Source organism: Chryseotalea sp. (genome assembly GCF_057350905.1).
Window position 1 is genome coordinate 57672 of record NZ_JBMRCF010000009.1, and the last position, 57671, is coordinate 115342.

The 57671-nt window shown below is 39.1% G+C and carries 55 protein-coding genes (1 of these 55 only partly in view); 36 read left to right on the forward strand and 19 right to left on the reverse strand.

Annotated elements, in window-relative coordinates:
* The 4 genes from ACO1XM_RS13065 to ACO1XM_RS13080 form a co-directional block, all read left to right on the forward strand.
* Positions 1 to 340 carry the 3' end of a tetratricopeptide repeat protein gene (locus ACO1XM_RS13065; protein ID WP_486229659.1) on the forward strand. Its footprint begins 611 nt before the window's first position, so only the last 340 of its 951 coding nucleotides appear in the window; the start codon falls outside the window, past its left edge; it ends in the stop codon at positions 338 to 340.
* Positions 341 to 388: 48 nt separating this feature from the next.
* The gene (locus tag ACO1XM_RS13070; protein ID WP_486229661.1) at positions 389 to 1102 is read left to right on the forward strand and encodes a hypothetical protein; all 714 of its coding nucleotides are present in this window, start codon (positions 389 to 391) and stop codon (positions 1100 to 1102) included.
* A gap of 509 nt (positions 1103 to 1611) precedes the next feature.
* A complete protein-coding gene (locus tag ACO1XM_RS13075; RefSeq protein ID WP_486229663.1) occupies positions 1612 to 2082 on the forward strand; it encodes a DinB family protein in 471 nt (156 codons plus the stop codon).
* Between the two features lie 138 nt (positions 2083 to 2220).
* Complete coding sequence (locus tag ACO1XM_RS13080; RefSeq protein ID WP_486229665.1) at positions 2221 to 3456, forward strand: 7TM-DISM domain-containing protein; 1236 nt, start codon at positions 2221 to 2223, stop codon at positions 3454 to 3456.
* Between the two features lie 310 nt (positions 3457 to 3766).
* On the opposite strand, the gene htpG is transcribed toward ACO1XM_RS13080, so the two are convergent.
* From htpG to ACO1XM_RS13095, 3 genes are all read right to left on the reverse strand, one after another.
* Positions 3767 to 5668 (reverse strand): molecular chaperone HtpG, encoded by a 1902-nt coding sequence (gene htpG / locus ACO1XM_RS13085; protein ID WP_486229667.1) that lies wholly within the window; start codon positions 5666 to 5668, stop codon positions 3767 to 3769.
* A gap of 87 nt (positions 5669 to 5755) precedes the next feature.
* Entirely contained in the window at positions 5756 to 6199 is a 444-nt protein-coding gene (locus tag ACO1XM_RS13090) for a hypothetical protein (protein ID WP_486229669.1), read from the reverse strand.
* 32 nt (positions 6200 to 6231) lie between these two features.
* Complete coding sequence (locus ACO1XM_RS13095; RefSeq protein WP_486229671.1) at positions 6232 to 6696, reverse strand: DUF4293 domain-containing protein; 465 nt, start codon at positions 6694 to 6696, stop codon at positions 6232 to 6234.
* Positions 6697 to 6790: 94 nt separating this feature from the next.
* On the opposite strand from ACO1XM_RS13095, the gene ACO1XM_RS13100 reads away from it, so the two are divergent.
* The 5 genes from ACO1XM_RS13100 (at position 6791) to ACO1XM_RS13120 (ending at position 13367) form a co-directional block, all read left to right on the forward strand.
* Complete coding sequence (locus tag ACO1XM_RS13100) at positions 6791 to 8764, forward strand: DUF3857 domain-containing protein (RefSeq protein ID WP_486229673.1); 1974 nt, start codon at positions 6791 to 6793, stop codon at positions 8762 to 8764.
* 10 nt (positions 8765 to 8774) lie between these two features.
* Positions 8775 to 9971 (forward strand): thiolase family protein, encoded by a 1197-nt coding sequence (locus ACO1XM_RS13105; RefSeq protein WP_486229675.1) that lies wholly within the window; start codon positions 8775 to 8777, stop codon positions 9969 to 9971.
* Positions 9972 to 10003: 32 nt separating this feature from the next.
* Entirely contained in the window at positions 10004 to 10750 is a 747-nt protein-coding gene (gene truA, locus ACO1XM_RS13110; protein ID WP_486229677.1) for a tRNA pseudouridine(38-40) synthase TruA, read from the forward strand.
* 48 nt (positions 10751 to 10798) lie between these two features.
* Complete coding sequence (locus tag ACO1XM_RS13115; protein WP_486229679.1) at positions 10799 to 12571, forward strand: ABC transporter ATP-binding protein; 1773 nt, start codon at positions 10799 to 10801, stop codon at positions 12569 to 12571.
* A 67-nt stretch (positions 12572 to 12638) separates the two neighbouring features.
* Positions 12639 to 13367 carry a hypothetical protein gene (locus ACO1XM_RS13120; RefSeq protein ID WP_486229681.1) on the forward strand — a complete coding sequence of 243 codons (729 nt, stop codon included), beginning with the start codon at positions 12639 to 12641 and terminating at the stop codon, positions 13365 to 13367.
* Between the two features lie 3 nt (positions 13368 to 13370).
* Here the strand turns inward: ACO1XM_RS13120 and ACO1XM_RS13125 are convergent, their stop codons facing one another.
* The gene (locus tag ACO1XM_RS13125) at positions 13371 to 15044 is read right to left on the reverse strand and encodes a S8 family peptidase (RefSeq protein WP_486229683.1); all 1674 of its coding nucleotides are present in this window, start codon (positions 15042 to 15044) and stop codon (positions 13371 to 13373) included.
* 706 nt (positions 15045 to 15750) lie between these two features.
* Between ACO1XM_RS13125 and dinB the strand changes: the two genes are divergently transcribed.
* Positions 15751 to 16857, forward strand: a complete 1107-nt coding sequence (dinB, locus tag ACO1XM_RS13130) for a DNA polymerase IV (RefSeq protein WP_486229686.1) — start codon at positions 15751 to 15753, stop codon at positions 16855 to 16857.
* Between the two features lies 1 nt (position 16858).
* Here dinB and ACO1XM_RS13135 read toward each other — a convergent pair whose 3' ends face one another.
* Both ACO1XM_RS13135 and ACO1XM_RS13140 read right to left on the reverse strand, forming a co-directional pair.
* Positions 16859 to 19495: an ABC transporter permease gene (locus ACO1XM_RS13135; RefSeq protein WP_486229688.1), complete on the reverse strand. Its 2637-nt coding sequence runs from the start codon at positions 19493 to 19495 to the stop codon at positions 16859 to 16861.
* Entirely contained in the window at positions 19495 to 19827 is a 333-nt protein-coding gene (locus ACO1XM_RS13140) for a PadR family transcriptional regulator (RefSeq protein ID WP_486229690.1), read from the reverse strand. The genes ACO1XM_RS13135 and ACO1XM_RS13140 overlap by 1 nt, the downstream gene beginning before the upstream one ends.
* A gap of 260 nt (positions 19828 to 20087) precedes the next feature.
* Here ACO1XM_RS13140 and ACO1XM_RS13145 point away from each other — a divergent pair, with 260 nt between their 5' ends.
* From ACO1XM_RS13145 to ACO1XM_RS13190, 10 genes are all read left to right on the forward strand, one after another.
* On the forward strand, positions 20088 to 20627 hold the full coding sequence (locus ACO1XM_RS13145; protein WP_486229692.1) for an RNA polymerase sigma factor: 540 nt from the start codon (positions 20088 to 20090) through the stop codon (positions 20625 to 20627).
* The gene (locus ACO1XM_RS13150) at positions 20620 to 21387 is read left to right on the forward strand and encodes a hypothetical protein (protein ID WP_486229694.1); all 768 of its coding nucleotides are present in this window, start codon (positions 20620 to 20622) and stop codon (positions 21385 to 21387) included. The genes ACO1XM_RS13145 and ACO1XM_RS13150 overlap by 8 nt, the downstream gene beginning before the upstream one ends.
* Before the next feature lie 41 nt (positions 21388 to 21428).
* Positions 21429 to 22187 (forward strand): DUF4097 family beta strand repeat-containing protein, encoded by a 759-nt coding sequence (locus ACO1XM_RS13155; RefSeq protein ID WP_486229696.1) that lies wholly within the window; start codon positions 21429 to 21431, stop codon positions 22185 to 22187.
* Between the two features lie 296 nt (positions 22188 to 22483).
* A complete protein-coding gene (locus ACO1XM_RS13160) occupies positions 22484 to 23230 on the forward strand; it encodes a hypothetical protein (RefSeq protein WP_486229698.1) in 747 nt (248 codons plus the stop codon).
* A gap of 435 nt (positions 23231 to 23665) precedes the next feature.
* On the forward strand, positions 23666 to 24526 hold the full coding sequence (locus ACO1XM_RS13165) for a ChaN family lipoprotein (RefSeq protein WP_486229700.1): 861 nt from the start codon (positions 23666 to 23668) through the stop codon (positions 24524 to 24526).
* A gap of 179 nt (positions 24527 to 24705) precedes the next feature.
* Positions 24706 to 26040 (forward strand): LA_2272 family surface repeat-containing protein, encoded by a 1335-nt coding sequence (locus ACO1XM_RS13170; RefSeq protein WP_486229702.1) that lies wholly within the window; start codon positions 24706 to 24708, stop codon positions 26038 to 26040.
* Between the two features lie 137 nt (positions 26041 to 26177).
* Positions 26178 to 27017 carry a hypothetical protein gene (locus tag ACO1XM_RS13175; RefSeq protein WP_486229704.1) on the forward strand — a complete coding sequence of 280 codons (840 nt, stop codon included), beginning with the start codon at positions 26178 to 26180 and terminating at the stop codon, positions 27015 to 27017.
* A 131-nt stretch (positions 27018 to 27148) separates the two neighbouring features.
* Complete coding sequence (locus tag ACO1XM_RS13180; RefSeq protein ID WP_486229706.1) at positions 27149 to 28939, forward strand: hypothetical protein; 1791 nt, start codon at positions 27149 to 27151, stop codon at positions 28937 to 28939.
* Positions 28940 to 29100: 161 nt separating this feature from the next.
* Positions 29101 to 29535 carry a carboxypeptidase-like regulatory domain-containing protein gene (locus ACO1XM_RS13185; protein WP_486229708.1) on the forward strand — a complete coding sequence of 145 codons (435 nt, stop codon included), beginning with the start codon at positions 29101 to 29103 and terminating at the stop codon, positions 29533 to 29535.
* Between the two features lie 610 nt (positions 29536 to 30145).
* Positions 30146 to 30493, forward strand: a complete 348-nt coding sequence (locus ACO1XM_RS13190) for a hypothetical protein (RefSeq protein ID WP_486229710.1) — start codon at positions 30146 to 30148, stop codon at positions 30491 to 30493.
* A 19-nt stretch (positions 30494 to 30512) separates the two neighbouring features.
* Here the strand turns inward: ACO1XM_RS13190 and ACO1XM_RS13195 are convergent, their stop codons facing one another.
* Positions 30513 to 30716 carry a LuxR C-terminal-related transcriptional regulator gene (locus ACO1XM_RS13195; RefSeq protein ID WP_486229712.1) on the reverse strand — a complete coding sequence of 68 codons (204 nt, stop codon included), beginning with the start codon at positions 30714 to 30716 and terminating at the stop codon, positions 30513 to 30515.
* An 89-nt stretch (positions 30717 to 30805) separates the two neighbouring features.
* Here ACO1XM_RS13195 and ACO1XM_RS13200 point away from each other — a divergent pair, with 89 nt between their 5' ends.
* The 9 genes from ACO1XM_RS13200 to ACO1XM_RS13240 all read left to right on the forward strand — a co-directional run bounded on the left by ACO1XM_RS13200 (position 30806) and on the right by ACO1XM_RS13240 (position 39416).
* On the forward strand, positions 30806 to 31111 hold the full coding sequence (locus tag ACO1XM_RS13200) for a hypothetical protein (protein ID WP_486229714.1): 306 nt from the start codon (positions 30806 to 30808) through the stop codon (positions 31109 to 31111).
* 127 nt (positions 31112 to 31238) lie between these two features.
* Positions 31239 to 31868 carry a GNAT family N-acetyltransferase gene (locus tag ACO1XM_RS13205; RefSeq protein ID WP_486229716.1) on the forward strand — a complete coding sequence of 210 codons (630 nt, stop codon included), beginning with the start codon at positions 31239 to 31241 and terminating at the stop codon, positions 31866 to 31868.
* 1017 nt (positions 31869 to 32885) lie between these two features.
* Positions 32886 to 33440, forward strand: coding sequence for a GyrI-like domain-containing protein (locus ACO1XM_RS13210; RefSeq protein ID WP_486229718.1), 555 nt, complete (start codon positions 32886 to 32888; stop codon positions 33438 to 33440).
* 335 nt (positions 33441 to 33775) lie between these two features.
* Positions 33776 to 34168, forward strand: coding sequence for a glyoxalase superfamily protein (locus ACO1XM_RS13215; RefSeq protein ID WP_486229720.1), 393 nt, complete (start codon positions 33776 to 33778; stop codon positions 34166 to 34168).
* A 41-nt stretch (positions 34169 to 34209) separates the two neighbouring features.
* Positions 34210 to 34578 (forward strand): VOC family protein, encoded by a 369-nt coding sequence (locus ACO1XM_RS13220; RefSeq protein WP_486229722.1) that lies wholly within the window; start codon positions 34210 to 34212, stop codon positions 34576 to 34578.
* A gap of 73 nt (positions 34579 to 34651) precedes the next feature.
* Positions 34652 to 35425 (forward strand): helix-turn-helix domain-containing protein, encoded by a 774-nt coding sequence (locus tag ACO1XM_RS13225; RefSeq protein WP_486229724.1) that lies wholly within the window; start codon positions 34652 to 34654, stop codon positions 35423 to 35425.
* A 67-nt stretch (positions 35426 to 35492) separates the two neighbouring features.
* A complete protein-coding gene (locus ACO1XM_RS13230; RefSeq protein ID WP_486229726.1) occupies positions 35493 to 35951 on the forward strand; it encodes an antibiotic biosynthesis monooxygenase family protein in 459 nt (152 codons plus the stop codon).
* Positions 35952 to 36226: 275 nt separating this feature from the next.
* A complete protein-coding gene (locus ACO1XM_RS13235) occupies positions 36227 to 38479 on the forward strand; it encodes a serine hydrolase (RefSeq protein ID WP_486229728.1) in 2253 nt (750 codons plus the stop codon).
* 382 nt (positions 38480 to 38861) lie between these two features.
* On the forward strand, positions 38862 to 39416 hold the full coding sequence (locus ACO1XM_RS13240) for a hypothetical protein (protein WP_486229730.1): 555 nt from the start codon (positions 38862 to 38864) through the stop codon (positions 39414 to 39416).
* A gap of 369 nt (positions 39417 to 39785) precedes the next feature.
* Here ACO1XM_RS13240 and ACO1XM_RS13245 read toward each other — a convergent pair whose 3' ends face one another.
* Positions 39786 to 39935 carry a hypothetical protein gene (locus tag ACO1XM_RS13245; protein WP_486229732.1) on the reverse strand — a complete coding sequence of 50 codons (150 nt, stop codon included), beginning with the start codon at positions 39933 to 39935 and terminating at the stop codon, positions 39786 to 39788.
* Between the two features lie 268 nt (positions 39936 to 40203).
* Here ACO1XM_RS13245 and ACO1XM_RS13250 point away from each other — a divergent pair, with 268 nt between their 5' ends.
* Both ACO1XM_RS13250 and ACO1XM_RS13255 read left to right on the forward strand, forming a co-directional pair.
* On the forward strand, positions 40204 to 40785 hold the full coding sequence (locus ACO1XM_RS13250; protein ID WP_486229734.1) for a porin family protein: 582 nt from the start codon (positions 40204 to 40206) through the stop codon (positions 40783 to 40785).
* A 107-nt stretch (positions 40786 to 40892) separates the two neighbouring features.
* On the forward strand, positions 40893 to 41066 hold the full coding sequence (locus tag ACO1XM_RS13255) for a hypothetical protein (protein ID WP_486229736.1): 174 nt from the start codon (positions 40893 to 40895) through the stop codon (positions 41064 to 41066).
* A 335-nt stretch (positions 41067 to 41401) separates the two neighbouring features.
* Here the strand turns inward: ACO1XM_RS13255 and ACO1XM_RS13260 are convergent, their stop codons facing one another.
* The 6 genes from ACO1XM_RS13260 to ACO1XM_RS13285 form a co-directional block, all read right to left on the reverse strand.
* On the reverse strand, positions 41402 to 42211 hold the full coding sequence (locus tag ACO1XM_RS13260; protein ID WP_486229738.1) for an SDR family oxidoreductase: 810 nt from the start codon (positions 42209 to 42211) through the stop codon (positions 41402 to 41404).
* A 1-nt stretch (position 42212) separates the two neighbouring features.
* Positions 42213 to 42608, reverse strand: coding sequence for a hypothetical protein (locus ACO1XM_RS13265; protein ID WP_486229740.1), 396 nt, complete (start codon positions 42606 to 42608; stop codon positions 42213 to 42215).
* Positions 42609 to 42630: 22 nt separating this feature from the next.
* On the reverse strand, positions 42631 to 43134 hold the full coding sequence (locus tag ACO1XM_RS13270; RefSeq protein ID WP_486229742.1) for a dihydrofolate reductase: 504 nt from the start codon (positions 43132 to 43134) through the stop codon (positions 42631 to 42633).
* A 73-nt stretch (positions 43135 to 43207) separates the two neighbouring features.
* On the reverse strand, positions 43208 to 44125 hold the full coding sequence (gene fmt, locus ACO1XM_RS13275; RefSeq protein WP_486229744.1) for a methionyl-tRNA formyltransferase: 918 nt from the start codon (positions 44123 to 44125) through the stop codon (positions 43208 to 43210).
* 25 nt (positions 44126 to 44150) lie between these two features.
* Positions 44151 to 44786 (reverse strand): endonuclease III, encoded by a 636-nt coding sequence (nth, locus tag ACO1XM_RS13280; protein ID WP_486229746.1) that lies wholly within the window; start codon positions 44784 to 44786, stop codon positions 44151 to 44153.
* Positions 44787 to 44818: 32 nt separating this feature from the next.
* Positions 44819 to 46000, reverse strand: a complete 1182-nt coding sequence (locus ACO1XM_RS13285; RefSeq protein ID WP_486229748.1) for an exo-beta-N-acetylmuramidase NamZ family protein — start codon at positions 45998 to 46000, stop codon at positions 44819 to 44821.
* Between the two features lie 43 nt (positions 46001 to 46043).
* On the opposite strand from ACO1XM_RS13285, the gene ACO1XM_RS13290 reads away from it, so the two are divergent.
* A complete protein-coding gene (locus ACO1XM_RS13290; RefSeq protein ID WP_486229750.1) occupies positions 46044 to 47264 on the forward strand; it encodes an ABC transporter permease in 1221 nt (406 codons plus the stop codon).
* Positions 47265 to 47348: 84 nt separating this feature from the next.
* On the opposite strand, the gene ACO1XM_RS13295 is transcribed toward ACO1XM_RS13290, so the two are convergent.
* Both ACO1XM_RS13295 and ACO1XM_RS13300 read right to left on the reverse strand, forming a co-directional pair.
* Positions 47349 to 48092, reverse strand: a complete 744-nt coding sequence (locus tag ACO1XM_RS13295; RefSeq protein WP_486229752.1) for a polyprenol monophosphomannose synthase — start codon at positions 48090 to 48092, stop codon at positions 47349 to 47351.
* A 121-nt stretch (positions 48093 to 48213) separates the two neighbouring features.
* Positions 48214 to 48954, reverse strand: coding sequence for a class I SAM-dependent methyltransferase (locus ACO1XM_RS13300; RefSeq protein WP_486229754.1), 741 nt, complete (start codon positions 48952 to 48954; stop codon positions 48214 to 48216).
* Between the two features lie 120 nt (positions 48955 to 49074).
* Between ACO1XM_RS13300 and ACO1XM_RS13305 the strand changes: the two genes are divergently transcribed.
* Positions 49075 to 49851 (forward strand): hypothetical protein, encoded by a 777-nt coding sequence (locus tag ACO1XM_RS13305; protein WP_486229756.1) that lies wholly within the window; start codon positions 49075 to 49077, stop codon positions 49849 to 49851.
* A 169-nt stretch (positions 49852 to 50020) separates the two neighbouring features.
* Here the strand turns inward: ACO1XM_RS13305 and ACO1XM_RS13310 are convergent, their stop codons facing one another.
* Complete coding sequence (locus ACO1XM_RS13310) at positions 50021 to 52357, reverse strand: outer membrane beta-barrel protein (protein WP_486229758.1); 2337 nt, start codon at positions 52355 to 52357, stop codon at positions 50021 to 50023.
* 13 nt (positions 52358 to 52370) lie between these two features.
* Entirely contained in the window at positions 52371 to 52769 is a 399-nt protein-coding gene (locus ACO1XM_RS13315; RefSeq protein WP_486229760.1) for a hypothetical protein, read from the reverse strand.
* Between the two features lie 183 nt (positions 52770 to 52952).
* Between ACO1XM_RS13315 and ACO1XM_RS13320 the strand changes: the two genes are divergently transcribed.
* Positions 52953 to 54251, forward strand: a complete 1299-nt coding sequence (locus tag ACO1XM_RS13320; RefSeq protein ID WP_486229762.1) for a sensor histidine kinase — start codon at positions 52953 to 52955, stop codon at positions 54249 to 54251.
* Entirely contained in the window at positions 54248 to 54937 is a 690-nt protein-coding gene (locus tag ACO1XM_RS13325; protein ID WP_486229764.1) for a response regulator transcription factor, read from the forward strand. Before ACO1XM_RS13320 ends, ACO1XM_RS13325 begins: the two co-directional genes overlap by 4 nt.
* A gap of 219 nt (positions 54938 to 55156) precedes the next feature.
* Here the strand turns inward: ACO1XM_RS13325 and aspS are convergent, their stop codons facing one another.
* The gene (gene aspS / locus ACO1XM_RS13330; RefSeq protein ID WP_486229766.1) at positions 55157 to 56911 is read right to left on the reverse strand and encodes an aspartate--tRNA ligase; all 1755 of its coding nucleotides are present in this window, start codon (positions 56909 to 56911) and stop codon (positions 55157 to 55159) included.
* Positions 56912 to 57031: 120 nt separating this feature from the next.
* On the opposite strand from aspS, the gene ACO1XM_RS13335 reads away from it, so the two are divergent.
* Entirely contained in the window at positions 57032 to 57580 is a 549-nt protein-coding gene (locus ACO1XM_RS13335; RefSeq protein WP_486229767.1) for a hypothetical protein, read from the forward strand.
* The last annotated feature ends 91 nt before the right edge of the window (positions 57581 to 57671 follow it).

The following is a 57671-nucleotide window of genomic DNA, read 5'->3' on the forward strand; positions in this document are numbered from 1 at the left end:
TAACTTCTATGTAAACAGAAAACAATACGATAAGGCCTTTGCCATTTATGAAGCGCTCTCACTCAAAGACCCACAAAATATGCAAACAGTTTATCAGCTTGGGAGACTGAGTGCAGTAAGTGGAACGCGTCTGGCAGAAGGTGAATTAAATTTAAAAAAATATTTAGCCTATCAACCCAAAGCAGGCGAGCCTTCGCATGCAGCAACACACATGCGTCTGGGTAATATTTATGAGAAGAAGGGCGATAAAGACGGGGCCAAAAAGGCGTATGAAGCTTCACTAAAATTGGATGCCAATTTACAAGAAGCCAAAGATGGACTTGCGCGTGTACAGAAATGATGAACCTCGTCTTTGCCTGTATTTTAGAAATAATAAAATCAAAAATTTATGAAAAAAGGTAGTTATAATTCTTTAAACCTGGTTTTAGTACTCATATACTTTTCCACAGTATCATTGGCACAAGGTTTAGAAGGACTTGAGGGGCAAACAAATTTACAAATGCTCGGTGGCAGTAGCTTATCAGCTCGCACCTTTGATAATCGGTATGATGGTGTGGATGGCTTCCTCACCTTGGTAGAATATTTTGTAAAAGGAAGAATAAGAATGAATAAAGATCAGGTGATGAAGGTAGATAACATGAACTATGATGTTTTTAATGACGAGATTTTTGTTTACAAGAGTGGCAAGGAGTTAGTAGTAAGCCGTAATATGGTTTCAACTTTCGAAATGGATGTCAACGGAGTAACATTATCTTTTAGTAAACAAAAAAATAGCGAAGGTGAAATTGGTTATTATCAGGTACTCACTCAGGGTGAGTTCTCTCTATTCATCAAGCACAAAAAGATTTTTCGCAAAGCGGATTATCAGGGTGCCTATAGTGCCAATCGTACAAAAGATGAGTTTACGGATGACCAAAAATTCTATTGGTCTAAAGGCGACTCAAACCTCAAGGTATTAAAAAATAAAAAATCACTACTCAATGAAACAGGAGACAGTGCAGATAAGGCTGAAGCTTTTATAAAAGAAAATAAGCTTAAAATGGATTCGCAAGATGATTTGTTAAGATTGTTTCAATATTTGAATGAATCAGTAAGTAATTGAGACAATCAAAATATTTTAGCATCGCTAATAATGTCAAGGAGCTTGTTTATTCAATCGCTCATTCTTATAATGTTCACCGGAAGATTTTTGCAAGTATATAACCTGGGTGCAGCTGGGATAGTAGTAATACTGCTGGGGTCCCTTGCTGTAGCAGCCCGTAGGTATTATTTAAAGATGAAGCCATTGTTTGACAGCCCATTGCATGATATTCCAAAGTATTTTATGTTACCCTGATGCTAAAATAGTAAAGTTAATGAGGAATTATGCTCATTGATAGTCTCTGTTTCTTAATAACCATTTCGGAATTGTGCATGTAATGACCAACTCTTTGTAATCCGCTCTTTAATAATAACAAATGACTGTTAGGTGAACTTGAAGTATTGAAAGGTGCAAAACCTTATACTTTTGCCAATCAATAATCCTGATTAAAAGCATCCGCTTAAAAATTAATTTGTGATCAAAACCTTATAACTTGCTCCCGGTTTATATCAAACTTTAGATAGCTTAAGATGAAGTCGTATTTTTTAAAATTGTATAACTACAACGATTGGGCAAATAAGAAGGTAATAGCTTGTTTAAAAAAACAGCAGGTAAGTGATGAGAAGATTCTGACCTTGATGAGTCATACACTTTCAGCGCTACACATTTGGCTGGCCAGAATCACCGGAAATTCAACAGCTCCATATCCGTTATGGAAGCAATACAGCCTTGCCGAGTTAGATGCGATGAGTAACGAAATAGGGAAAAAGTGGTTAGACTATGTTGGCGAAAATGAACATTTCGACAGAGAATTGTCGTACAACAATTATGTAGGCGATCCATATAAAAATAAAGTAGAGAACATCATGATCCACCTTGTAAATCACTCTACTTACCACCGGGCGCAAGTTGCCATTCTGCTCCGCCAAAAGGGTTTTGAACCGGTAAATACAGACTTTATCACCTACGATAGGGTTATTACGAACCAACTGCCAGATTAAATGGTCTTTTACTGGTTTGGAAAAAGTAAAGATTGGTGAAAAACTTACATTTACTCGCTTTGCTACCGTTTGCAAATGGACAATACCTAATTTAGTGTATATTCGACTTCGGTTTTAATCTACCAAAGCCCCAAGCAAATGGTAACAAGAGTTTTAGCAGCATTGATGTTGCTTAGTTTTTACGTTGTGCCCGTAGTTGCGCAAACTAAACCTGTCGCATTAGAAGGGACCCTCGACCTACGCACACATACTTTTAAGGAGTCACCGGTATCGATGAATGGCCAATGGCGCTATTATGAAGATCAACAACTAGAGCATTACGAAACCCCGGCTAATTTTACACTAGTTAATTTTCCACATCGCTGGAGTGATGACAGCAGTCAGGGTGTTGCAACGTATAAGCTATCTGTTTTAGTGAATACCAACCAAAAATCACTGGCTGTAGACATACCGCAGCTTTATTGTGCTTATAATTTATGGGTAAATGGAGTTTTAATTGCCAAAAACGGAGAGGTGAGTTCTTCAAGAAGAACAACGCAACCCCAATGGCTTCCTCAAGTTGTTAGCTTTCCGGTTACTAACGACACACTTAACTTCACTTTACAAATAGCTAATTTTCACCATGCCATCGGGGGAATCAAAAATCCTATTCGCTTGGGCTCGCCAGAAGAGTTGCTAGCTCAACAAAGCAGCGCGCATCTAGTTAACATGATTTTACTCGGTGTGCTCACCTTCCTGGGATTATTCTTTATTCTTATCTATGCTTTTGTTAAGCAGGAAAAAGCAGCACTTTATTTTGCATTGCTTTGCCTTACCTGGGGATTGCGCTCCATTTTTTCAGAGCAATACCTCGCCATTCATTGGATGCCCTGGTTTGATTGGGAGCTGTCAATAAAAATTGAATACATAACCTTGTACTTTACCATGGCACTGGCCATTCAGTTTGTTTCCAAGCTCTATGTTTTAGATACAAACCAGCTGATCAAGAAAATCCTTTTGTATCCAAATTATGTATTTGTATTCCTTACGATGGCCACACCCGCAGTTGTCTATACCAATTTGTTAAATATTTATTTGATGCTGGCTGGTGTATTGCTGCTTTATATTGTTGTCGTTATTCTCAGGGCTATGTTGTTTGAAAGACATGGTGCATGGTTTAGCGTGTTAGGTATTTTAGCATTGGCGGTGGCCTTCTCCTACAATTACCTGAGTTACCAGGGTGTGTTTAACTTTTCTCCTTTTACTTTTTATACCCTGTATCTTTGTTTCTTCTTTTTATCAGCAGTAGCACTGGCCTACCAATTAAGCCCTACCGCAAAATCCAAGAATGTAACCGATACACTCAGGTTTGACGATTACGTCATGAATAAGTAAGTTCTGCTGAAAATAATTTCCTTTTTTTTAACGGTAAGTGGTATAAACTGCTGGCCTTTAGTTACCTGTCAAAAGGTGAGTGGAGAATATTCATCGAGTTGAAAAAACAGGTCTCGTTTTTTTTGAACCATAACCTCATTTTTCCTAGTTGTGTACACACTTTCAAGTTAATCTCCACATTTTAAATAGTAAGCTCAGCACTTATCTTGCCTGATAAGGTATTATGGCTTAAACATATGCACATAAAAAAGCTGAACCAGTCTTTTGGTAAAAAGACTGGTTCAGCTGCAATTAAATTAGTGAGTGTAAACTACCCAACCATTTCAATACTGCGCTTGATGAAGCTGGTTAAATCGGCACCCGTCAGCATATTTTGAGAGAGCAATGCCAGATCAAAAGCTTGTTTGGCAAGTTTGATTTGCTGCTCTTCATTTTCTGCTTTCAGAATTTTTTGCGTGATGGCGTGATTACCATTGATGGATACGTTGTAGTTATCAGGCATGCCACCCATAAAGGCATAACCGCCACCGCCACCCATTTTGGCCATGTCTTTCATTCTGCGCATCCATTCACTCATGGTAATTACGACAGGCAGATCATCAGTCGAAAGTGATTCTACAGCCACAGTCATCAGTTTGTTATTGATGGCTTTTTCGAAAATGGCTTTTATTTTTTCCTGTTCTTCATTGCTGAGCACACTTTCCATCTTTGTGTCTTTGTCGATAAGCTTATCTACAATTTCACTGTCAACACGCTTGATCTGTGTCTTCTCAAGTTTTTGCTCAAATGTATTAATGAAGTGATTGTCTAATACACCATCTAATAGCAGTACATCATAGGATTTATTTTTAGCAGCTTGAATAAAACTATCCTGCTTACCTGCATCCGTACTGTATAAATAAACAAGACTACCGTCTTTATCGGTTTGGTTAGTGCTTACCTTTTCTTTATACTCTTCTAATGTAAAATATTGCTTATCAACATTTTTAAGCAGTGTAAAATCTTTAGCGCGGTCGTAGAATTTCTCATCGCTGATAATACCGTACTTAACAAAAATATTTACATCGTCCCATTTCTTCTCAAAATCTGCTCTGTCTTTCTTGAAAAGCTCCTGCAGTTTGTCAGCTACCTTTTTTGTAATGTGTTGACTGATTTTTTTAACGTTGCCATCACTCTGTAAATAACTTCTGGAAACATTCAACGGAATATCTGGTGAGTCGATAACACCGTGGAGTAACATAAGGAAATCAGGCACTACGTCCTTCACCTCATCAGTAATAAACACCTGACGGGAGTAAAGCTGAATTTTATTTTTCTGAATTTCGAAATCATTCTTCACCTTAGGGAAGTACAGAATACCGGTAAGGTTAAAAGGATAATCAACATTGAGGTGAATCCAGAAAAGAGGATCTTCGCTGAAAGGATAGAGCTCTTTATAAAACGAAATGTAGTCCTCATCCTTTAATTCCGTAGGTGATTTTGCCCAAAGTGGGGCAGGGTTGTTAATGATGTTGTCAACAGTAACTGTCTTGAATTTTTTCTTACCGTCCGGTTCTTCACCATCTTCAACACTTTCGTTTTTAGTGCCAAATTTTATTTCAACCGGAAGAAACTTGCAGTACTTTTCAAGGATGCCTTTCAGACGGGATTCATCGAGAAACTCATCAGAGTCTGCATTAACATGAAGTATTACATCAGTGCCTCTTTCTTCTTTTGTTGCTGAAGTTAATTCAAACTCTGTTGAGCCATCGCATATCCAGCGTGCGGCTTCAGTATTATCTTTGAAAGATTTGGAAACAACCTCCACCTTATCAGCCACCATAAAGGCTGAGTAAAAACCAAGACCGAATTTACCAATGATGTCCTTTGCATCGGTTTTGTCTTTGAATTTCTCAACAAATTCAGTGGCACCTGAGAAGGCAATTTGATTAATGTATTTTTTTATTTCTTCGCCCGTCATACCCAAGCCTTTATCGCTTACGGTTATGGTGCGTTTCTCTTTATCGAACTTAACCTCAATTTTGAGGTCGCCCAGCTCCCCACCAAACTCGCCCAGAGAAGAAAGTTTCTTTAACTTTTGAGTGGCGTCAACTGCGTTGGATACGAGCTCCCGTAGAAAAATTTCGTGGTCGCTGTAAAGGAATTTTTTGATGATGGGAAAAATGTTCTCGGTATGTATCGAGATACTGCCTTTTTCTGCTACTTCTGCCATAGTTGTACTTGTTAGAATTAAAAAATCCTGCCGGAGCAGGATTTCAACTATTGTTCCAATATGGAATTAATGACAGCTTGGCAGACTTTACTTTTTCTTAAACACGTAACGTGTTATAAAAATACCCTCCCCATCTTGCTTACCGGCTTCGCTTTCAACGCCACTGGTCACAAACATAAGTTCCCAGCCTTCTTTGGCCATTTCAGTTAATTTGGAAGATACAACGGCATCGTTAGAGGCAATATTTTGAAAGTTAATACCTACTGCGCTATAGAAGTTGAGGAGCTTTGTTTCTTCGAAGTTGTTAATTTTTACGTCTTCTCTTTTAATATCTCCCTGTTCACTTTTTTTACCATCCACACGGGCAGTAGTAAGACTTTTATAGTCACTGGCTTCTTTAGCATCCAACATTCTGGAACGACCAAGGCCCAGAGGAACTATGGATTCTACTGTTGTGATGATTTTATATTCTTGTGCAAAGGCAAATGAGCTTGCGAGGAACATCAGGCTCAAAACAGATATTTTTTTCATATGTATAATGTTTTGAGCTTTTATACGGAAAACTACCGTAAGCGTTCGGAGTCGCGCACTAATTTTTCATCCCTTCTAATAAAGCGATTGGCCAAAAAGTTGGCTGCAACCCCTGTGGCAATCATCCAAAAACCGGACCCGTATTGACCACCGTTATGACTTTTGGCTAAATCCATTACAAAAACCACAATGCTTACCATGGCCCCCAACATAAGTAAGGAGTTAAGTGCACCTAGCTTCATTTGTAAAATACGGTTTTTGAATTTGCGAATACTGATAAAAGCTATGGCTGCTGCCGCCACCGCCAGCATCGCTGTGATGGCATACGGCATGTAAAGGGTATTAGCTACACCGTTTGTTTTTTCGGTGTAGTGTAGTGCAAATAATTGATGCGAATTTTCAGTCTCTGGCTGAAATACCCAAATGGGCATAAAAATGAGCCCCACCATTGAAATGATAACAACTACCAGAAATACAGTTTGAATTCTTTGCCACATATAAAGCTTGCTTTAACTTGCCGGCAATATTATCAATAATTTTTAGCAGATGCGGCAACTTCCTCTAATCTTAAATAGATCTATAAGCTGTTTATTGGTTTTTTTAGCAATACTGGGGCATAGTACGAACACCTTAGCGCAAAATTTTGATTTTGAATTCGGTAAAATATCGACTTTTGATTTAAAATCCATTGTTTACGAAAAGGATACAAGTGCCATAGCTTTTGTGTTAAATGAAACCGGTGATGCCTATATCGACACAGACCGCGGTTATGAATTGATCGTTAACTATCATGTAAAAATTAAAATATTAAAACCTGAAGGCATTGAGAAGGCCAATGTGCAAATACCTCTGCGTAAAACTGAAAAAAATAACGAAAAAATTATTTCCATTCAGGCATCGTCATTCAACCTGATTGACGGAGCTATTCAGGAAACAAAAATGAGCAATAAGGCAATATTTGAAGAGGATGCCGGAAAATTCTTTGACCTTAAGAAGTTTACAATTCCTAACGCGCAAGTTGGTTCAATTATAGAGTATAAGGTTACACTCCAGACACCCTTCATTTTTAATTTTTATACTTGGAACTTTCAGTCGGACATTCCGAAACGAAGGAGTGAGTATTGGGTCAAAATTCCTGGAAACTATGTGTATAACTTGGCACTAAGAGGGCCATTGAAATTATCGCTTAATGAGAATAAAATTATTGAAAAGTGTGTAATAATAAGTGGCGGGAGTTATGGTTCGGGCACACACGCAGATTGTGTGAGGTACAAATTTGGTATGGAAAATATTCCTGCCTTTGTTGAGGAGGACTATATGACAGCCAAGTCCAACTTCTTATCAGCCATTTATTTTGAATTATCGGAGGTGCGATATTTTGATGGCAGAGTAGATAAAGTTACAAAGGAGTGGAAGGATGCAGAACAAGAGTTAAGGGCTGATCGAAAATTCGGAATTCAAATTAAAAGAGGTAAAGAGATATTGGGCGATCAACTAACAGTGTTGGTTGGCACTGAGCGCGATTCACTTACGATGGCCAATAAGATTTACGATTTTATTAAAGATGAGTATCAATGGAATGAAGTTTATGGGATTTATAGTGAGTTTGGCGTTAAAGAAGCGTTGGCTAATAAAAGAGGAAACGTAGGTGATATTAATTTAACACTGATTGCTGCCTTGAAATTTGCAGGCTTTACCGTAGAGCCGCTTATTCTTTCTACCCGGAAAAATGGACTGCCAACGGATATATATCCTGTTATAAGTGACTTTAACTACGTTATTGCAAAAGTTAAGATAGCAGGCAAAACTTATCTGCTGGATGCCACAGACGACTTCATGCCTTTTGGTATGATACCGGAAAGATGCTTCAATGGGAAAGGAAGGGCGTTGTCCGATAAATCATCCTACTGGTACGAAATTAAGCCGAGTGAAAAGGCAAAACTAGTGACGATGTGCAACTTGAAAATGGAGCCTGATGGAAAAATCACGGGCGATATGCAACGTACTTACTTTGGCTACAAGGCTGCAAACAAACGCAAAGAAGCGCAGCGCTTTAGAGATAAAGTTGAATATGAGAATGCAGTAAGTAATGAGTTCAACGCACTTAAACCGTCAGCGATTACAATTGAAAATCTTGATGACCTTTCGAAACCAGTAAGAGAATCGTTTGCAGTAGAGATTAACGATTTCATTACCGAGCGGCCTGAGAATTTTTTATTCAACCCTTTCCTGGCAGGGAAACTGGGAAAGAATCCTTTCAAATCGGAGACCAGACTTTATCCTGTTGACTTTGGAGTGCCTATTGATGAAATATTTATACTCAACATAGACCTGCCTGAAAACATTACCTTTGCATCTTTACCTGAGAAGATAGCCCTTGCACTGCCTGCGAACGGAGGGCGGTATATTTGCGATTTTAAAGCAAACGGTTCTAAACTCACACTAACGAGTATGCTGTACGTTACCCGTACTGTTTATAGTGCTGATGAATATCACTATATCAGAGAACTTTACAACAGAATGATACAAGCACAAAATATTGATTTGGTATTCACAAAAAAGTAAAACGTATTTTATGAGATCAGTTTACGTTGCAGATATAGTAAGAACCCCCATTGGCAAATATGCCGGTGCTTTGGCAAGTGTAAGACCTGACGACCTGGCGGCATGGGTGATTAAGCGATTAATAGAGCGCAATGCATCGTTTGATGTAAGGTTACTGGAAGATGTTGTTTTTGGTGCTGCTAATCAGTCAGGCGAAGACAACCGTAACGTAGCACGCATGGCTGTTTTACTGGCTGGTTTACCAGTAGGGGTGGGTGGTGTAACGGTTAATCGTTTATGTGCTTCAGGCTTGCAAGCCATTATGGATGCCTCCAGGTCTATTATGCTGGGTGAAGGCGAAGCTTACCTAGCAGGCGGAGTAGAGAGCATGAGCCGTGCCCCCTTTGTAATGGCGAAAGCTGAGGAAGGATTTTCACGCAAGACAGAAATATACGATACAACAATGGGTTGGCGTTTTATTAATCCCGCCCTGTCGAAGCTGTATCATCCTTTTACCATGGGTGAAACTGCAGAAAATGTAGCTGCGAAATGGAAAATAAGTCGTGAAGCGCAAGATGAGTTTGCCTATCAAAGTCAGATGCGATATGCAAAAGCACATGAAGCCGGGAAATTTAATGATGAGTTGGTAAGCGTATTAGTACCCAAGGGAAAGAATGATCCTTTGTTGTTCGATAAGGATGAACATCCACGTGTTACCTCCATGGAAAAACTAGCCGCTTTAAAGCCAGCGTTTAAAGAGGGCGGCACTGTTACTGCAGGAAACTCTTCCGGTATTAATGATGGTGCGGCCGTAAGCTTATTGGTGAATGAAGATGTGCTGAAAAGATTTAATCTTAAACCAAAAGCACGCGTGGTTGCTATGGCTATAGCCGGAGTTGATCCTGCCTACATGGGTGTTGGTCCTGTGCCAGCAGTGAACAAGGTAATTAAGAGAGCAGGTTTAAAAATTCAGGATATTGGTTTGGTAGAGCTTAATGAAGCCTTTGCTTCTCAATCCCTGGCATGCATGCAAGACCTGGATCTTAATCCTGATATCGTAAATGTTAACGGTGGTTCTATTGCCATTGGGCATCCATTGGGCTGCAGTGGTGTGCGTATATCGGCTACACTGATTCACGAAATGCAAAAGCGTGAAGTGCGTTATGGCATTGCTACCATGTGTATTGGGGTAGGGCAAGGTTCGGCTATTCTCTACGAGAGATTATAAAATTTCAAATTTCAAATTTGAAATTATTAAGGATGCGTTACTTCTTCGAGATAGCATATAAGGGTACAAACTATGCCGGCTGGCAGAGTCAGCCGAATGCTATTGGCGTGCAGGCTGTAGTAGAAAATACATTGTCTAAATTATTGAGAACAGAAATTGTAATTCTGGGCAGTGGGCGAACAGATACAGGCGTACATTGTGAAAAGCAATTTTTTCATGTTGATGTTGAGCAGCCACTCGATGAAATTTCTTTTCTTGGTAAGATTAACTCTTTTCTTCCCAGCGATATCGCTATCCGATCGATACACCTGGTAAACGAAGAAGCACATGCGCGCTTTTCTGCCACTGAACGTGCTTATGAATACAGAATCACATTAAAAAAGAATCCGTTCTTGGAAGGTCAGGCTCTTTATTACTTTAAAACTTTAGACATTAATTTGATGAATCAGGCTGCAGCCACATTGGTTGGCATTCATGATTTTGAAGCTTTTAGCAAGGTAAAGACTGATGTTAATAATTTTAATTGCAACCTAACACGGGCAGAATGGGTTAAAGAGGGCGACAGACTCATTTTTCACATTTCGGCAAATCGTTTTTTGCGTGGTATGGTGAGGGCAATTGTAGGCACCCTGCTGGAAGTTGGAAATGGAAAACTATCTTTGCAGGATTTTAAATTGATACTGGAATCGAAAGATCGAAAGCAGGCGGGAATGAATGTGGCGCCACATGGTTTATTCTTAACAAACGTAGTGTACCCGGCATCAATCTTTCAACAATAAACAGAAACAAGCGTTTAATCGCTGATAACCGATAACAACAGGCTTTGCGTGGAAAAGGAAAAGGTAAGTAGTGGTAATATTATAGATTGGTCGGTATTAAGCCGGCTCATGCGTTTCATAAGGCCGTATAAAGGCAGATTTTATGTAGTGGTTTTTCTTACCATTGCTATCGGTCTGCTGTCACCGGTACGTCCCATGCTCATTCAATACACGCTTGACAAAGACGTGGCGAATGGCGACTACATGGGTATGCTTTGGATGATTGTGATCTTGTTGGGCATGCTCTTTATTCAATCCATTGCACAATATGCACACACGTACTTATCTGGCTGGCTGGGTCAGCAGGTGATTCGCGATATACGCACCAAGCTGTATGATCATTTAGTTAATCTCCGCCTCAGGTTTTATGACAAAACACCCATCGGGCGTTTAGTTACGCGTACCATCAGTGATGTTGAAACCCTGGCAGATGTTTTCAGTGAAGGCCTTGCGGCCATGGTCAGCGATTTGCTTCAGATCATTTTCATTCTGGCGATCATGTTTTATACAGACTGGCGGCTTTCGTTATTGAGTTTGTCTACCATTCCGTTAATGCTGATCAGTACTTATATTTTTAAGGAAAAAATTAAAGTTGCTTTTAATGATGTACGCAATGCAGTGGCTAACCTGAACACTTTTGTTCAGGAGCACATTACAGGCATGAACATCGTGCAGATTTTTGCCAGTGAAAAACATGAGGCTAAAAAATTCCAGGAAATCAATAAAGAGCACCGAGATGCCAACCTTCGCTCGGTATTATATTATTCAATCTATTTTCCTGTAGCCGAAATTATTGCGGCAGCAGGTATAGGTTTATTGGTTTGGTATGGTGCTAAAGGTGTTTTGCATGAAGAGATGACAGGCATTACCATAGGTAAACTGATCGCCTTCATCATGTACATCCAAATGTTCTTCAGACCGATACGCATGATAGCAGATCGTTATAATACTTTGCAAATGGGTATTGTGAGTTCATCTCGTATTCTTAATCTGCTGGATGATCAAACCGATGTTCAGAAGAACGGCAGCTATGTGCCCGACCATATCCGCGGAGAAGTAAATCTTGAAAATGTATGGTTTGCTTATAATGAAGAGCAATATGTTTTAAAAGGTGTTAACCTCAACATCAAGGAGGGAGAAACAGTGGCACTGGTCGGAGCAACCGGTGCAGGTAAATCATCTATTATTAATTTGTTAAATCGTTTTTACGAAATTAGTAAAGGAGAAATAAAGATTGATGGCAGGGATTTACGCGAATATGAATTGGGTCATCTCAGAAAAAATATTGGTGTTGTCTTGCAGGATGTATTTTTATTCAGCGATACTATTTATAAAAACATAAGTCTTGGTAGTGAAGAGGTAACTGAAGAAATGGTTTGGCATGCTGCGGATTTAGTAGGCGCCAGAAAATTTATTGAACGCCTACCCGGTAAGTTAAATTACAACGTAATGGAACGTGGTTCTACCTTATCCGTGGGTCAGCGCCAGCTAATTTCATTTATTCGTGCCATGGTTTACGATCCGCGTATTTTAGTGTTGGATGAGGCAACTTCATCTGTGGATAGTGAAACAGAAGAGATGATTCAGCAGGCTATTGATAAGATGATGAAAGGTCGTACAGCAATTGTAATTGCCCACCGCCTTTCTACCATACAAAATGCAGATAAAATAGTCGTGCTGGATAAGGGCGAAATAAAAGAAATGGGCAAGCATGACGCGTTGCTGCAACAGGATGGATATTATGCACAACTGCATAAAATGCAGTATAAGGAGTTTGCCTGATACGTTCTGCTGTTAATCTTATATAGCTGGTCTTTATGGGCTAGGCAAAAAACGTATATTTGTTTCCATGCTGCCCTTTAAGTCTCTTTTTACCGTTATTCTTTGCTTGCTGGGCAGCCTGGTGGCGCTTGGGCAAAAGAGTAAGGGCAGCTACAGTAAAAGCAATTACACGCTTAACAAACACAATTTTAAAGCGCCACGGGTTGGGCATCATAAAGCCAAAATTATCTGCCCGATTTTCGAAAACAGCAAGTATCCTTATCAGGGTATAGGGTTTAAAGTGGGCGATCCTTTCTCATTTAGTTATAAGCTTTATCCGGTTAAACATTATGCCCTTGTGGTAGATGTTGGTTCACCTTCTAGCAGTTTGTACAGCAAACTTTTCAGAGAAGAGTTTACCTTAAAATCTGAGGAGCTTGCTCCTGGTCTGGAAGGCGTAGAATACTTATCGCACGAGATTAAAACTGATTTTGTATTAGATGCTAAAGTATTGTATCAGGTTGATGCCGATAAACTCTCAAAGGGTTTACAAGTGTACGGAGGTATTGGCTGGGAGTTAAGAAGAACCAGCATTGAATACGATTATTTCTACCAGACAGCCCCCAATTTTAATGAACCGGGTACTCTGACAACCAGAAGGCTAACGCAGGGTGTACAGGCTGCTGCGGGTATTGAATACGCCTACTTCCAGCTACCCATCTCTGCCTTTATAGAAATGGAGTATTACATCGATATGCTTCAGCAACCGGGTTGGACACATTTGCAAGGCGGTATAGGCCTGCGATATGTTTTCTAAAAACTATTTTTTAGCGGGTGTCTTTTTCCAGGTAGCGGCTAATTTAACAGCCTCGTAAGCATTAACAAGTCCGCCACTCTTACTCAGGCTTGTAAAATCAATCTCATCACTGCCTCCGGGTTTGTTTACTTTCAAGCCATCAAATCTCCTGCTCGACTGACTTATTATTTCGCGCACATCAGTAACACTAAGCTGTGGAAAATAACCAAGTAAAACAGCCGCAATGCCCGCCACTACAGGCGTGGCCATACTGGTGCCCTGTAAAGATTCGTATCCATTGCCAGGTACTGTTGCATAAATAGCAGTGCCCGGTGAGAATACATCTACTGTTTTTTTGCCATAATTTGAAAAGTCGGCAACAAACTCTTTTCCTTCACCCCAGGAGGAGGCTCCGATCTCCATCCAGTTAGCAGCTGTTTTGCCATTGGCATATGTGGGGACCGGGAAGTGATCCTTTACATCAATATCATCACCATCGTTACCCGCAGCATGTATCAGCAACACACCTTTTTGTTCTGCATAACGAATGGCTTTTTCAACCACATCTTTATTAGGTGAGAAGTATTTGCCAAAACTCATGTTGATTACTTTGGCACCATTATCTACGGCATATAAAATTCCATTGGCTACATCTTTGTCGCGCTCATCACCACTGGAGGGAACAACACGAACAGGCATGATAAGTACATTATCAGCAACACCCTTCATACCCACTTTATTGTTGCGATTAGCAGCAATAATACCAGCCACATGTGTGCCGTGTTTGCCTGAATCTTTCACATCATTATTGCCATAAAAGCGTTCGGTGGCATTGCTTTCATTATCTCCTACAATTTCGCGTGGCTTATAGGTAAGGTCGTAACTTTTTACAGCGGCCTGTAAATGCTCTACATATTCTTTAAGCCCGATAACGTGTGCTTCCAATTCGATCAGGAAATCGCCTAACTCCGTTTCAGGATCCAGACTTTGATAAATACTTTGCAAGGTGCGCTTCACCATCAGCAGCGTATCATTACTGGCCTCAAAAGCATCAATTTCTTTTAGTGTAATGCGCTCCAGTTTACTTTTCTGTCGGATGATGCTATCACAATAATCCATGGTGTAAAGCGCATTGGCATATAAAGAAAACTGTTCAGTAAATTCATCCAGTTTTTTTTGGTTGGCTTTTGAATCGTTCTCGTATTTCTTTTTTACTTTCTCCCAGTACGCGATTGCTTCCTTATCTTTTTTAACACCCTTGGCCGGATTTTCAAACTGATCTTTTAATCGTATGTACTCACGTGTAACTTCTGCATGATCGTTTATGGTGCTTCCATTTTTGCCGCCAATAAAATTCCATCCATGCACATCGTCCACGTAACCATTCTTGTCATCGTCAACTCCGTTTCCTGCAATTTCTTTTTCGTTTACCCAGATAAGGCCTTTCAGGTCTTCATGATCTATGTCTACCCCCGTATCAATAACTGCTACGATGATCTTTTTTGCCGGCTTGTCTTTTAAAAGCTGCTGGTAAGCCTTTTCAATACTGATGCCCTGAAACTTATCAGCATCCGGATCGAGTAAAAACCAATCGCGGGGTGGGCCCTGCAGGCTGTCGGCTTCGGCTGATTGAGCCAAAGATTTGGTGCCAGAAAATAAAATAATGAAAAGTAAGGCAAAGCCGGTAAAACGTTTCATATGTAAGAATTTTAGAATCGGTAAGAATAACGAAATAAAAGAGTATAAAACACGCCTGAACAGAATTTTTGAAAGTGCAGACCATAAAATATGCCAAAAGATGAATGAAACTTACTTCCGTGCTGCCTGCCCTAACCTTACCAAACTTGTGTTTCGGTTTGGGTGCACCTTTGTAATGTAAATGGCAATAGAAATGTTATATCTGGTTCTCTTCATGGTCTTTGTACATTTTGGGGTATTTTTTTACTATGTCGCCAAATTGAACAATAGAACAGAAGAAAGAGAGCTTGTTAATAGAAGTTAATTTTAGGTTTGTTTATGAGATGAGGGCAGCGCAAGCTGCCTTTTTCGTTTTATCCCGGGCTGTTCCTCCCCCCTTTATCAGTTATAAGAAACACATTTTCCCTTATCAATGCTCCGCTCCTGTCATAGGCTTGTCAGTGGAGCTTTGTAATTTGCATGAACAATGTTTAACCGCAGAGTTTAGAGAATATCTCTGCGAACCTTTGCGCCCTTTGCGGTTAGCGATTTACTTAACCGCGGAGTGCTGATGTTCGCAAAGAAAAGGGCAACGTCTCTGCGAACCTTAGCGCTCTTTGCGGTTAGTGGTTTACTTAAAGTCGCGGTGTTTACGGAGGTTCTAAAAGTTGAGAGAATGTCTCTTCGAAATTTAGCGGTTAGAAAACGATCTTGAATTTGCAAAAGCATGGAAGAAGCCATCGTCAAGCCTTTTCGTAAAATTATTCATGTAGACATGGATGCTTTCTATGCTTCCATTGAACAAAGAGATTTTCCGGAATATCGTGGTAAGCCTATCGTTGTGGGTGGCTCTCCAGAAGGTAGAGGAGGTGTTGTGGCTACTGCCAGTTATGAGGCGCGTAAATTTGGTGTGCGTTCTGCCATGCCTTCCAAAAAAGCTAAGCAACTTTGTCCGCAGGTAATATTTGTCTACCCGCGTTTTGCTGTTTATAAAGAAGTTTCTTATAAAATCCGGGAGATATTTCACCGCTATACTGATTTAATAGAACCGCTTTCGCTGGATGAAGCCTACCTGGATGTTACCGAAGATAAACTAGGCATAGGATCGGCCATAGAAATTGCCACACAAATTAAAAATGCCATTAACAGCGAGCTTCAACTCACAGCCTCAGCCGGCATTTCTATTAACAAGTTCGTTGCTAAAATAGCTTCTGATATGAACAAGCCTAATGGCTTAACCTTTATCGGGCCTTCGCGTGTAGAAAATTTTATTGAGAGATTGCCAGTCGAGAAATTTTTTGGTGTTGGTAAAGTAACAGCCGAAAAAATGAAGGGCATGAACCTGCATACCGGAGCTGATTTAAAAAAACTAACTGAGGCTGAACTCGTCAGGCATTTTGGTAAAACCGGCAGGTTCTACTATAAAATTGTAAGAGGTCAGGATGAGCGCCCGGTAAAACCTGATCGTGAAGCTAAATCGGTTGGGGCGGAAGACACCTTTGCTTACGATTTAACCGATGTAGAGGAGATGGTTATTCAACTGAAGAAGTTAACGGTTTTGGTTGTAAATCGTTTGCAAAAACAAGAACTCAAAGGCAGAACCATTACCTTAAAAGTTAAGTATCACGATTTTAGACAGATTACCAGAAGCAGATCATTTCTTAGTGGTATAGATGATGAGGGCACGATCCTTGAAACAGCACTTAGTTTATTACAACAAACTGAAATAGAAAATGTAAAAGTGCGTTTGTTGGGTATCTCCCTGTCTAACTTTGGTGAAGTAAAACCAAATCTGGTTCAGGAATTACCCAACGATCAACTCACATTATTTTAGTTCACTCATTCTTCAGTACTTCAGCGGGATTTGCATTGGCTACTTTTAAAGTTTGTGAGAAAACCAAAAGAGCAGCCAATAAGCCAACAGCCAATACACCAATCACCATATCGAAGGGGCCAATAGGCGCATGGTTAGCCACCTTAGGTAATAGAATTTGTTCGAAAAATAAATATGTAGCGGGTAAGGCAATCACAACGGCAATACCAATAAGTGCAAAAAAACCTTTACCCAGCAGCAAGAGCAAGCGAGCAACACTGGCACCCAAGACCTTGCGCACACTCACTTCTTTAATTCTTGTTTCTGTAGTAAACACCACCATGCCTAACATGCCCATAGAGGCAATGCAAATGGTAAGAAAAGCAATAGCGCCTGCTACCTTTACAGAGGCAGATAAACCGCTAAATGCTTCTTTAATTTCTTCGTCATATAGTTTTGCCTGTAATGGATGTACGGGATCTATTTTCTTCCAGAGAGATTCAATCTTTGCTATCAAGGCAGGTGAACTTGGGCTTGCCAGTTTTACATTAAGGTATTGGCAATCTTTTGGGCTATAACGCAAGAGTACTTCTCTGTTGTTATTATTATTGGCACGGCCGTATTCAAAATCATCGATGATACCCACAATGGTTAAAACTTTTCCATCTACAATAATTTCTTTACCGAGTGCATCCACATAATCACCCTTAACAAGTTCCAGTCGTTTGATTACATGTTCGTTTATGATGACTTCGCTTTCACCTGCATCAGGAGCCAAGGCTGTAAAATTTCTGCCAGCCAATAGCCGGTGGTTGTGCAGTGATAAATACTTATCGTCAACAGACATAAACCAAACATGGGCAGAATCCATTGGCTTCGCAGGATTTTTCATGCGGGTTGACCAATAATTGCCAACACCCAGCACCATAGCAGATCGGGAAATATCTTCTACTTCATTTAAGGCAGCCAATTCGTTTTTAAGAAGCGCAGCATTGTCATCGTTTACAGCAATATTGAGAATGTTATTTGTTGTGTAGCCAAGATCATAATTTACAAAATGTTTATACTGTTTATAAATAATGAAAGTCCCGGTAATTAACATTAAGGATATAGTGTACTGAAAGACAATGAGTACTTTTCTCATGGTCACTTTACTGAATATTTTTTGAGAGCTATTCTTGAGTACACTGATCGTATTGAGCCTTGCAAAGAATAAGGCAGGGAAAATACCGGCCACCAGACCAATAAAGATGGCGAAGGCAAAAAAGTATAAGATCAGTAACGGAGATGTTTTAAGCACTAATATTTTCTGCAGATCAGGTTCCATGCTGATAAAGTGTGGCTTCACAAAAAGGAAAAGCAGGTAAGCCGCCACCAGTGACAATAATGATAAAACAATGGCCTCCGTTGTAAACTGAGCAATTACATGACCCCTCACAGCACCAATTACTTTGCGAATACCCACTTCTTTGGATCTTCGCAATGAGCGGGCGATAGAAAGATTGGTATAGTTAAAGCAAGCCGAAAGCATAACAATGATGCAGAGGGCCAGGAAAACCCAAAGTATGGTAGTGCCAATGGTGGGTCCTATTTCATTTCCCATACTATCACCCAACATGATATCATCCAGGGGTTGAAGTGCCAATTCGATGTGGGTATTTTTTACAGTGAGATCTTCCTTTGCACTTAGTTTATTTAAGTTGTCTTGAAATACCGCAAGATTTTTTTCTTCAGGAATAACCACATAAACCCAATGGCTCCAGACATTATCCCATGCTTCATCACTTTTAGCACGCTCGGGAGCGCTCATCGGTAGTGTATTGATTGAGCACAGCATTTCAAATTTCATGTGAGAAAAGGCAGGTAAGTCTTGTAGCACCCCCGTTATGGTATATTCCTTTTCATCATTCATTAAAATGGTTTTGCCCAGCGCACTTTCATCACCAAATATTTTATGGGCGGCAGTTTGTGTTAACACCAGCGAGAAGGGTTCTTTTAGCGCAGTAGCGGGATTACCTTCTGCCAATGGAAAGGAGAATACAGATAGAAGTGAATTGTTGGCCCAGTACCCGGATAGTGGAACGGCCTTTTCGCCAAACTGCACATCTCCCGCTAAACCTCTTCGCAGCACAGCAACACCTTCATGACCGGTAAAGTTTTCTTCTATCGCTTTGGCAGTGCGAAGTGAATTGGTCGCCATAAAATTCCTGTCCTGATGTTCCAGGTATTGATAGCGACTAATCACACGATAAATCTGATCATGTTTTTCATGAAAGCGATCATAGGAAAACACATCCATTAATACACCAATTAATAATAAACCAACGGTCATGCTAATGGCAAGACCAGCTATGTTAATGGTGGAAAAAAGTTTATTGCGAACAAGACTTCTTCCAGAGGTTTTAATGTAACTGCCCAGCATAATCCAGTTGATTAAATAATTGATGAATTCAGGTTTGCGTACGGTATATAATCTGAAAAATTTAAACACATCAATAATGTAAATGAGTTTTGCTTTTCGTAACCCCTTCTTCTCAACATTGCGCAGAAAATACTCATACAAGTCGCCTTCCAGATCTTCGAGCAGTGCTGGTTTGCAATACCAGGTAAGCAGGCGTGTTGCCCATTTTGGCGGTGATGATTCTTTTATTTTTTTCATCACACTGCTTTTAAAGAGAACTCAGGAATCATGCTCCATAACTGATCGCGTAGTTCTTTCGCTTTGTACAAGGCAGATTTTCCAGCACTGGTAACCGCGTAATATCTTTTTCTTTTACCACCACGTGTTTGTGTTGCCTCGCCAAGTCTGCTTTTTATATAGCCCTTTTCCTCGAGTCGATTGAGTACAGCATGTACAACACCCAGTTTTACCGAGCGCTTGGTCTGTCTTTCCAACTCATCGCAAATGGCTACACTGTAGGCATCATTTAACAATACGGCAATAGTCAGCAATACGAGTTCCTCAAACTCGCCAAGATTTGTTCCCTTCATGATGTTATTTATTACGTAAATGTATGTAAAATAGTTTTAAAACTTTTTTACAATCTTTAAACTAATGTCGTTTAGTTAAGCTTCCGCATCCATCCTCTCCTTTGGAGAGGATTTGAGGTGAGCCTGCCTGCACGTAGCCGCTTCGGCAAAGGCAGGGCAATAAAAAAGGCTTAACTGAACGACATTTAATTTTAAATTCTTTTGTAACCTTTTGAGTGCTTGATGGTAACTAAGCTGAAATTTGATAAAAACCTTTCCCAATGACTGACGAGGCCATCATGGAGGCAGTAAAAAATGGTAAGCTGGAACAGGCCGCGGTGCTGTTCGAGCGCTATCACCTGCGCCTCTACAATTTTCTGGCACGGTTGGCAATGGATAAGGAAGTGGGCGAAGACCTGACGCAAAATGTTTTTCTGCGCATGTTGAAATACAGGCATACCTATAAAGAGAGTATGCGTTTTCAATCCTGGATTTATCAACTGGCAAGAAATGTGTTTTCAGATCATTATCAGTCAATGAAGCGAAGCATGAATTCGAAAACAGATGTAGAGCGACTGGCTGATTTTATTCCGGATGAAGACAGCAAGGCGGAAGAAGAAAGAGAGGCGAGACTTCATCAATCATTGAGTCTGTTGTCGGAAGAGCAAAGAGAGTTACTGGTGCTTACCCGTTTTCAGCATATGAAGTACGAAGAAGTAGCAGAGATTTTAAATACAACCGTGGCCAACATTAAAATTAAAGTGCACCGGGCCATGATAAAACTTAAGGAACATTATTTTCAATTAGAGGCGTATGATTAACGAGACGGTACAACAAAAGCTGATGGATTACCTGGATGGAAATTTGTCAGTAGAGGAACGTAAGGAAGCAGAACGCATGTTGACTGAAGATGCAGACTTGCGTACCTGGTTCGAGCAACTGAAACACGTTAACAGCAGCATAACAAAAAGCGCTGAATGGAAACCAAGCGCTGCGCTGCGCGAATCATTTGAAGCAGCCTTGCAACAAGAGTTGAAGCAGAAAAGCAAGCAGGTGTTCTTTAGTCCGATAGCGTATAAAATGGCGGCAACACTTCTATTGCTGATCATAGCCGGTGGAATAGGCTTTTGGGTAAACAATCAGTGGCAACAGCAACGCGAAATGGCTGAATTGAAAAGACAATTGCAGGAGACAAAAAATATGATGATGGCCATGATGAACAATGAACTCTCTGCCAGTCAGCGTATGATGGGTGTATCGGTAGCCAACTCAATTCCACAAGCCGATGATGAAATTACCATGGCGCTTTTTAATGTGCTGAATGAAGATGCGAACACAAACGTGCGCTTGTCGGCACTGGAAGCTTTATCAAAATTCCATGCAGACCCCGCAGTGAAACGCAAGCTGATTCAAAGTCTGGCCATACAGAAAGATCCTTCGGTACAAATTGCCTTAATACAATTGTTGGTGCAAATCAAGGAACAATCGATTATGCCACAATTAAAAGATATTATCGAAGATGACCAATCGATAAAAGCTGTACGCGATGAAGCGCATACAGCCATACTCAAGCTTTCATGAAAGATTTAATATATAAGTGAACATTCTAATCAGGTAAACACATGCAAACGAAATTAATAACAGGCGCACTATTGCTTTTTGCAACACTAGCTACTGCGCAGGAATACAAGGTAAACAAGAGTTCCGGCCGACTTGAAATCTACACAGGCAATGTAACAGTAGAAGGCCATGCCGGTAATGAAATAATCTTCTCTTCTAAAGACGGAGAGCGTGATAAAGATGAAAGAGCCGTTGGCCTGAAATCGGTAAATGGTATGGGCCTCGATGACAACACAGGACTTGGTATTAATGTAACAACCAAGGATAATATTGTTGAGGTTCGTCAGCTGAAGAAAATGAATTCGCCTAAAATTAAAGTATTGGTGCCAAAAGGTGTAATTGTCTACTTCAATCATGAATCGCAATATGGAGGCAAAGCCGTTTTCAGAAACATGGAAAATGAGATTGAAATCTCCTGCCAGTACAATAGCATCGAACTGGAAAACGTAACCGGACCATTAACTTTAAAAACAGTCTATGGTGGAGTTGATGCAGACTTCAGCACTTCCGTAAAAGGCCCGCTGTCGATTGTATCTGTCTATGGTCATGTGGATATTACTTTACCATTAGCGACCAAGGCAAATCTGAAAATGACAACCTCTTATGGTGAGTTGTACATGGCCTCAGATTTTAACCTGGAGGTAAACAAGAAGGATGGCATGACACAATGGGGCGATAAGCTGGACGGAAAACTGAATGGTGGAGGTTTTGCCATCGACCTGCGCTCTGATTACGGCAAGATTTATCTTCGAAAAAAATAGCCTGAACTACAAGGCGAATAAAATACTAAGCTACTTCATACGTATCTAGTATTTTTTATAGAGATCGCTGCTAATCTTTTGAATATTACTAGTTTAAAATAATAAGAATCAAATAATCAGTGCTAATCCGTCAGACCGCTGAATGCGAAAATTTACAGCGGTCAGACGGATTGTAGCAAAGAATGGAACTAGTAGTTAGAAATTAAGATGATCAGACGCAGCGTATTAATTCAATTAACACTGTGCCGCGGAACCTAGCACGATCAGATTAAAATACACACATTAAAAACACTAACATGAAAACCAGAATACTATTTTTAGTATTTGCGTTACCACTCTGTGTCTATGCGCAAACAAAAATTGAGAAAAGCTTTCCGATACAGGCTTCACAAAACCTGGTGTTAGAATTTGACTACCCCGAGTTAATTAAAATAAGCACCTGGGATAAACAGGAAGTAAGTATTAAAGGAACGGTAAGCATTAACCGGGGCGAAAATGACGAAGCCTTTGAGCTTATTGCCAGCAATGAAAGTGGTGCCTTAGTCATCACTTCCTCCATACGTAATAAAGACAAGCTGCCAAAGCGCACGCTGATCAAGCAAGGTACAGAAGAGTACTATTTTAAAACAGACAATTACCGCGATCCGGAAATACAAAAATTTATGGAGGAAAAGGGTAAGAACTATCGCTACATGAACAATGGTGTAATCATAGAGATTGAACTCGAGATATTTATCCCAAAGAATAAGACGACCAGCATTGATGCTAAATATGGCATGGTGGAGTTGCTTGCTTGCCAGGCACCCCTTACGGTTACAGCCACTTATGGTGGCGTTGATGTAACCGTGCCCACACAAGGTTTAAAAATGCTAAGCGCCAGAACAAAATTCGGAGAGATATTTACCAACCTTGCTCAGAAGCCTGATGGAAGTAACTTTCCTGATAACTATGACAACTGGACTTCCGTTCGCTACGAATTAGGTACAGGCAATGAACTGGAAGTTGAATCGAAATACGGGAGGGTGTATTTGAGGAAACAGTAGATTGATGTGATGATTTGATGATTCGTTGATGTGCTGATGTGTTGATTCGTTGATTGATTTGAAAATTTGAGAATTTGAAGATTTGAAAATACACTCGCGTCATTGCGAGGAATTGGGTTGGAATGTGTGAAGGCATGACGAAGCAATCTAGTTGATGTGATGATGTGCTGATTCGTTGATTGATTTGAAGATTTGAGAATTTGAAGATTTGAAAATAAATTCGCGTCATTGCGAGGAACTGGGTTGGGTTGTGTGTTGGGGTGACGAAGCAATCTGGGAGCAATTTCAAATTTGAAATTTTAAATTTGAAATTGCTTAACCTTTATTTCCCAGTTCACTCTGTGTTAAACTTCTCGCGGTATAGCCTTAAACCAACTAAGTTTTATTATGTCAAATTGAAAATTTATTCCAACTTTGTAAAGAGAATAAATTTTTATGAAAAAACTACTCGTTTGCTGCTTACTTACCGCCACACTATTTACTTACGCACAAGACAAAGCAACGTATAAGGTTTTTACCAAAGATGGCAAGCCCAGCGATTTCACCGCCATGATGAAAGACGCTGCCAAAGCAGACCTTACTTTCTTTGGAGAGTTACACGATAATTCCATTGCCCACTGGCTGGAGCTACAGGTAATGAAAGATCTCTTCGCGCAAAGAGGCTCTGTAACCCTTGGCATGGAGATGTTTGAAGCCGACAACCAGATTATTCTGGATGAATACCTCGCAGGACTCATCGATGAAAAACTTTTATTGAGTGAAGCGAAGGTGTGGGATAACTACAAAAACGATTATAAACCCTTGGTGGAGTTTGCCAGAGAAAACAAACAACGTGTTATCGCCACCAATGTACCCAGACGTTACGCTAACATTGTTTATAAAAAAGGCATAGACCAATTAAATTCAATTGCCCCCGAAGCAAAAAACTGGATTGCCACCTTGCCCATTACGATCGATTTGACATTAAGCGGTTATAAATCCATGATCGATCAAATGGGTGGACATGGTGCACCTGGTAGTGCAGATAACATGGCACGTTCGCAGGCAGTGAAAGATGCAACCATGGCACATTTCATTTTAAAGAATAAAAATTTTCCTTTTTTGCATGTCAACGGCTCCTACCATTCGCAAAACTTTGAAGGCATAATATGGTACATTAAAAAAGCCGATGCCAAGATGAAGATAATAACACTTCAGGTAGTGGAACAAAATGACATCAACCAACTGGAGGATGCCAATAAAGGCCTGGCGGATTACCTTATCGCTATTCCGTCAGACATCACAAAGACTTACTAGCATTCATCTCAAAAACTGTTGAAGAGGCGTCTAACGGCTTTTTTACTTTAAAAATCAGCCGTCTGACGCCTGATTATTTTGATGTGACAAGTTGTTCGTCTGCTATAGAAGTTATTTTATCGATTTCAGTATACTAAAAATTTATACCAACAGTTAAAAGGGTAAGCCTAACCCTCTTTATGTTAAAAACCCTACTCGTGGTGTGCGTATGCAGCACACTGGCTTTTCCACAAGCACGGAAAAAGCAACTCAAACTTTTTCATCTATCCTTAAGTCCTGGCATCAGCACCAACGGCATACATGGCAGTGACAAGACCAATATATTTTCCTTCAATTTTACTTCAGGCTATACTGGCGCTACTAACTTTTTAGAGCTGGCCCTTATTTCAAATGCCAATGAATTGAAAACCCGCGGACTGCAAGTGGCAGGACTCGTGAATGTAACAGGCATTAATGCCTACAAAGGCTTGAGTGAAAAGGAAAGCATCGAAAAGCGCAACAGCGGCTTCGAAGCCAATATGATCGGTGCGCAATTCTCAGGCCTTATCAACCATGTGCTTTCCAATGCTTACGGCTGGCAGGCCACAGGCGGCATAAACATGGTGCACAATGCACTTTTTGGTTTTCAGTTGGCGGGTATCAGCAATGTGGTGTATAAATATTCATTCGGGTTTCAGCTCGCGGGCCTTACCAACACTTCTTACCAATCGATGGACGGTGTGCAGCTCGCCACACTCAGCAATTATACCGATGGGGGATTATATGGTTTACAATTTTCTCTTTTTAACAGAGCAGGTTTTATAGAAGGAAAAAACGGTTATGAGAATAGTGACTACACTGGCTGGCAGATAGGTTTGGTAAACAAAGCCAAAGAACGCATGAACGGTTACCAGATTGGTTTAGTGAATATAGGAGGACGCATGCAGGGCACACAGATCGGCTTGGTTAACATTTATAAAAGGGGAAAAGAAATAGGAACCATCGATGGTACGGCCATTGGTTTACTGAACATCGGTTCATTTGGTCATCTCGCCTTGTATGCCACAGAGTTGTTTCCGATTAACCTGGAAGTAACCACAGGCAATATAAAAAACGGAAGGATTGTGACTACGCATAAGAATAAATATGTACACAGTGCTTTGATCTATTCAAAGGGAAGCAGCTGGCTGGTAGACAGAGATGCGCAGTGGGCGCTGGGTTATGCCTTGCGGAAGTACATCTACAACAGATCGCAACGGCCAGGTGTGAACGAAATATGGTTTTACGCCTATGGCATTACTATGCAACAGTTGAATGAAGCGAAAAAGAAATTAACGAAAGAACTGAACCTGATCAGCAAGCCCGAGGTGCTGGTGGGCAGCCGGATAAAACCAAAAAACAGCAGCGTCTATTTCTTTGCAGCACTTTCGTGGAATGCCTATTTACACAAGGAAAACACTGAACAAGTTGCAGCAGCCAAAGAATTAAAGCTTGATAACTGGCCGGGGCTTTCTTTGGGTTTGATGGTGCATTAGGATACTTGAAGTGCACTCAAAAATTTGGAGACTTGCATAAAACCTTCCGATATTAGATGCTATATGCAACAGCACGGGCTCCGGATGTCGGAAATATATGCAACAGTTGAATATAGCCGGACGTTAGGCGCAATTTTATGACAAAGAAGGAAATCATAGAGAACTTAAAAAATTCCGACCTAAGTAAAATCTCATTTCATCGTGTAGTTGAGACGATCAAGAGTTTAGGGATGATTCCAACGACTGAGATTGACATGAAGGAAGGAATGATAATTGAGCGGGGGCGAGTCAACATCTCAGATAAGCTATTCTATTCTGAAGCTGAAATTTCAGCGAGAGAAGATTTCTTTAACATACGGACTTACGGAAGAGCGAACGCACCGTTAAGCTCTGTTTTTTACGGCTCACTGAAAAGTGATGAAATTCCGCATCCACGCATGACAATCCTGACTGAATTGTCAGAAGAATTCAGAAACCATAGAAATTTTAAGATAACATATACCATTGGACAATGGCGAGTTAAGAAGCCTTTTGTTGCATACTGCTATTTGTACAGTGAGAAACTCAGAGTTTCAAAAGCTGTGAGTAAAATAATAGATGACTGGCATAAAACGATTAGTAGCAGTACGACCGTAAACAAGGATGACGCGAAACTTATTGGAGAGTTTATTTCAGAAGAGTTTGCTAAGAAGGATATCAAAAACGATAACGACTACAAAATTTCTGCAGCAATAGCTGAGTTGAAGTTTCGAAATACTAAGGTACCAGCAATCATTTATCCAAGTGTTAGAGCTGACTATCTTGGGACAAATATTGCAATGCAAGCTGACAAAGTAGAGGAGTATCTAGAGCTAAAGCAAGTGGCACTGTGTGATGCCTACTCAGTGAACGGAGACGCGCTACTTGACATTACAGCTATTGCCCAAGACCTGGGACCATTTAATTCCAGCTTCAAGTGGACAAAGGTTCCAAAATGAGTGGCGGTATGAAACTGCGCCTAACAATGTGTATATACAATTTAAATTTGATTAATAATTTTTTAAAGGAAAAAAGTAATGCTTCGTAGCCAAGCATTGCCGGCAAGCCCAAAACAAGAGACAACACAACGATGAAGAGACTAACGACATTAACATTTATATTAACTATATCTTTTGTATCATTTGGACAGGCTTATGAACCGGAGATTTTGATTTTGAGCCCTAATGAATTGACATTTGAAAAGTCATTTGAAAAAGAACTAAAGACAAAGAACAAAGAGCTTTCCAACAAGCCAATTAATTCAGAACAAGCAGACTTCACAAAGTCAGACGAATTCAAAAAACAACCCGAAAACATTCAAAAAATTACTTTATCAGAGATTAGGTTTCTTAAAACGCTTGACTTTTCAAAGCAGACAAGTTTTATAGCACAACAGTATTTGTTATATCGCTTTTACGAGCGTTTTACCAACTTGCTAATTCTTCTATCAGACAAAAAATCAAGTGGAGGTATTATTGAACTTAGAAAAATAGCTGACGCTGAGAAAATGCAATATGTTTTAAACTTTTCAAGAATTGACATATTCAAAAAAGGCGGAACAAGCTACGCGAAAATTTCTGCCCAACTTTATGATAATTTGTCACAAACATTTTTAATTAACTCTGACTTTGAGGGAGATTGGAGAAATCCTGGTTTTGAATTTGCCTGTGAGGACAAATCTGTTGACTGTACTATAAATAATGCGATTTCAAAGGCTCTTAATGAAGTGATCTCTCAAGTCGCCTCTAATAGCCCAACAATCAAAAGAGATAGAGAACTGGCCCAATTAAGATTTAATGAACTTGTTTCAAACTACTATTCAAGATCAAATGACAAAGAATTTTTAGAGTCAATCATTCAACAACCAGATCGCAATGTTGTTTTAACTGACCAGTATCAACTACTTGTTGATCCAACTAAAACAAAGTTTGTTGCATTCTTCATAGAACAAATCTCAGCTCAGGACTTCAAGACATTAAAAGACAATAAAAGAGATAAAAGTGTAAACATTATTTCAAGCAAAGACATTAAAGACGCTGAATTCCTTAATGAAATTCCCCAAACTTATGCATACATAGTGAAAGGCGTCAAACACAATAACAAGTGGTATTATGAAAAGTCTAATGTGACTTATTTTGAAGCTAAATCATTAGAGGATGGCAAACTGAAATACTTTGGCAACTTAGCTAAGTGGAATTTCTTCAAAGAAAACTCAACAGAATTTAACCCAGAGTTTTGGGAGACATATTTTTTCGAAAAAGTGGAAAGTTCAGTGGCCAAAAATAGTAAAGAAATAGAAGAAATTAAGTCTCAACTCTCTAAATCTAAAGCAGAAGACAGAGAAACATATCAGGAGATGATTGATAATTATTACGAAGAAGACTTAAAGAACAAAGAATACTTGGGGCTTTATGAAATAGTTGCCAATCAAATTAGATTGGATAAAAGAAGACTAGACGAAGAATTTTCAGAGTCAATAAAATTGAAACTTTTACCAAGGTTCTATGAAGATTATTGTAAGAAAAATAAAATTGACGGTTACATTAAATTGAATGGAAAAGATATTCAACTAATTTTTCCTAGTGACAAATCAGTAATTTTATCACCGATCGTACTTGATTATGGCAACGACAAAAAAGAACTGACTTTCTTTGTCTTAATTCCAAGTGGCGAAAAATCATTTAATATTTTTAAATGGGACTACTTTAAGCCAATTAAACCAAAATACACCTCAATGTACGGACTGGAGGTAAATGAACAATTGAATCAAATAACAAAGTGGAATTTTTCGTTTGACACATTGGATGACAACAATTTTTGGGACAAATATGTCTTATTGAAATTAGGAGAAAATTTTAAATACTTGACAAGAGTAGATTGAGTGAATAATGGGACTGCTGGCAACAAAATGCATAATCAATGTGGGGTTTAGTGTAAATTTGTAATTTAGTTTTTCAAATTACGTTTGATGTCGTGGGACAGTGAAGCGTTTCGAACTCCTGCCACTGCTTATGTACAAACGTTGCCAGCAAGCCATTGACAATGAGAAGACTTACCATAATAACGATTTTGCTACTCACAAGTATCACGCTATTTGGACAAGATACTATTGAGATTACTGGAGAGATAATCTCGAAATACGGAACACCTTTACCTGGGACAAATATAGTATTACACAAAACGACAACCGGGACAGTAACTAACGCTTGCGGACAATTCAAGCTTAAAATCCCTAAAGACAGAAAGGGGTATTTAAGCTTTTCAATGATTTCGCTACCATTCTACTTTGACTTAAAAAAGATTAAGAACGAGGAATTAGAGAAAGGAATTGTTTTTAGAATAATGCCATTCAATGATGACAAAGGAATTTTGAACAAAAAAAAGTGGAAAGAAGGTATAACAATTGAATGCCAAAATTTTGAAGACAAAGCAATCTTTAAAATAACTGAAAAGAATAGAAACTGGCCAGTTGACTAAAACTTAATAATCATATTGAATGATCATTTGATTAATGGCCAGCCGGCAACAAAAGTGACTGTTGCACAACTACCTTGAAAAAAGAAAACTGATAAAATTATCACCAAAATCTAACTTGTAGATAAAATTGGTGGATAACTTGACTCACATTTCGATTATTCATTTTTTAAGTAAGCCTGAAAACTCTACCAAGCTCAGCATTCCCTGCGCATAACGCTGAGTAAAATTAATTCAAGACAAATCCATCAGCTTTGACAAAGAAATTTCTAAAGCGTTAGCAATTTTAATTGGCGTGAGTAAGCGTGGATTAGTTTAGCCATTTTCGATCATGTGCAGCTGAGTCCTTCCAATCTCACAATTAAAGGCAAAAGCCTTCTACTCCTTCAGGGTATTTTCAACCTATTCCATCAGTTCATGACACTGTGTTCGGAATAACGAACACCAGTTAGAAATTAATTTTAGAGATTTGCCACGGTAGGAGATACAGCTCAAATACTCCTTCTCCTGCGTATTGTCATTTGGGACGTGTAGAGGATGAGCATAAGGAGTCTGAGTAGAGGTAAAATCCTCCTTAACTACAATTTCATGTCAATATTTAAAACATAAAAAGATGCCAATCCGAGTAAAACATCCAATAGTCAGAATACCAGACCATATTCAGTTGTCGATCTACCTGATTAAGGAGGAACTCAAATCGCGTAAGCTCTTCCATGCTTTACATGAAGTAGGCCTGGATGATTGCTGTTTCCAACCACACCTGGATATTTTGATCATGGAAACTATGGGCCTCTGTGATGGCACGGATGAAACCTTTACAAGGTATGATGAGATCATGGATAGACGGAGCAAGAAGATTGAAGCCGATCATGACTCCATCATGAAGCAAGCCCTGAAAGTTTATCATGAACTACTGAATGAAAAGGAAAGGCTAAGCAATACAAGGAAGGAGAAACCATGAAGATGCAAGAGAAAAGAATCTATTTAAGCCACTTTTTTCTAAAGCCATAACTGACCAGTTGCGCAGCATTTTTCACCTGAAGCCTGTTAAGCATTTCCATTCGAATGGCATCGATGGTTTTTTTGCTATTGCCGAACTTATCGACAATTTCCTCGCTGTTATAGTCATCAGCAATCAGGTGCAAGACCTCCAGTTGTTTTTCGGTGATGTCAGCCTTTTTCATAGACAATACTAATATCTATCAATATCCAAGTATTTTTATCTCCTTATTTATACCAAATCTATTTTGTATCCATTATCAAAATCAAGTAATTGAAACAAGGAATTGTCAAGCTGCCAACTGCTAAAGGCTTTGTGGTCTGCCTTATAAAAGAAGAGTTAAAAGGTCGCAAATTCTTCGCTACCCTGCAGCACCTGTATCTGGACGATTCGTGGCGTCAGCCCCACCTTGATGAGCTTATCTACACATGCCTTGACCTGAATGACAATACGAACGAGACTTATGATTATTACTATGCTGTGATGAATGATCATGCAGCGTTGATTGATGACTCTTTAGCGACAATCGAGAAACAATCGAAAGAAGTCTATTCGAAACTGATCGGGAGGCGAATATAAATTTTTATATTCGCTATTGCGTTTGGCCACGGTGGATAGATACGTTTTCAAAAGACAGCCACTGCAAATAGCCTAATGTTAGCTGTAAGTTTAGACAAACACAATAAAAGATAAATCATAATTGAATATGGAAAAATGGTTTAACGAAGTTGTATTAGAAACAGATAATATTAAACTTCACCCTATTAACATATCCCATAAAGAAGACTTGATAAATGCTTCCGCTGACGGCAATCTGTCAGATTTGTGGTTTACCTCTGTTCCAACTTTAAGTAATATTGACAATTATATTACTAAAGCCATTGAAGATTTTAAACTGGACAAAGGTTTAGCGTTTATTGTGATTGACAAAAAATCGAACAAAGTAATTGGAACTACCCGATTTACAAATGCAACACCAGAACATAGAAGATTAGAAATTGGCTACACTTGGTATTCTCAGGCTTTTCAAAAAACTTATGTAAACTCTGAATGTAAGCTACTATTATTAACGCACGCATTTGAAGAATTAAAAGCAATAGCGGTTGAATTCAGGACAAATTGGTATAATTTCCCATCAAGAAACGCAATTTTAAGACTTGGCGCAAAACAAGATGGTGTTTTAAGAAATCATCAAATTATGCCTGATGGCTCTTTAAGAGATACAGTTGTTTTTTCAATTGTAGAATGTGAATGGAAAACTTGTAAACGAGCTTTAAGATATAAGATTGAACAAATTCATAAAAGACCTACAGCTAACAGCAGTCTGGCAAAATAGCGGGCAATGCTTTTTTAAAACTAATGACAGTCAAACGAGAGGACATTCAATATTTAATTAGCACAATTGTTATATGGACAGCCTTAAACCTGATACTAAATTTGATCGGACTGGGTAGTGTAAAACTATTGAGTGAATATTCGGGCAATGTAGAGTTAAATATATTTTGGCACCTTAAGTTCACTGCATTTCAGTCTTTGATATTTACTGCTACTCTTGTAATTGTTTTCGTGCTGACAAGAAAAAAGAAAACATCACTCTACTCATTTACAATACTCCAATTTATCCTTTTTCACCTCATCTTCTTTATGAACTTAGTAGATTATGGTGATGGTAAATACAATTTCAGTGTAACAGACCTGTCTTGGGAATATTCATATCTATTCGCTAACCGACAAAATTTCATAGATTTAGTTTACATTTTCTACCCGTTGACTGGAATATTTGAAGACGGAATGTTTGTCCCTGAATATTTATTTAAATTTTATTTCATGTGGATATTTCTAACACTTTTATATTATTTACTTGTTAGTTGGTTGACAAACAAACTCCTGAAGACATTAGTGTGGTCAAAAAGCTTAGGCCGCAACATTCATGACTGATGCACAACTCTCCTGAAAAGAAAAACTGAAAAATGTCGCCAAAATCTAACTTGTTGATAAAGTTAATGGCTAACTCGACTCACATTTCGATTATTCTTTTTTTAATAAGCCTGAAAATCCCCCTGGCTCGGCATGAAGCAAGCACTGAAAATTTATCATGAGCTACTGAACGAAAAGGAAACGCTAAGCAATACAAGAAAAGAGAAACCATAAAGATGCAGGAGAAGCAAATCTATTTAGACTCTTTTTTCTGAAGCCATCACTGCCTAAGTGCGCTATTTTCTCCATAACCTGCATCCTTGATGCGATCAACATAAGTTTTGAGGAGAATGTTGGCATGCATAGCAAAAATGTTCACCCCTCTTGACATAGGGCTGTCACAAGCACATTTTAAGTTTACATCGTAATCAAAATAATGATGAAAAACGTGCACAAGCTGTTTCTACTTGTATTAGTGCTTACTTTATTCACGGCCCAGTCTCAACCACAAACACAACAACAAATGAACAACCAAACCATTCAACAATTTTATGTGATCGGAATTTCAACAAGAACAACAAATGAAAATGGACAATCAGCCAAAGATATTGAAGCATTGTGGGGCAAGTTTTGGGGCGAAGAAATTCAAAAGCAAATTCCCAACAAAGTAAGTGATGAAATTTATGCCGTTTACACAGAGTATGAAACTGACTATACAGGAGCTTACACCACCATTGTAGGATTAGCCGTAAGTTCTTTAGAGAATATCCCCAAAGGATTTGTGGGCATAACAATTGAAACTACGGTATACCAGAAATTTGTTTCCAAAGGTAAAATGCCGGAAGCAGTTTTTAATACGTGGTTGGAAATATGGGGAAGTAAAGAACTTAACTTAAAACGTGCCTACAAAGCAGACTTTACTATTCACGGACAAAAATATTATGATGGAGATAAAGCGGAAGTAGAAACTTTTATATCAGTAAAAGAATAAGGCCACTGAAAAAGGCACATAGGTCTAATAGCATCTACAAGCAAGCAGGTTTTCGTGCTTTGCAGGATAGAAAAGTACTAACAAAAGTGAACTTCCACAACTATCGTTTTGCTATTATTTAAACGGATAAACATCTGATCATTCACATGTTGAAGATTATTTTTCCTGAAGATGTTGATTTACTGGTTATGCTGCGACCACAACAGCTATTTGCAATGCCTGGATGAAGTATAAGTATAAAATTTTATCTTCGCTATTACTTTAGTATTCGTGGACTTGGCTACGAAATGGTAAGCTTTTGATGAACAGGGTTGAATAAAACATAATTGTTTTATATGAATGAACAGGTTAAATCAAATTTTCATATTGAAAATATCGCGCCTATTCTTTATGTGAAGGACATGACGAAGAGTCTGAATTTTTATGTGAATACACTTGGATTTACAAAAGCCGACTGGGGAGATGATAACTTTACCAGTATCAATCGTGACAATACAGGCATCTATTTATGTAAGGGCGGACAGGGCCTGCCAGGAACGTGGATTTGGATTGGTTTTGATGGCGATATATTTGAACTACACCAAAAACTAATGTCGGCAGGTGTGGTCATTAAACTGCCACCGACAAATTTCTCCTGGGCATATGAAATGCAGGTTCAAGACCCCGATGGGCACATAATAAGATTCGGAACTGATCCAAATAACAAGGAGCCATTTGCCGATAACTGATATGGAGCAATTCAATTTGATAGCATAAAAGAACAAGAAATATGAACGAAAAATTTGGTGCCGGAATTAACATCGCAATAAAAATACCGAAAAGCAAGTATGAAAAGACAGTTGCTTTTTACAGAGATATATTGAAGTTGAAAGTGGATGAAAAACCAATTGACAATCCGACTGTTTCCAGAACACATGAGGTGAAATTCGGTGGTAATATTATTTGGCTGGACTGCGTGGATAATTATACACATGCAGAAATCTGGTTGCAGCTTACCGTTCCTGACATAGAAGAGGCAACAAAGTATTTACGATTAAATGGTGTGGAGACTTGTGACGAAATTGAAGAACTTCCTGAAAATATGCATTGGATTCAAGACCCTGCCGGAACGGTATTCAACTTGCAGGAGCGGGAATAAACACGCCTGATTACCGACACGATACCTCACTGAGCCTTAGTGAGCACCTGGGGCAAATTTACCTTGATTAATAATGAGCGTTAAAGATTACAAACCCACAGAATTATTAAGACCATTCATTAAGACTTACAGGATAATTGAAAGTCAGGATGAACGTGTAAACAGGGTATTACCAAACACATCAATATCCATTGCATTTCGTTATAAGGGACAAACTAATTACACAACAAACAACACGATAGACAGGATAGCCCCGGTAACCATTTCGGGTTTAAGAAAATCTGTACGACTTATTAATTACCTGCAAGATACGGCCACCCTTGTAGTTCTTTTTAAAGAGACAGGCGCATCGGCTTTTTTTAAAGAACCACTTTACAAACTTTTTGAAGAAAGTGTTTCGCTTGATAATTATATAAATCAATACGAAGTCTCAGCGATACAAGAGCAATTGGCAGGCGCACCAAGCGATGGTCATCGAATTGCGGCAGTCAATGATTTTTTACTCTCGAAATTACGCAGCTGTACAAGCGACAAATTAATCTCTTCAGCCGTAGATAGAATCTCTGCGGAGAAAGGCATGATTAAAATGAAGGAACTTGCGGATACATTTTGCTTAAGCACGGATGCTTTTGAAAAGCGATTTAGACGAATCGTTGGAACGTCTCCAAAACAATTTTCGAACATCATCCGGTTGAAAGCAGTCACGAGTCAGGGACAACACAATCAACTGTTAAGTGATCTTGCTTTTGATGCAGGCTATTATGACCAGCCACATTTTAATAAGGACTTTAAGTTATTTACAGGCCAAAACCCCACGGCCTTTTTCAAATCGGCTTCCTTTTGGTAGATCAATGATTTTTTACAAGTAAGTGGTTTTCATTTTTTTGAATTTTACGCAAGTAAAAATCATGAGAATGAAAACAACAATTAAGGCAGGGCTTACCCTGGCCGGGATACTCTTTGTAATCGCGTTTCTACACGCACAAGTAAAATCTGATCATTTGATAAGTACCTCAAAAAATAAAGTTAATATGGACACTACCCAACGACTCGACAAAAAACTGATTTATTTCATCGACAAATTTAATGTGCCAAGTGGTTCAATAGATGAATTCACAGAAAGGATGAATTATAATAGAGATTTTGTAAAAAAACTTCCCGGATTCATAGAAAGTGAAGCCTATGGACAAAGAAATGAACAAGGTAATTGGTCCATAATAACCATCGCAGTGTGGGACAATGAGCGCAGTCTGCAGGATGCTAAGCAGGCTGTTCAGTCAGAATTTAAAAGAATTAATTTTAATCCAAGCGAATTTTACCAAAGACTTGAGATAACAATTGAAAGGGGACTGTATACTAAGCTCAAAGAATAATTTTAGATTAAGGGAAAAATAGCCGCGAATACACGCTATAAGTAAGAGCTTAGGATGAGTAAGTATAGATTTCATTGCCTTGGGTCGTGGTAGATAATAACATTTTCAAAAGCCATAGTGGCGGTCTCATCTAAAAATGTTTTCTCCGGAATATTTATTTTGTAGGTCAGGCAACGGAATCGGTCTCTAGGGCATTCTATGAATGATGAGGGCAGCCTATTTGTGCTGCCCGACTGTCCATGCGCCTTACTGACAATTCCTTAAAGACAAACCAAATGATAAGACTGATAAGCCTTGCATTGATAGCCTTGTTTTCTGCTGTTAATATTTTCGCACAAAATTTGCCTGAATTAACTGTTTTTGGTGTGGTGTTTGACGAATCAACCCGAGAGCCCTTGCCTTATGCAAATGTATTAATGAAAAACAGTCATGTTGGAACGGTTACAAATCTGAAAGGCGAATTTAAACTGAGCATTCCAGCGAATCTCAAAAGTGACACTTTACGAATATCCTATGTTGGTTATAAGACCCATTCAGTTCCCATATCGAGTCTTTTGCATGGAAATAGAATATTTTTAAAAGAGAATGAGCTAACCTTAGACGAGGTGCAGATTACCGGACAATCCGCACTGTCAATCATGAAATTGGCGATTAAAAGCATACCTACCAATTACTATAGCCAATCCTATAAGAGTAAGGGATTCTACAGGGTGGCTTCAAAAAAAGATACAAAGTATATGCATCTCTCCGAAGCGGTGTTTGAACTTCATAATGCTAAAAAAGCAAGCCAATTTAAACTCATAAAAATGCGGGCAATTAAAGATGAAAAGGAATCGCATGGTTTAGAATTAGGACTGAAACCCGATGGGATAAAGGCATTTGATATCATAAATCATTCAGGAGAATTCCATTTCCTCAGAGAAAAAGGATTAAAGGATTATGATTTTGCTTTTGAAGACATCACTGAATTTATGGATCAGGAGGTATTTGTGTTATCCTTTGATCAAAAAAATGACATTAAGAAAGCCGGATATAAGGGAAAAGTTTTTATCGACACAAAAACATATGCAATAGTTTATCTGCATTATGGCTTTAGCCCGAAAGGCCTCAAATTTCATAAATTTGGTGATGCTGCTCAGCGCGCCTTGATGAAAATTTTAGACATACACATTGAGATGCCTGAATCCGAATATAAAGTGACATATAAAAGGGTTGGCGACAAATACTATCTGAATGCAGTTTACAATGATGCCGTACTTACATTTCAGAGTAGCAGGTATCATTATAATTTTCTGGCAGATACCCATGTTGACTATATCGTAAGCGATTTAGACTTTACCAATACCTTGCCCTTTGATAATAAAGAGACGCTTGGAAACAGTAAATTAATAGAAGAGCAAGATTCTCCTTATGATAAGGCTTTCTGGGACGGTTATAATATTATTCTCCCTAACACAGATTTCGCTTCGATTGCTAAGCTTATTGAGGCTAACAATAAGGCCAATGATATTCAAACGGAGATTGAAAACAGATTAGTGAAGTATCCAAAGGATAAAGCCATCAGGGTAGATTCTATTTTAGCTTTCTACAATCGAAAAGGCTTGTTTAATGGCAATGCTTTGATAGCATACGAGGGAAAGATTATTTTTCAAAAAAGCTATAATAATTCTTTCACTCAAAATCAGCTGACAAGCCAGTTTAGGATAGGGTCTGTAACCAAAACGTTTACTTCCATGTTGATAATGATGTTAGAAAATGAAGGGCTTCTTGGACTTAAGGATTCAGTTAAAAAACATTTGCCGTTTTATCGACATGAAAATATTACTATTGAGCAGTTGTTAACGCATCAATCGGGCTTGCCCAATTATCTGGAAAATAATGAATATGTGACGCGTCTTTTTGAAAAAGAATATTCAGTAGACGAATTAGTTGAACAATTTTGCAGCGACTCACTGGAATTTGAACCAGGCACTCAATTTCAATATACTAATTCAGGCTATGTTGTATTAAGCCATGTTATCGAAAAAGTGACTGGAAAATCCTTTGAGGAAGTATTAACGGAAAAAATATTCCGGCCCTTGCAAATGAATGATACCTATTTTGGGATCTCAGCGGATACTGCGAATCTTGCCGTTGGATACTTGTATGGACAACCTGAGCCAAAATACTATCCACAGAACGTAAGTGGTGCAGGAGGAATAACTTCAACCTTGGAGGACTTGTTGAAATGGAGCCACAGTATAGAAAATGAAACACTGCTTCCCAAAAAGAAATTAGACTTAATATTTGTTCCGAGAGCCACTTACGCGGATTGGGAGGCTGACTATGGATACGGTTGGATGTTAGACAAATACAAGTTCAGGATCTCAAAAAATCATGCTATCCGATACCATCCAGGCACTGATTTTGGATTTTATTCGATGTTTGTAAAACAACCTGATAAAAAGATCACACTCATTCTGCTCAATAATACGGGTGATTTTCCTCGATTTGAAATTACAGACTTGATTTTAAATGCACTTGACTGATGAACAAGGTTAAGGGTATAAGAATGCTTAAGAGTGTACAAAAGATAAGTTGCAGATTTCAGCAGCATAATACATAATATATAGTTGCTGAATATTATTTCTCATCTAAGCAGCACCTCGAAAGTATGAAACGTACTTCTTCATAGCAGGTGCAATGATGATGGAAAGAAAAGGGAGTACGTTTTTATACTTCTCGTCTCCTTTGTAGCAAAGAGTTTTCAGATAAAAAGGTTCTGGCTCCGTGAAACAAAGGGCCTTAGGAGAAATCCTGGTAAAAAATGGACCAATAGCAATATCCTGATTTGCTTACAGTTTGTAATTTTGTTGGAAAATATCAACACTAAACTCAGATTGTGCAATGAAAAAATTTTACATCTTACCAATGTTACTTTTACTGTGCTCATTTAGCAGCATGGGTCAGAAACTAACCATCGCTGGCCAACTAGGATGGAGCAGCCCACAGGGTTCGGCATTTGAATCGAATGGCGAGGAAATGGCAAAGGCCGGACTCAATGTAGATCTTGATGCGCTTTATCACCCTGACATGTTTGGTGGTAAATTAGGATTAGGAATAACCATGAATTCGTCCTTACTTTTTGGAGCCTCAACAGACAACGGTCTGGACATAGGTCTTTATGGTTTGTCGATTTATGGCGTTAAGGCACACTATAAATTTCTTGACTCTAAAGTGACCCCTTATGCATCTTTATCCACTGGATTATCTCAGTTTGAAACACCAGAGATTTCTGATGCGAATGGCCAGGTGATTAGTGAAGGAATCAAAAACAATTCTTTTGGTTTACGTCCGGAGCTAGGTTTGCACTTAGGTAATTTCTTTTTAGCCGTTGGCTACGTCCTGCCAATGAAGTACGAAGTAATAGATGAGAAAGCCGGAGCGCTGCAATTTTCACTTGGCGTTAGAATAAAAATACTATAAAAAAATTTCTGGTTCTCAATGAGTAAAAGCAGCCATGGTATGGCTGCTTTTTATTTGAAATTCACTTTCCATTGGAAGACAATGATTATGGAAACAGCAATATGAGCTGTTTTATGCTCCTCCTTCCCTTCGGTATGCAAGGAGGGGTACCCGTATGGTTATGATTTGTAAGGAGAATGTCTGAGAACAACAATTCTATTGCTGCTTCACTATTCAGTTTTGAGTAAAGTTTTGCTGGAAAAAATTTTTGTTACAAAATAATTCCTCTGTCATCTTTGTTACAAGTGAATACGATTGCTAAAAACGCTTGTTTATCACTTAAATGAAAAACTGGCATCTGGTGCTGCTGCACACTTACTTTTAAGAAGATCATTTCTTCTTATCGGAGGCCTTTGGTTTTTTTGTCTCCTTTAATAAAGTAAGGTTTTCAACCTGCGCGCGCTTATCTTTTCGTTGATACCGCTTTTCGCTGTTAATCTTTAAGTTTTCTTCAGCCTTGATTTCTTCCCTGGTTTTCATAATGCTAAATGTTTTATGAAGAGAAATTTAATTAATCATTGATGAAGTTGCTATGACCTTTGTCACCCGGAAATGCATGTTTAATCAGCAATCGGCTGTTTTACCAAAAAATCAGCGACCAAGGTTGCTCAACTTGATCCATCCACAAAAGCTGTGATATATGTAACATCCCGCCATACTTCTGCAACGCAGTGCGATCAGAATATACTCACCTTTGTTGCCTACAATGCCTGTTTATAAACGTAACAGGTTCCACTAAAAAAAACTTATGAAAATAATTATTTCAACACTATTGGCTGTTCTGCTTGTTTCCGGTGCTGCCATTGCACAACATGCTAACATTGGTATTAAAGGCGGTGTTAATGCATTTACAATTAAAGGCGACAACAACGCAAGCTTTGATACTAAAGTAAGCTTTCACCTGGGCCTTATTGGTCACATTCATATTTCGAACCAATTGGCATTGCAGCCAGAATTAGTTTATTCTGTTCAGGGCGCACAATACAGTGTGGCCGGACAAGAAGTTAAGTTAAACCTTAACTATGTTAATGTGCCTTTGTTATTCCAGTACATGTTTGATAATGGCTTCAGATTACAAGCTGGTCCGCAACTTGGCTTTTTAGCGAGTGCTAAATCAGAAGTAAACGATAATGATACCGATGTAAAAGATGATTTCGAAAGTATTGATTTAGGTTTAGCGCTAGGTGCGAGTTATGTGAACCCGGCATCAAACTTTGGTGTAGACATACGTTACAACCTGGGTCTAAGCAACATCAATGATGGAGCTACAAATTATTACAACAGAGGCTTGCAGGCAGGTGTGTTTTACCTTTTCAAGCATAAGTCATAATTAAATAGAAAAGAGGCTCTCAAAAAGCCTCTTTTTTTATTTAACAGCAATTGATCAACGCATTAACATCTAAAAAACATCAGTCATTCACCGCTAAAAATAAAATTATGAGCACGCCTTCTTCCCCTAAAAAAATAACCTGGATCATTGGTATTGTTGCCGGTCTGTTAGGCATCATAGGTCACTACGCCCATGTTGAGATCTTAAGTGAGTACAACTATATATTATTACTTGCAGGGTTTCTTGTATTAGCCGCTGGTACTTCTTTCCGTGATTTATAAATGATCTGAGATCTATGCCTTAATTATTAATCAGACCTGGCATATTGAATACGATTTCAGTTTAGATCAATACGCAGACTTGATTTGATGTATTACCTGAAACAAATGTAAAGGTTATAATCAAAGAAAATTTTCAGGCAATGCATTAACATTTTTCATTTCACATATGATATTAATTGAAATGAAAATTCAAAAGACCTTCAATTTGATTATTTAAATTTGTAGTGCTTGCTTTGAAAACATTAATGTGCACCTTATTGCGCACCTCCAGAAGCTCGAAGCTAGTAGCCAGCAACTCAATTCACTTATTCAGCTGCCACTACACAACAGCTGACCTACTTCACCTTCGCCTTTCTTACTATTTTAGCAAACAAACCTGGTGTATAACGATGCAGGTATGCCGCTAATGTCTCTTTCCAGCCACCAACATAAATCTCGCGCTTTCTTCCTTTAATGGCCTGTACAATTTTATGTGCTACAAAAGCAGGCGTTAATCCGGCTGCATGCGTATCGTCTTTTTTATTTTGCGTAGAACCATCTCCTTTTAAGGCAGTCAGACTCAAGTTGGTATTCGTCCAACCCGGACAAATCATGGTGACGTAAATAGCAGGATGCTCTTTCCACAATTCAGCCCTCAAGGAATTGAAAAAACCTTGCAAGGCATGCTTGGCAGCTGCATAAGCCGTGCGGTAAGGTGTGCCAATTATTCCGGTAATGCTGCTAACGGTTACAAAGTGACCTTGCTTGCGTTGAATGAAATGCGGAATCAATGCTTTAGTTAAGGCGATGGTACCGAAGTAGTCGATCTCCATTATTTTTCTATCAACTTCAAGCGTAGTTTCTTTAGCTAGCGCACGTTGCGAAATACCACCATTGTTAATGAGCACATCTACATGACCGAAAAGCTGTATGGCTGCCTCAGCCGATAGCTGTAATGTTGCAGCTTGTGATAAATCTAAGGGCAAGATATGGATGTTGGCCTGAGCACTTGCCGGACAATTTCCTTTTACCCGCTCCAGCTCTTCTTTTCTGCGTGATGATAAAATGAGTTTAGTATTGAGTGTAGCTAATTCGTATGTGAGGGCTTCTCCAATACCAGATGATGCTCCGGTTATCCAGATAACCTTACCTTGTAGTGATGTCATGCTAGGCTTGTGTGGTGCGTGATAGTTTTTGATCTTCTGAAAAAATCCAGATGGCGTAAATGCCAATAGCTGTACCGATAGGGAAAGAGAACAATTTTAAACAGCCCACAATCAGGGAGAGAATTAAAGCCCATTGTTGCTTAGCCAACAAGCCAATGCCTGCCAATAGTGAAGGGCCTGCGAAGAAGATCATAATAATGCCTGGTACATAAGCGACCAACGCGGTTACAAAATCAATAACCTTCTGCTCCTCCGGATTGGCATTGTCGAATGCGAAAGAAAATACCAGGGAAAGAATAACATTGATAAGCAATGCGCCCAGGATGGTAATTATTCCAGAAACCACATAAAGTATACCCAGTACTTTCTTGTGGCTATCTAATTTCTGCTCGTTCATAGTTTTTTAGTAAGTTAAGTAATTACGAAATTTTTTTATACAGCACAAAATCAAAATGATGTTTGTGCTTTTCATCAGCCGGATGCTTAACACGCGATTGCTCTATAAATTTTGTGTGATCTACCTGAGGAAAGTAGGTATCGCCCTCAATAATGGCATCAATTTCGGTTAAATAAAGCAAATCAGCATATGGCAAGGCCTGTTTGTAAATTTCGGCACCTCCAATGACAAACACTTCGCTTTCATGCTGCTGTTTTGCAAAAGCTAAGGCGTCCTCCAGGGAATGCACTACATGGCATCCTTCTGCTTTAAAACCTTGTTGGCGTGTTATTACAATGTTTGTTCTATTGGCAAGTGGCCGGTATTTTGGTGGAAGCGAATCGTAGTTCTTACGCCCCATAATCACACAATGCCCCTTTGTGCTTTGCATGAAAAATTTCATGTCGTCCGGCAAATGCCAGGGCAAGTCATTATCCTTTCCGATAACGCGGTTTTTAGCAAGGGCAGCGATCAATGATATAATCATATTTTCTACGCTACACGCTACACGCTGCAAGTTAATCAGGTTAAGCCTGAAGCTTGAAGCTTGAAGCCTGTGGCTATATTTTGTTTCCTCTGAAAAAGTCTTTAATGTTCATTCGCTTTTTCCCTTCCGGTTGCAGCTCTTCAATGCTCACCAAACCATCAATGGTACGGAAGTACAAAAAGTTTTTATGATCAGTTTCTATGGTGCCCGCATTTTTGTGTTGCATAAAACCTCCATGCTTCACACTAAAAATTTTATACACCTTATCATTAATTTTTGTCCAGGCTGCCGGATAGGGACTTAAGCCTCGTACAAAATTATACACTTGCTCACTGGTTTGGTTCCAATTAATCTCGCACGTCTCTTTAAAAATTTTGGGCGCGTGCTTAATCTCCACGTTTTCATTTTGTGGTATAGAAGGATAGTCTCCTTTTTCTATAGCCCTTACTGTTTTCAATACAAGTGCGGCACCCTTATGCATAAGTCGGTCGTGTAATTTCCCGGCATCATCATCGGGCTTAATGGTTTCAACATCCTGAAAAATAATACTGCCTGTATCAATTTCATGTTTCAAAAAGAAAGTGGTCACACCGGTTTCTTTTTCTCCATTAATAATCGCCCAGTTAATAGGCGCAGCGCCACGGTATTGCGGTAACAGTGAGCTATGCAAGTTAAGTGTGCCAAAAGTGGGCATGTTCCAAACCACCTCGGGCAGCATACGAAAGGCTACTACAATTTGTAAATTGGCTTTGTATGATTTTAAGGTCTCCAGAAATTCCGGAGATTTTAAATTAGTGGGTTGTAAAATGGGTATGTTGTGCTTTACAGCACAATCTTTAACAGGCGAGCGGCTGATCTTTAAGCCACGGCCTTGCGGCTTGTCGGGGGCGGTGATAACGGCAACAACATTTAGTTTGTGCTCGATCAAAATTTCTAAGCTGGGCACAGCAAAATCGGGCGTGCCCATGAATATAATTCTGAGTTCATTCATGAGCGCAAATAAAGAATATTGCTACCTAATCTCTTAGTTCCTTGCGCATATATTTCTTGCAAATGGGACAGTCTGTCCAAACATGACCACGAGCGGGGCAAAACGCCCTGCCAAAATAGATAATCTGCAAGTGTACTTTGTTCCAGCGGTCCTCAGGGATGAGGCGTTTTAAATCATGTTCAGTTTGTTCAACGTTTTTACCCGTTGTTAAACCCCAGCGGTAGGCAAGCCGGTGAATGTGTGTGTCTACCGGGAAAGCAGGAATACCAAACCATTGTGTCATAACAACAGAAGCCGTTTTATGACCCACCGCAGGCAAGGCCTCCAGCGCCTCAAAACTTGCGGGTACCTCACCGTTGTATTGCTCAATCAATATTTTTGAAAGACCATAAATGCCTTTCGATTTCATAGGCGACAAACCACAAGGTTTTATAATTTCCCTGATCTCTTCCACACTCATCTTCACCATGTCAAAAGGATTATCGGCCTGTTTGAAAAGGAGGGGAGTAATCTTGTTTACCCGCTCATCGGTACATTGTGCGGAAAGCAGCACGGCTATGAGCAGGGTGTAAGCATCTTTGTGGTGAAGTGGTACCTCTACGGTAGGATAATGCTTATCAAGAATGGCCAGGATATCTGCTACTTTTTCTGCTTTTGTCATAGTTAAGGAAGAACAACCTTGCTGTACTATAGTTATGGATAGAGTAAATACCGGGAGCGCATATCCCTGAAATTTTTCAGATCCGCTTCCCAGGTTTTGCGAATAGCTTCTTCGGTCATGCCGCTCTTAATTTGTTCACGCAGGGTACTGGTGCCCACAAGTTTTTCAAAATAAGGAATGAAAAACTTTTCCTTATCTGGATACTGTTGGTAGAGTTGAATAAGGTAAGATAGATCGAATTGATTTTTTACAACGGCATTACGCAAATCTAAACCATAACAAACTTTATTCTCAAAAGGCGGATTTTTAGACATACCGTCTATACTTACGGGTGTGAATGAGAAGGGCATATTTTTTAACTCGGGATGTCCAATCACTTCGAAAGGCATCTGCGTACCTCTGCCAACACTGATTACTGTACCTTCGAATAAACAGGTAGAAGGGTATAATCTTATTGCATGGTCGTTGGGTAAGTTAGGTGAGGGTTTATGCGGTAAGGAATAAGCATCGCCATGCTTCCAGTTTTTCAGTTTAATTACTTCTAATGCACATTTGCTTTTGATCCAGCCTTCACCATTGATCATGCGGGCATATTCGCCAATAGTCATACCGTGCACAACGGGAATAGGGTGCATGCCAACAAAAGAGGTATGCTCGGCTTGCAGCATTGGTCCATCTACATAGGCACCGTTAGGATTGGGCCTGTCAAGTACAATTACCTGCTTGCCATTTTCAGCGCAAGCTTCCATTACATAATGTAAGGTGCTGATGTAAGTAAAAAAGCGAACACCTACATCCTGAATATCAAATACAACCAGGTCTATATCACTCAACTGTTCTTTGGTTGGTTTTTTATTGTTGCCGTAGAGTGACACAATGGGTAAACCTGTTTTGCTATCGGCTCCATCTTTTACGGTTTCACCGGCATCGGCCTTGCCCCTGAAGCCATGTTCGGGTGCCATTATCTTTTTGATGCTTATACCATTTTTTAAGAGCGTATCCACTAAATGCGTATTGCCGACCCTGGCGGTGTGATTCACCACCAGGGCAATATGCTTATTCTTTAGTAAGGGCAGGAGCAGGTCAAGTTGCGCTGCGCCTACTGTAATATTTTCAGCGGTTTGCTCAATTTTACTATTGCTTTCCGCTGAGCTATGGGAGGCTTTATTACTACAAGCCACAATCAAAAAGAGCGCACTTAAAAATCGTATCATTCAAATAATGTATTTTGCAAGCAATCAAAAGTAGTAATAGTCTTTGAACCTCGCATATTTCATAGCAAAACGCATTAGCCAACAACAAAAAGCGGGCTTTTCAGCAACGATTCACAAGATCGCCATCGTCAGCATTTGTCTGGGGTTGGCCGCTGCCATTGTCTCCTTCCTGATTATGCATGGTTTTCAGGAGGCGGTAAAAAAGAAAATGTATAGTTTCAGTGGCCACCTGGTTGTAAATGCACTGTCCTATAATAATTCTCTCGAAGAAACACCCTTTAGTTTCAACATTCCCTTGTATAACGACCCAACACAGTTTAAGGGTGTGCAACAGGTGCAGGAATATGCACATAAAACAGGTTTGTTAAAAACAGATGAAGAGATTTTAGGGGTGGTTGTAAAAGGGGTGAGCAAGCGTTTCGATACACTGGCCTTCGATGAAACAATGGTGGAAGGGCGCTTTATACATTTTCCGGATTCAGCCACCGCGAATGAGGTGGTGATCAGCAGACTGATTGCCAATAAAATGAAGCTGAAAATCGGGGATGACATGCTTGTTCATTTTTTTCAAAACCCGCCACGCTTTCGCAAACTTTCCATTACAGGTATTTATGAAACCAATTTGTCTGAATATTTTGATGGGAAGATGATCATCAGTGATTTGCGCATGGTACAACGCCTGAACGACTGGGGTGATAGTTTGGCCGGAGGACTTGAAGTATATGTGAAAGATGTTTCACAAACAGATGTTATCGGACAAAATATTCACGATGCCATTGATTACGATCTACAGGTGACGAGCACAGCTTATAAATATCAACAGGTGTTTCAGTGGCTCGACTTAATTAACCGACAGGTAAATATTTTATTGGTGATCATACTTACTGTAATTTGTATCAACATGGTTTCCATAGTATTGATTTTAGTAATGGAGCGCACACAAATGATTGGTATGCTCAAGGCAATGGGTGCTAACAATAAACTGATCAGAAATATTTTTATCAGTAACGGTATTGATTTGGTATTGCGCGGACTTTTTTGGGGCAATGTGCTTGCGCTAGGTCTGTGTTATGTTCAATATCAGTTCAGGTTAATTCCTTTAAATGCACACGATTATTATATTGCTTATGTGCCTATTGCCTGGCATTGGGATGTAATCTTATTGCTTAACCTGTTGATGTTTGTTGTAGTCTCGATAGTACTCCTATTGCCAACAGCGGTGATTGCCCGCATTAATACTATTAAGGCGATAAAGTTTGATTAGAAAACCGAATCTGTAGTATAATTCAAGCAGCGCAGATACTTGATTAATCAAGATTTTTATGTATTGTCAATTGTCCATTGACAATTAACTAGCTGGAATATACTTCTTGAACCAACTGCTGATGGTCATTTGAAGCACACCAAAGAAGGCTTCTTTAAAAATACCAGCCGACATTTTTGATTCACCTCTGACACGTTCGGTAAATACAATGGGTACCTCCTGTAGTTTAAAACCATATTTCCAGGTAATGAATTTCATTTCAATCTGAAAAGCATAACCAACAAACTTGATTTTATCTAAGGGAATAGTTTGCAACACCTTTGTTTTATAGCAAACAAAACCTGCGGTAGTATCCGCTATTGGCATGCCTGTAATCAGGCGTACATACATGCTGGCAAAATAAGAGAGCAATACCCTGCCCATAGGCCAGTTGACTACATTTACACCTGTAGCATAACGCGAGCCGATGGATAAATCGGCACCAGTAGCACATGCGTTGTAAAGCTGGACTAAATCTTTTGGGTCATGCGAGAAGTCGGCATCCATCTCCAGCACATATTCATATCCTTTTTCTATGGCGTAATGAAAACCACTGATGTAAGCAGTGCCTAGGCCTTGTTTGCCGGGTCTTTTTAATAGATGTAATCTTAGACTTTCGCTGTTATACTTTTGTTGTAAGTCCTCAACAATTTGAGCTGTGCCATCGGGTGAATTGTCGTCAACTATTAAAACATCAAAGGCTTTAGGTTGCGAAAAAACAGCCTCAAGAATGGCTTGAACGTTATCACGCTCTTTATAAGTGGGTATTATGACCAGGGAATCGTTCACGTTTAGTTATCAGCTTAAACAAAACTACTAAAAGTATGGAGGTGGACAACGCTTTTACTGGGGCCTTGTCCGCATCTCGGATAAAAGGTTAAAATTCAATGTTAAATGAACAGTCAAACAACTATTTAAGGAAACATAGTTTCAAAAAAATGGGAAATTGAACTGTTTTTATCTCAGCAGACCTCCAGAGAGGTGATAATGCTGCCGAAAAATCTATGAGTGGATCAAAACCATTTTCATTAATAAATTTTTGTGTGGCTGACCAGGAGCGTAAGTAACCAAGATAATGTTCGGCCGTCCAGTGAAGTTGTAAGGTAAAGTGTTGGTGTTCAATCGCTGCAAAGGGAAAATGGAAGTCAGCATATTCATTTTCAATATGCTTCCGCGCCTGATCCCAGTATTTGCCCACGGTCCCTTCATAATAGTTATAGAAGAGTTTGTCAATTTCTTCATTCACACGGATGATGGCATAACCCCAGACAGCGAGGTAAGCACCAGGCTTAGCTACACGCACAGTTTCTTTAAAAAAAGCATTCTGGTCAAACCAATGCAGGGCCTGACCTACTGTAATCAAATCAAAGGCGTTATCAGGAAAGTTTGTTTGTTCAGCCGGACAGAGACTGTAATGAATATTATTCGCTGCAATAGCATTGTCCAATTGCTGTTGACTGATATCTGTGGCCTCTACACTTTTAAAATGTTTAGCCAGCTCACTTGCCACTTGCCCATTCCCTGTAGCACAATCCCAGGCTTTGTCAAGGTGTTTCACTTTTTTAAAAAGATAAGCATAGAGGTCGGCAGGGTAGTGCGGTCTGAAGTTAGCATAGGTACTTGCCTGTTGCGAAAAATAGTCTTTTGCCATGTTATTTACTTAAGATTGATACAAATCAGGGTATTTAATGGATAACTCAACGTATGTCCTATACGATTTTCCTTTACCATTGTTAACAATTTATTAATATTGGGCAGTTTTCTAAGCCCTATGAAAAGAGTCCTGAAGAGTTTTTTTCTGATTATTAACTACAAGACTATTCTGATTACCATCCTTTCGGTGGTATCTACCTATATCTGTATCTCTTATAACATCACTGCAAAATTTCCGGATATGCTGGTGGGCGTGGCCATTGTGTTTCCGGTGGTTTTCTCAATCGGTTCTGCCTACACCAGGCGTGAAACTGCCCTGCAACGTCTGTCTGATTTTAAAGGTCATGCAGTAGCCATATACTTTGCCATGAGAGATTGGCCTACCGATAAAAATAACACACTGGCCGAGCAAGGGCGGGCGCTTATTTTAGAGATGGTGCTGATCATGAAGGACATGTTTAAAACCAGTCATGATCAGGATTGGACAAGCAATGAAAAAAGCATTTATCAGAAGTTCTCTGATTTATCCAGGCTAACCATGCAAATGCGTGAGTTCGGAACACAGAGCGGTGAGATTTCGCGTATCAATCAATATGTGAGCAAAATGATTATCGCTTTTGATAACATGAAAATCATTCACAACTACCGCACACCTATTACGCTGCGTGCATATAGTAAAGTGTTCATTTATATTTTTCCGATTATTTACGGGCCGTATTTTGCGAGTGCGCATATGGATTACTCCATGCACCTGGAGTATGCCATGCCAGTGCTATATAGTTTTATTTTAGTGAGTTTAGATAATATTCAAGACCACCTTGAAAATCCTTTTGATGAAGTAGGTGAAGATGACATTAAGATAGATGCACACGATACCTTGAAACAGCTTTCATAAGCATAGTTTTCTTTTTGTGTTAAAACAAAATAGCCCGAACGATCGGGCTATTTTATTTGTCATCTTTTGAATGTTAGTTTATTTTGATCTAAGCAAATTTGTACAGAATGAATAGATGTTAGCATATTATAGCACGTTTTCAAACCTTGGAAAAGTAGACTATTTGCACCTATCCATTACTAAACTGTATCTTTTCACTTCCTAATCTTCTGCTCCGATTTTTCTCTAATTTTCCAAATTTGTAACGTAATGTCCCTTGGATGAACCTGCTCCGATTCGTTGAAGTCATATTTTGTTCGATCTGATCATTGGGTATAATAGTCTCTCTATTAATCATTGTAAAAAACAGGTCATGTCCTAGTAAAGAAATAGTTAACCGATCGCCTGGTAATACATAATTGAATTGAAAGGTTAAGTTAAACATTGGTTGAGACACTTCGCTTAAACTGCGTGTATAATTCATCATTCGCATATTTAACTCGGTATTTAGTTTTTTATTAAAAGAATATCTATTACCTAAAGAAACACTAGCGGAATACAAACTAGTTGTTGAAACATAAACCTGCTTGATAAGTGATGCATTTGAAAGATTTAAATTACTACTTGTAGTAATCCGCCATTTCTTTACTGGATTTATTGAAAAGTTTACAGAGCCCCCATAGGAAAAGACATTGCCAACGTTATCAGTAAAAGTACTTATATGATTATCTGAATCAGTAAGAGCGAAGTCGAGCATGGCATTTTTAATATAACGAACATGTAATCGGGTTGTAAGACTAACATTTGAGCCGAGATAGCGATGCTCAAAAGATCCTTCATTTCTAATAGAAGGGATGAGACGCGGATTCCCTTTATGTAAATTAAGTGTATCTGCCTGATTAGGGAAGGTATAGAATGAGTATGGGTTCGGATGTTGGATTTTACGAATGAAGTCAAATGAAATGTTATTACTTTTGTTTAGTTCCAATAGTGCATTTAAGGTTGGAAAAATGGCAATAAGATCAAAAGTCATTCCATCAAAACTACTACTATGAACAACTGACTTGGTCTTTTCAAGACGAAGGCCGGGGCGTAGACTAAATTTTGTGGTTGGTTTAAAGATCCATGACCCATAAATGGCAGCTTTCTGGTTTTCATAAATAAATTCAGATGAAAATTCTTTTTCAGTTCTACTCACCAAAGTTTTCATTATATTTTGTGTTTTAATGTTTGAGTAATCAACACCAAAACTTAAACTACTACTATTAGCCAAAGCAGTTGTAAATTCACTTCTTATTCGCAAAGCAAGATTTTTTAACGAAAGTTGCTCAGGGTTCTCACCATCTCCAAAGGATTTAGTATTAGTCATATTAAATTTTGTAATAGATATTTCGGATTCAAGAAGCCTTCCTGGTTTTTTAAAACGTCCTTGATGATTGGCTAGTAGCGTATTTTCCAATTCTTTCGGCCCAGATAATATACGTGTAGAGCTAAAGAATCCTTTCGGATTACTTTGGGAAGTCACCGCATCCATTTTATCAGAATGAATGGAGCCATTATGCTCTAGGGTAATTATATTGAGACTATCAGCGTAAAAGTCAACTCCAGTTGTTAACGTCCGTAGCGAGTGATTCAGGGAATTACGAATTTGTCGTGAAAACAGAATTGTATCACCAACTTTATCTCTGCGGTGATAATCTGTATTCATTTTCAGGAAGCGATCATCACTACTCACAAATGCATAATAATTAGTCCGACCAAAAAATCTATTGATATTGAACGAGCCATTAATAAATCCATAATTATTCATAGTAAGTGATGTGTTCCCGTTTATCCCCTTTTCTCTATTTTTTTTAAGTACAATATTGATAGTTGCCGATCCGGTAGTGGATGCAAACCGTGGATCAGCTCCGGTAATTAACTCCATACGATCTACATTTGAAGCTTGGATCTGTTGAATAATATCAGTTGCATTGATATTGGACTTCCGCCCATTGACTAAAATGGTAATTTGATTTTCTCCACCATAAGTAAGACCACCAGATCCATTTTGAGAAATTCCTGGCAAGTTAGCTGCGATTTCAGAAAGTGATTTGCCAATAGCCATGGGATCGCTGGCAACATTGTATATTGTCATGCCGGGCTTGGATTCCAGAATCGTTTTTGCGCCTGAAATTGTAATCTCGCTTAGCAACTTTACATCTTCATTCAAAATAATTACTTCCATATTAATATTACTGATTGGTAGTATTTTCTTTATGACTTGGACATAGCCAACCATGGTTATCTGAATAATACAGCTGTCCCTTTTTAGTAATTTAAGCTCAAATTCACCATTTGAATTTGATGCGGTCGTTTTTACAGTTGTGTAATTATCTACATCCTTTAGTTGAATAGTAGCACCAGGCAACACTTCATTTTTATCTGACTGTATTGTCCCCTTTATAGTTATTTGACTTCCTTGTGCGAGCGCTAAAGTTGGAACTAGGAAGATAACTAACAGCAGTATTTCGATTTTGTATTTCATTGGATAAACTGGTTTACTTTTTCAGGACAAAAATTTCTTCACCTGTTTTTCCTGTCAAATCATTTATTATTATTTCGCCTTTGAAGATTTTATCTTGTGGTGTCCCTATAAACTCGAAGGCATACTTTCCAATAGGAGCTTTGAAATGAATTTCCTGCGACTCACAAACACTGGTGTTAAATTCAATTCGGTTTACTGATTGCCCAGGTATAGATACAATTGCTTTTAATGTTTCTCTGGCATTTATTAATTCAACTGTTATCTCTTCCATGTTTCCATTAAAAGTGTAATAGCCTTTCCAGGTGCCGGATACCTTCTGCATATCTAAGGGAGTGGGAACTGGACACTGTTGTGCAAATACGACTGATGCACTAATCATTAATACTGCGATTGTGGATGTAATTGTTTTCATAATTTGTTTTTTTAACAAAGGAGCCAAGAAAATTCTTGGCTATGAGCCAGGCTTAGGTTAAAGTATTTAATGAAAGTGTTAAATGTGTGAATGATAAGTTAACGATACTATTCATAATTAAATCTGTTAACAGAACGTTAACAGATATTTACATTCCATCCATATTTTTTAGTTTTACATGATATGAAAGCAATAGATGCAAAACTATGGATGGTAACTAGCCTGGCTGTGGCTGCACTGTTGACACTATTATTCTTACAGATGCGTCTACTTAATCAATCTATCGAAACGAATAAGCAGGTGTTTAGTCAAAAGGTCAATATTGTTTCTGAAAAGGTCACAGAAGCTTTTCGAGATAGAGAAGATGCAGCGCTGCGATTGCCAGTTTGGATTCATTACGACTCTGATGATAGCTTAAGTAGAACTATACATTATATTGTTGATCAAGTACTAGTGCAATACAAACTTCCACTGAATTATGAATACGGCATTTATATTCATGGAAAAGAACGATCGGAAAGTTTTACGCTTGTAAATGCAAGTAACACTTCTGTCCCCCCTGAAGTTACCCACGATTGTGATGGCGAATGTGAACATGATTATGGTCTCAGTAGCCTTACCTGTGGTTATGATTATGGCGAGGATAACCAATATCACCTTGCAATTTTTTTTGACAAAGAAGGCTATTTGTTGGAAATGGCCAGTGGAAATTTTATTGTTTCTGCTACATTGGCCATAATACTTGCTTTGGCTTTTGCTTACATTATCTATCTCTTGAGGAAGCAAAGAAGGGTTTCTGAAATTAAGGATGACTTCATTAATAATTTGACACACGAATTTAAAACACCAATCTTCTCAATTGAACTAGCCGCAGGACTTCTTAAAAAGGCGAATGAATTAAAAGGTTCTGAAAAACTCTCAGGCCTTGCAAATCTCATCAGTACAGAAGCACAGCGATTAAAAACACAAGTTGACAAGATTTTACAAATGGCTCTTATTGATTCTGGAAACTTCAGACTTGAAAAACGCTCTGTAGATTTGCATGAACTGATTCAAAATGCGGTACGTCATTTTCAATTGATTATTTCAGAAAAGGATGGGAGTATTATACTCGATCTACACGCCACCACAACAAGGCTTAGTGCGGATGACATACATTTGAAAAATGTTGTTAATAATCTGTTGGATAATGCAATAAAGTATTCAGATAAGGCACCGATGATATCAATTTCTACCAAGGATACTGATAACGGTATTTTGTTATCAATTCGTGATTCAGGAATTGGTATGAGTAATGAAACTCAGCAATTGGTGTTTCAAAGATTTTACAGAGCACAACAGGGGAATATACACAATACAAAGGGTTTTGGTCTAGGTTTAAGTTATGTAAGGCAAATTGTAGATGCACATAAAGGAACAATTACTTTAAAAAGCAAGGAGCATGTTGGCAGCGAATTTACTATTTACTTACCAGTCATTTGAATAACGCATACAAAATACTGCTTGTAGAAGACGACAATAGTTTGGGTTATGTCCTAAAGGAATACCTTACTATGAATGGCTACGATGTAACCTGGGTAAAAGATGGCGAGCAGGCTATTATATTGGCCAGAGACAAATCTTTTAATTTATGTCTGTTGGACGTTATGCTTCCCAAAATTGACGGGTTTTCACTTGCTTCTGATCTCAAGCGTCTTGCTCCAACACAGCCCATTATTTTTTTAACGGCAAAATCTTTGAAAGTTGATAAGCTAAAAGGCTTTAAGCTTGGGGCTGATGATTACATTACAAAACCCGTGGATGAAGAAGAGCTTATGGCAAGAATCAGCGCGGTAATCAATCGAACAGGTACTGAGAATGTAATAAAAAAAATTGTGTCAATTGGTAGCTTTCAGTTTGATATGATTAATTCTTCTTTAACAAGAAACGGATCTACACAGACCATTAGTAGCAGGGAAGCTGAAGTATTACAGATTCTGGTGCAAACTCCTGGTAGATTGGTGGCTCGTAAAACAATTCTAAATGATTGTTGGGGAGCTAACGATTATTTTAATAGGCGTAGTATGGATGTTATTATTTCCCGATTAAGAAAATACTTGAAAGATGACCCTAGTATTGCTATAGTAAACGTACATGGAAGAGGTTTTATTTTGAAAATCGAGCCTTAGTTAAAAGACTATACTAAAAAAAGTAATACTGACTGATGGAAATTGCACAACTATTGTGATAGAAGAATAGCCCGATCGTTCGGGCTATTTTGTTTTAATAATATAGGATTAATGATTTTAATTACCGGTCTGTTATACACAGAACTGATAGCGGAGTACACAAAACAGCACTCGTTAATTCATTCTACCTTCTGTATCCTACCTACCGTATTCTCTCTTCTAAATTCTTATCCCCAGCTCTTTCAATTGCTCTTCGGAAATAGTAGAGGGTGTATCAATCATCACATCACGACCGGCATTGTTTTTAGGGAATGCAATAAAGTCGCGGATTGAATCGGAGCCACCAAAGAGTGAGCACAGGCGATCGAAACCAAAAGCGATACCACCATGAGGCGGTGCACCAAATTCAAAAGCCTCCATTAAGAAACCAAATTGTTTTTTCGCCTCAACTTCGCTAAAGCCAAGATGTGTGAACATCATCTGCTGTGTAGGTCTGTCGTGGATACGAATAGAACCCCCACCAATTTCTGTTCCATTCAGCACCATGTCATAGGCATTGGCTCTCACCTTACCCGGATCACTTTCAAGCAAGTGTATGTCCTCGCGCTTAGGCGAAGTGAAGGGGTGGTGCATAGCATGGTAACGTTTACTTTCTTCATCCCATTCTAATAGGGGGAAGTCAAGTACCCATAAGGCTGAGAATTTATTTTTATCGCGTAAGCCTAATTGTTCACCAACATGCAAGCGCAGCTCACTTAATTGTTTTCTGGTGGCATTGCTTTCTCCGGCCAGTATCAATAATAAATCTCCAGACTTGGCATTGAAAGTTTCTGCCCATTTCTTTAAATCATCGCTGCTAAAGAATTTATCAGCAGAAGATTTAAAAGTGCCATCTGTTTTGCATTGCACATACACTAAACCCTTGGCGCCAATTTGCGGGCGCTTTACAAATTCAGTTAATTCATCAAGTTGCTTACGTGTAAAATCACTGCAGCCGCTGGCATTAACACCGACTACCAATTCTGCATTGTCGAACACCACAAAGTTTTTACCGGAGGTAAGGTCAATACCTTCACCCTTCAACTCTACAAAGCGCATATCAAAACGCGTATCAGGTTTGTCGTTGCCATAAAACTTCATGGCATCTGCGTATTGCATGCGCTGTACTATTGGCAGGTCAATGCCTTTTACACTTTTGAATAAATGTCTGATCAATCCTTCGAAAGTGTTGAGAATATCTTCCTGTTCAATGAAAGCCATTTCACAGTCGATTTGCGTAAACTCAGGCTGACGATCCGCACGCAGATCTTCATCACGGAAGCATTTTACAATTTGATAGTAGCGGTCGAAGCCTGAAACCATCAGTAATTGTTTGAATGTTTGAGGAGATTGAGGTAAGGCGTAGAACTCACCATTGTGCATGCGCGAAGGCACTACAAAGTCGCGCGCACCTTCGGGTGTTGACTTAATCAACACAGGCGTTTCCACTTCTATAAACTGCTGTGCATCCAGATAGGCACGTGTTTGCTGTGCCATTTTATGACGCAACTGTAATTTTTCACGCACAGAATTTCTTCTCAAATCCAGGTAGCGGTACTTCATGCGCAGGTCATCGCCACCATCTGTTTCATCTTCTATAGTAAAGGGAGGTAGCTTGGCAGTGTTCAGTACACTTAGCTTTGTTGCCTTTACTTCTATTTCTCCGGTAGGAATTTTATCGTTTTTGGAGAGGCGTTCAGCAACAACACCTTCCACCTGAATAACAAATTCGCGGCCTGTGGCACGTGCCTGATCAAAGAGGCTTGCCTCTGTCTTCCCCTCTTCAAAAATTAGTTGGGTTAAGCCATAACGGTCGCGCAGATCGATCCACAGCACACTGCCCTTATCGCGACTCCGCTGCACCCAACCGGCCAGCTTTACTGTCTTTCCAACATCCGAAATTCTTAATTCACCGCAGGTATGAGATCGTAGCATATAGAAATGTTAATTTTGCCAAGCTGCGCTAGCGCTTCGGCTGGTAAGTCTTAAATTTGAAGCTTGCCTGCTGAAGCTTGAGCGAAAGCAGGCGCGAATTTAATTGAATCTTTCCTAGCTATGCGATACTTACTCATTATTTTACTCTTAACAGCCACTGCTTTTGTAAATGGCCCCAAACTGGTTAAAACCAAGATCAGCGAGGGTATCACAGTATCCATTCCTGAGACATTCACCCCGATGTTGCCCGATGACATTGTACAAAGACTGCCCTCAGTAAGAGCGCCCCTGGCTGCCTACACCAATCCGGATCGGGATATTGACATTAGTGTAAATATTTCAGCCACCCAATGGCCTGATGCCAACCTTGAACTGGCCGGTAAATTCTTCAGGTCAGGGCTACAAAACTTATATGATAAAGTGGACTTTATCAATGAAGGAGTTGTAGAAATTCATGGCAAGCGCTACATATTTTTTGAAATGGAGTCGCGGATGAATGGTATGAGGGCCAATGAGACACAAAGGGCACCCGTTATTAAGTATACTTACATCCAATACCTGGTAGAGAAAAATCGTACGTTGGTATTTTCCTTTAATTGTCCGGCCAATGTAAAAGCGGACTGGCAGGCAACCGCCAGCCAGGTAATGAAGTCGGTAAGGGTGAAGTAAGTATCCGTTAATTCTCTTAGCAGATTCCTTCAAAACAACTTCGTAAGCGTATGTGAGCCCTAACGGCCTGGGAGTGAAAACTCAAGTGTAT

Bases quoted from the DNA above. Each gene is read 5' to 3' on its own strand.
- ACO1XM_RS13160 (WP_486229698.1), top strand. From the start codon at position 22,484: ATGAAAACCAGAATACTATTTTTAGTATTTGCGTTACCACTCTGTGTC.
- ACO1XM_RS13090 (WP_486229669.1), bottom strand. From the start codon at position 6,199: ATGAAAAAAATATCTGTTTTGAGCCTGATGTTCCTCGCAAGCTCATTT.
- ACO1XM_RS13215 (WP_486229720.1), top strand. From the start codon at position 33,776: ATGAATGAACAGGTTAAATCAAATTTTCATATTGAAAATATCGCGCCT.
- ACO1XM_RS13300 (WP_486229754.1), bottom strand. From the start codon at position 48,954: ATGGCAAAAGACTATTTTTCGCAACAGGCAAGTACCTATGCTAACTTC.
- ACO1XM_RS13080 (WP_486229665.1), top strand. From the start codon at position 2,221: ATGGTAACAAGAGTTTTAGCAGCATTGATGTTGCTTAGTTTTTACGTT.
- ACO1XM_RS13145 (WP_486229692.1), top strand. From the start codon at position 20,088: ATGACTGACGAGGCCATCATGGAGGCAGTAAAAAATGGTAAGCTGGAA.
- ACO1XM_RS13310 (WP_486229758.1), bottom strand. From the start codon at position 52,357: ATGAAATACAAAATCGAAATACTGCTGTTAGTTATCTTCCTAGTTCCA.
- ACO1XM_RS13210 (WP_486229718.1), top strand. From the start codon at position 32,886: ATGATGAAAAACGTGCACAAGCTGTTTCTACTTGTATTAGTGCTTACT.
- ACO1XM_RS13315 (WP_486229760.1), bottom strand. From the start codon at position 52,769: ATGAAAACAATTACATCCACAATCGCAGTATTAATGATTAGTGCATCA.
- ACO1XM_RS13250 (WP_486229734.1), top strand. From the start codon at position 40,204: ATGAAAATAATTATTTCAACACTATTGGCTGTTCTGCTTGTTTCCGGT.
- ACO1XM_RS13230 (WP_486229726.1), top strand. From the start codon at position 35,493: ATGAAAACAACAATTAAGGCAGGGCTTACCCTGGCCGGGATACTCTTT.
- ACO1XM_RS13245 (WP_486229732.1), bottom strand. From the start codon at position 39,935: ATGAAAACCAGGGAAGAAATCAAGGCTGAAGAAAACTTAAAGATTAAC.
- ACO1XM_RS13075 (WP_486229663.1), top strand. From the start codon at position 1,612: ATGAAGTCGTATTTTTTAAAATTGTATAACTACAACGATTGGGCAAAT.
- ACO1XM_RS13095 (WP_486229671.1), bottom strand. From the start codon at position 6,696: ATGTGGCAAAGAATTCAAACTGTATTTCTGGTAGTTGTTATCATTTCA.
- ACO1XM_RS13195 (WP_486229712.1), bottom strand. From the start codon at position 30,716: ATGAAAAAGGCTGACATCACCGAAAAACAACTGGAGGTCTTGCACCTG.
- ACO1XM_RS13185 (WP_486229708.1), top strand. From the start codon at position 29,101: ATGAGAAGACTTACCATAATAACGATTTTGCTACTCACAAGTATCACG.
- ACO1XM_RS13175 (WP_486229704.1), top strand. From the start codon at position 26,178: ATGACAAAGAAGGAAATCATAGAGAACTTAAAAAATTCCGACCTAAGT.
- htpG (WP_486229667.1), bottom strand. From the start codon at position 5,668: ATGGCAGAAGTAGCAGAAAAAGGCAGTATCTCGATACATACCGAGAAC.
- ACO1XM_RS13120 (WP_486229681.1), top strand. From the start codon at position 12,639: ATGCTGCCCTTTAAGTCTCTTTTTACCGTTATTCTTTGCTTGCTGGGC.
- aspS (WP_486229766.1), bottom strand. From the start codon at position 56,911: ATGCTACGATCTCATACCTGCGGTGAATTAAGAATTTCGGATGTTGGA.
- fmt (WP_486229744.1), bottom strand. From the start codon at position 44,125: ATGAATGAACTCAGAATTATATTCATGGGCACGCCCGATTTTGCTGTG.
- ACO1XM_RS13150 (WP_486229694.1), top strand. From the start codon at position 20,620: ATGATTAACGAGACGGTACAACAAAAGCTGATGGATTACCTGGATGGA.
- ACO1XM_RS13155 (WP_486229696.1), top strand. From the start codon at position 21,429: ATGCAAACGAAATTAATAACAGGCGCACTATTGCTTTTTGCAACACTA.
- ACO1XM_RS13335 (WP_486229767.1), top strand. From the start codon at position 57,032: ATGCGATACTTACTCATTATTTTACTCTTAACAGCCACTGCTTTTGTA.
- ACO1XM_RS13135 (WP_486229688.1), bottom strand. From the start codon at position 19,495: ATGAAAAAAATAAAAGAATCATCACCGCCAAAATGGGCAACACGCCTG.
- ACO1XM_RS13180 (WP_486229706.1), top strand. From the start codon at position 27,149: ATGAAGAGACTAACGACATTAACATTTATATTAACTATATCTTTTGTA.
- ACO1XM_RS13270 (WP_486229742.1), bottom strand. From the start codon at position 43,134: ATGATTATATCATTGATCGCTGCCCTTGCTAAAAACCGCGTTATCGGA.
- ACO1XM_RS13235 (WP_486229728.1), top strand. From the start codon at position 36,227: ATGATAAGACTGATAAGCCTTGCATTGATAGCCTTGTTTTCTGCTGTT.
- ACO1XM_RS13260 (WP_486229738.1), bottom strand. From the start codon at position 42,211: ATGACATCACTACAAGGTAAGGTTATCTGGATAACCGGAGCATCATCT.
- ACO1XM_RS13265 (WP_486229740.1), bottom strand. From the start codon at position 42,608: ATGAACGAGCAGAAATTAGATAGCCACAAGAAAGTACTGGGTATACTT.
- truA (WP_486229677.1), top strand. From the start codon at position 10,004: ATGCGTTACTTCTTCGAGATAGCATATAAGGGTACAAACTATGCCGGC.
- ACO1XM_RS13305 (WP_486229756.1), top strand. From the start codon at position 49,075: ATGAAAAGAGTCCTGAAGAGTTTTTTTCTGATTATTAACTACAAGACT.
- ACO1XM_RS13240 (WP_486229730.1), top strand. From the start codon at position 38,862: ATGTTACTTTTACTGTGCTCATTTAGCAGCATGGGTCAGAAACTAACC.
- ACO1XM_RS13255 (WP_486229736.1), top strand. From the start codon at position 40,893: ATGAGCACGCCTTCTTCCCCTAAAAAAATAACCTGGATCATTGGTATT.
- ACO1XM_RS13140 (WP_486229690.1), bottom strand. From the start codon at position 19,827: ATGAAGGGAACAAATCTTGGCGAGTTTGAGGAACTCGTATTGCTGACT.
- ACO1XM_RS13220 (WP_486229722.1), top strand. From the start codon at position 34,210: ATGAACGAAAAATTTGGTGCCGGAATTAACATCGCAATAAAAATACCG.
- ACO1XM_RS13165 (WP_486229700.1), top strand. From the start codon at position 23,666: ATGAAAAAACTACTCGTTTGCTGCTTACTTACCGCCACACTATTTACT.
- nth (WP_486229746.1), bottom strand. From the start codon at position 44,786: ATGACAAAAGCAGAAAAAGTAGCAGATATCCTGGCCATTCTTGATAAG.
- ACO1XM_RS13320 (WP_486229762.1), top strand. From the start codon at position 52,953: ATGAAAGCAATAGATGCAAAACTATGGATGGTAACTAGCCTGGCTGTG.
- dinB (WP_486229686.1), top strand. From the start codon at position 15,751: ATGGAAGAAGCCATCGTCAAGCCTTTTCGTAAAATTATTCATGTAGAC.
- ACO1XM_RS13125 (WP_486229683.1), bottom strand. From the start codon at position 15,044: ATGAAACGTTTTACCGGCTTTGCCTTACTTTTCATTATTTTATTTTCT.
- ACO1XM_RS13070 (WP_486229661.1), top strand. From the start codon at position 389: ATGAAAAAAGGTAGTTATAATTCTTTAAACCTGGTTTTAGTACTCATA.
- ACO1XM_RS13190 (WP_486229710.1), top strand. From the start codon at position 30,146: ATGCCAATCCGAGTAAAACATCCAATAGTCAGAATACCAGACCATATT.
- ACO1XM_RS13170 (WP_486229702.1), top strand. From the start codon at position 24,706: ATGTTAAAAACCCTACTCGTGGTGTGCGTATGCAGCACACTGGCTTTT.
- ACO1XM_RS13285 (WP_486229748.1), bottom strand. From the start codon at position 46,000: ATGATACGATTTTTAAGTGCGCTCTTTTTGATTGTGGCTTGTAGTAAT.
- ACO1XM_RS13105 (WP_486229675.1), top strand. From the start codon at position 8,775: ATGAGATCAGTTTACGTTGCAGATATAGTAAGAACCCCCATTGGCAAA.
- ACO1XM_RS13205 (WP_486229716.1), top strand. From the start codon at position 31,239: ATGGAAAAATGGTTTAACGAAGTTGTATTAGAAACAGATAATATTAAA.
- ACO1XM_RS13225 (WP_486229724.1), top strand. From the start codon at position 34,652: ATGAGCGTTAAAGATTACAAACCCACAGAATTATTAAGACCATTCATT.